The sequence below is a fragment of the Actinomyces bowdenii genome (assembly GCF_017592395.1).
Classification (GTDB): Bacteria; Actinomycetota; Actinomycetes; order Actinomycetales; family Actinomycetaceae; genus Actinomyces; species Actinomyces bowdenii.
In genome coordinates this window covers 1-56,132 of the sequence record NZ_JAGFOU010000017.1, presented here as the reverse complement: position 1 = coordinate 56,132, position 56,132 = coordinate 1, and the positions used below count along the sequence as shown (strand labels likewise).

General features: G+C 71.8%; 46 protein-coding genes, 1 tRNA gene and 1 pseudogene. 22 read left to right on the top strand and 26 right to left on the bottom strand.

Annotated features, from left to right (window positions below; all coding sequences use genetic code 11):
* Nucleotides 1–6 precede the first annotated feature (6 nt).
* Together J5X07_RS13290 and J5X07_RS08640 are read left to right on the top strand one after the other, a co-directional pair.
* Nucleotides 7–576 (top strand): ArsR/SmtB family transcription factor, encoded by a 570-nt coding sequence (locus J5X07_RS13290; protein WP_208479490.1) that lies wholly within the window; start codon nt 7–9, stop codon nt 574–576.
* Nucleotides 573–1,328, top strand: a complete 756-nt coding sequence (locus J5X07_RS08640) for a M23 family metallopeptidase (protein ID WP_208479488.1) — start codon at nt 573–575, stop codon at nt 1,326–1,328. Before J5X07_RS13290 ends, J5X07_RS08640 begins: the two co-directional genes overlap by 4 nt.
* A gap of 60 nt (nt 1,329–1,388) precedes the next feature.
* Here the strand turns inward: J5X07_RS08640 and J5X07_RS08635 are convergent, their stop codons facing one another.
* Nucleotides 1,389–2,147: a response regulator transcription factor gene (locus J5X07_RS08635; RefSeq protein WP_208479522.1), complete on the bottom strand. Its 759-nt coding sequence runs from the start codon at nt 2,145–2,147 to the stop codon at nt 1,389–1,391.
* 14 nt (nt 2,148–2,161) lie between these two features.
* Nucleotides 2,162–3,667 (bottom strand): sensor histidine kinase, encoded by a 1,506-nt coding sequence (locus tag J5X07_RS08630; protein ID WP_208479486.1) that lies wholly within the window; start codon nt 3,665–3,667, stop codon nt 2,162–2,164.
* A 371-nt stretch (nt 3,668–4,038) separates the two neighbouring features.
* Here J5X07_RS08630 and J5X07_RS08625 point away from each other — a divergent pair, with 371 nt between their 5' ends.
* The 3 genes from J5X07_RS08625 to J5X07_RS08615 are packed head-to-tail and all read left to right on the top strand — an operon-like array spanning nt 4,039 to nt 7,003.
* Nucleotides 4,039–5,265, top strand: a complete 1,227-nt coding sequence (locus J5X07_RS08625) for an ABC transporter ATP-binding protein (protein WP_243896631.1) — start codon at nt 4,039–4,041, stop codon at nt 5,263–5,265.
* Nucleotides 5,265–6,134 (top strand): ABC transporter permease, encoded by an 870-nt coding sequence (locus J5X07_RS08620; RefSeq protein WP_341769440.1) that lies wholly within the window; start codon nt 5,265–5,267, stop codon nt 6,132–6,134. Before J5X07_RS08625 ends, J5X07_RS08620 begins: the two co-directional genes overlap by 1 nt.
* A 5-nt stretch (nt 6,135–6,139) precedes the next feature.
* Nucleotides 6,140–7,003, top strand: a complete 864-nt coding sequence (locus J5X07_RS08615) for an ABC transporter permease (RefSeq protein WP_243896630.1) — start codon at nt 6,140–6,142, stop codon at nt 7,001–7,003.
* 178 nt (nt 7,004–7,181) lie between these two features.
* On the opposite strand, the gene J5X07_RS13285 is transcribed toward J5X07_RS08615, so the two are convergent.
* Entirely contained in the window at nt 7,182–10,559 is a 3,378-nt protein-coding gene (locus J5X07_RS13285; protein ID WP_208479484.1) for a DUF5979 domain-containing protein, read from the bottom strand.
* Between the two features lie 319 nt (nt 10,560–10,878).
* Between J5X07_RS13285 and J5X07_RS08605 the strand changes: the two genes are divergently transcribed.
* The 5 genes from J5X07_RS08605 (at nt 10,879) to J5X07_RS08585 (ending at nt 16,633) form a co-directional block, all read left to right on the top strand.
* Nucleotides 10,879–11,649, top strand: coding sequence for a TetR/AcrR family transcriptional regulator (locus J5X07_RS08605; RefSeq protein ID WP_243896629.1), 771 nt, complete (start codon nt 10,879–10,881; stop codon nt 11,647–11,649).
* Entirely contained in the window at nt 11,646–12,758 is a 1,113-nt protein-coding gene (locus J5X07_RS08600; protein ID WP_208479480.1) for an ABC transporter ATP-binding protein, read from the top strand. Before J5X07_RS08605 ends, J5X07_RS08600 begins: the two co-directional genes overlap by 4 nt.
* Nucleotides 12,755–14,506, top strand: coding sequence for a hypothetical protein (locus J5X07_RS08595; protein ID WP_243896628.1), 1,752 nt, complete (start codon nt 12,755–12,757; stop codon nt 14,504–14,506). The genes J5X07_RS08600 and J5X07_RS08595 overlap by 4 nt, the downstream gene beginning before the upstream one ends.
* Nucleotides 14,507–14,572: 66 nt before the next feature.
* Nucleotides 14,573–15,070, top strand: a complete 498-nt coding sequence (locus J5X07_RS08590; protein ID WP_124934101.1) for a Dps family protein — start codon at nt 14,573–14,575, stop codon at nt 15,068–15,070.
* Between the two features lie 270 nt (nt 15,071–15,340).
* Nucleotides 15,341–16,633, top strand: a complete 1,293-nt coding sequence (locus J5X07_RS08585; RefSeq protein ID WP_208479478.1) for an alpha-amylase family protein — start codon at nt 15,341–15,343, stop codon at nt 16,631–16,633.
* 31 nt (nt 16,634–16,664) lie between these two features.
* Here J5X07_RS08585 and J5X07_RS08580 read toward each other — a convergent pair whose 3' ends face one another.
* The 15 genes from J5X07_RS08580 to J5X07_RS08510 all read right to left on the bottom strand — a co-directional run bounded on the left by J5X07_RS08580 (nt 16,665) and on the right by J5X07_RS08510 (nt 30,661).
* Nucleotides 16,665–17,072 (bottom strand): PIN domain-containing protein, encoded by a 408-nt coding sequence (locus tag J5X07_RS08580; RefSeq protein ID WP_243896627.1) that lies wholly within the window; start codon nt 17,070–17,072, stop codon nt 16,665–16,667.
* On the bottom strand, nt 17,069–17,296 hold the full coding sequence (locus J5X07_RS08575; RefSeq protein ID WP_124934103.1) for a toxin-antitoxin system antitoxin subunit: 228 nt from the start codon (nt 17,294–17,296) through the stop codon (nt 17,069–17,071). Before J5X07_RS08575 ends, J5X07_RS08580 begins: the two co-directional genes overlap by 4 nt.
* A gap of 368 nt (nt 17,297–17,664) precedes the next feature.
* On the bottom strand, nt 17,665–17,871 hold the full coding sequence (locus tag J5X07_RS08570) for a PspC domain-containing protein (RefSeq protein ID WP_124934104.1): 207 nt from the start codon (nt 17,869–17,871) through the stop codon (nt 17,665–17,667).
* Between the two features lie 305 nt (nt 17,872–18,176).
* Complete coding sequence (locus J5X07_RS08565; RefSeq protein ID WP_208479476.1) at nt 18,177–18,665, bottom strand: NUDIX hydrolase; 489 nt, start codon at nt 18,663–18,665, stop codon at nt 18,177–18,179.
* A gap of 45 nt (nt 18,666–18,710) precedes the next feature.
* Nucleotides 18,711–19,283 (bottom strand): NifU family protein, encoded by a 573-nt coding sequence (locus J5X07_RS08560; protein ID WP_124934106.1) that lies wholly within the window; start codon nt 19,281–19,283, stop codon nt 18,711–18,713.
* Between the two features lie 5 nt (nt 19,284–19,288).
* Entirely contained in the window at nt 19,289–21,397 is a 2,109-nt protein-coding gene (feoB, locus tag J5X07_RS08555; protein WP_124934107.1) for a ferrous iron transporter B, read from the bottom strand.
* The gene (locus tag J5X07_RS08550; protein ID WP_124934108.1) at nt 21,394–21,795 is read right to left on the bottom strand and encodes a FeoA family protein; all 402 of its coding nucleotides are present in this window, start codon (nt 21,793–21,795) and stop codon (nt 21,394–21,396) included. The genes feoB and J5X07_RS08550 overlap by 4 nt, the downstream gene beginning before the upstream one ends.
* A 372-nt stretch (nt 21,796–22,167) precedes the next feature.
* Nucleotides 22,168–23,052: a metal ABC transporter permease gene (locus J5X07_RS08545; protein WP_208479475.1), complete on the bottom strand. Its 885-nt coding sequence runs from the start codon at nt 23,050–23,052 to the stop codon at nt 22,168–22,170.
* Complete coding sequence (locus tag J5X07_RS08540) at nt 23,049–24,068, bottom strand: metal ABC transporter permease (RefSeq protein ID WP_208479473.1); 1,020 nt, start codon at nt 24,066–24,068, stop codon at nt 23,049–23,051. The genes J5X07_RS08545 and J5X07_RS08540 overlap by 4 nt, the downstream gene beginning before the upstream one ends.
* Entirely contained in the window at nt 24,065–24,823 is a 759-nt protein-coding gene (locus J5X07_RS08535; RefSeq protein ID WP_124934111.1) for a metal ABC transporter ATP-binding protein, read from the bottom strand. The genes J5X07_RS08540 and J5X07_RS08535 overlap by 4 nt, the downstream gene beginning before the upstream one ends.
* Before the next feature lie 32 nt (nt 24,824–24,855).
* Nucleotides 24,856–25,821, bottom strand: a complete 966-nt coding sequence (locus J5X07_RS08530; RefSeq protein ID WP_208479471.1) for a metal ABC transporter substrate-binding protein — start codon at nt 25,819–25,821, stop codon at nt 24,856–24,858.
* A gap of 154 nt (nt 25,822–25,975) precedes the next feature.
* Nucleotides 25,976–26,731: a type 1 glutamine amidotransferase gene (locus tag J5X07_RS08525; protein WP_124934113.1), complete on the bottom strand. Its 756-nt coding sequence runs from the start codon at nt 26,729–26,731 to the stop codon at nt 25,976–25,978.
* Entirely contained in the window at nt 26,728–28,062 is a 1,335-nt protein-coding gene (locus tag J5X07_RS08520; protein WP_208479469.1) for a Mur ligase family protein, read from the bottom strand. Before J5X07_RS08520 ends, J5X07_RS08525 begins: the two co-directional genes overlap by 4 nt.
* A gap of 92 nt (nt 28,063–28,154) precedes the next feature.
* Complete coding sequence (locus tag J5X07_RS08515; RefSeq protein ID WP_208479467.1) at nt 28,155–29,750, bottom strand: bifunctional phosphatase PAP2/diacylglycerol kinase family protein; 1,596 nt, start codon at nt 29,748–29,750, stop codon at nt 28,155–28,157.
* A gap of 200 nt (nt 29,751–29,950) precedes the next feature.
* On the bottom strand, nt 29,951–30,661 hold the full coding sequence (locus J5X07_RS08510) for a hypothetical protein (RefSeq protein ID WP_185732053.1): 711 nt from the start codon (nt 30,659–30,661) through the stop codon (nt 29,951–29,953).
* Nucleotides 30,662–31,072: 411 nt separating this feature from the next.
* Here J5X07_RS08510 and J5X07_RS08505 point away from each other — a divergent pair, with 411 nt between their 5' ends.
* Nucleotides 31,073–32,485, top strand: a complete 1,413-nt coding sequence (locus J5X07_RS08505; protein WP_208479465.1) for a TIGR01777 family oxidoreductase — start codon at nt 31,073–31,075, stop codon at nt 32,483–32,485.
* Nucleotides 32,486–33,010: 525 nt separating this feature from the next.
* Here J5X07_RS08505 and J5X07_RS08500 read toward each other — a convergent pair.
* A tRNA-Pro gene (locus J5X07_RS08500) sits at nt 33,011–33,087 on the bottom strand.
* Nucleotides 33,088–33,296: 209 nt separating this feature from the next.
* On the opposite strand from J5X07_RS08500, the gene J5X07_RS08495 reads away from it, so the two are divergent.
* Together J5X07_RS08495 and J5X07_RS08490 are read left to right on the top strand one after the other, a co-directional pair.
* Nucleotides 33,297–33,851, top strand: coding sequence for an O-acetyl-ADP-ribose deacetylase (locus J5X07_RS08495; RefSeq protein WP_179901159.1), 555 nt, complete (start codon nt 33,297–33,299; stop codon nt 33,849–33,851).
* Between the two features lie 156 nt (nt 33,852–34,007).
* Complete coding sequence (locus J5X07_RS08490) at nt 34,008–34,880, top strand: SDR family oxidoreductase (protein ID WP_208479463.1); 873 nt, start codon at nt 34,008–34,010, stop codon at nt 34,878–34,880.
* Here the strand turns inward: J5X07_RS08490 and J5X07_RS08485 are convergent.
* Nucleotides 34,843–35,328 carry an alpha/beta hydrolase gene (locus J5X07_RS08485; protein WP_208479461.1) on the bottom strand — a complete coding sequence of 162 codons (486 nt, stop codon included), beginning with the start codon at nt 35,326–35,328 and terminating at the stop codon, nt 34,843–34,845. The two genes, J5X07_RS08490 and J5X07_RS08485, sit on opposite strands and share 38 nt — an antisense overlap.
* A gap of 538 nt (nt 35,329–35,866) precedes the next feature.
* Between J5X07_RS08485 and J5X07_RS08480 the strand changes: the two genes are divergently transcribed.
* The 3 genes from J5X07_RS08480 to J5X07_RS08470 all read left to right on the top strand — a co-directional run bounded on the left by J5X07_RS08480 (nt 35,867) and on the right by J5X07_RS08470 (nt 42,035).
* Nucleotides 35,867–38,254 (top strand): GmrSD restriction endonuclease domain-containing protein, encoded by a 2,388-nt coding sequence (locus tag J5X07_RS08480; RefSeq protein WP_208479459.1) that lies wholly within the window; start codon nt 35,867–35,869, stop codon nt 38,252–38,254.
* Between the two features lie 791 nt (nt 38,255–39,045).
* A complete protein-coding gene (locus J5X07_RS08475; protein ID WP_243896636.1) occupies nt 39,046–40,896 on the top strand; it encodes a ribonucleoside triphosphate reductase in 1,851 nt (616 codons plus the stop codon).
* A gap of 356 nt (nt 40,897–41,252) precedes the next feature.
* Entirely contained in the window at nt 41,253–42,035 is a 783-nt protein-coding gene (locus J5X07_RS08470) for an anaerobic ribonucleoside-triphosphate reductase activating protein (RefSeq protein WP_228069863.1), read from the top strand.
* Nucleotides 42,036–42,212: 177 nt separating this feature from the next.
* Here J5X07_RS08470 and J5X07_RS08465 read toward each other — a convergent pair whose 3' ends face one another.
* On the bottom strand, nt 42,213–42,992 hold the full coding sequence (locus J5X07_RS08465; RefSeq protein WP_179901347.1) for a CPBP family intramembrane glutamic endopeptidase: 780 nt from the start codon (nt 42,990–42,992) through the stop codon (nt 42,213–42,215).
* A 178-nt stretch (nt 42,993–43,170) separates the two neighbouring features.
* Between J5X07_RS08465 and J5X07_RS08460 the strand changes: the two genes are divergently transcribed.
* From J5X07_RS08460 to J5X07_RS08450, 3 genes are all read left to right on the top strand, one after another.
* Nucleotides 43,171–44,262: a sensor histidine kinase gene (locus J5X07_RS08460; RefSeq protein ID WP_208479453.1), complete on the top strand. Its 1,092-nt coding sequence runs from the start codon at nt 43,171–43,173 to the stop codon at nt 44,260–44,262.
* Nucleotides 44,263–44,266: 4 nt separating this feature from the next.
* Nucleotides 44,267–44,923, top strand: a complete 657-nt coding sequence (locus tag J5X07_RS08455) for a response regulator (protein WP_228069832.1) — start codon at nt 44,267–44,269, stop codon at nt 44,921–44,923.
* 283 nt (nt 44,924–45,206) lie between these two features.
* Nucleotides 45,207–45,671, top strand: a complete 465-nt coding sequence (locus J5X07_RS08450; protein ID WP_228069833.1) for an excalibur calcium-binding domain-containing protein — start codon at nt 45,207–45,209, stop codon at nt 45,669–45,671.
* Between the two features lie 54 nt (nt 45,672–45,725).
* On the opposite strand, the gene J5X07_RS08445 is transcribed toward J5X07_RS08450, so the two are convergent.
* The 4 genes from J5X07_RS08445 to J5X07_RS08430 all read right to left on the bottom strand — a co-directional run bounded on the left by J5X07_RS08445 (nt 45,726) and on the right by J5X07_RS08430 (nt 50,756).
* Nucleotides 45,726–46,799 (bottom strand): bifunctional glycosyltransferase family 2/GtrA family protein, encoded by a 1,074-nt coding sequence (locus tag J5X07_RS08445; RefSeq protein ID WP_179901202.1) that lies wholly within the window; start codon nt 46,797–46,799, stop codon nt 45,726–45,728.
* Nucleotide 46,800: 1 nt separating this feature from the next.
* Nucleotides 46,801–47,859 (bottom strand): phosphodiester glycosidase family protein, encoded by a 1,059-nt coding sequence (locus J5X07_RS08440; RefSeq protein WP_208479451.1) that lies wholly within the window; start codon nt 47,857–47,859, stop codon nt 46,801–46,803.
* A gap of 348 nt (nt 47,860–48,207) precedes the next feature.
* Nucleotides 48,208–49,290, bottom strand: a complete 1,083-nt coding sequence (locus J5X07_RS08435) for a tetratricopeptide repeat protein (protein ID WP_208479449.1) — start codon at nt 49,288–49,290, stop codon at nt 48,208–48,210.
* Nucleotides 49,287–50,756: a tetratricopeptide repeat protein gene (locus J5X07_RS08430; protein WP_208479447.1), complete on the bottom strand. Its 1,470-nt coding sequence runs from the start codon at nt 50,754–50,756 to the stop codon at nt 49,287–49,289. The genes J5X07_RS08435 and J5X07_RS08430 overlap by 4 nt, the downstream gene beginning before the upstream one ends.
* A 359-nt stretch (nt 50,757–51,115) precedes the next feature.
* Here J5X07_RS08430 and J5X07_RS08425 point away from each other — a divergent pair, with 359 nt between their 5' ends.
* The 3 genes from J5X07_RS08425 to J5X07_RS08415 are packed head-to-tail and all read left to right on the top strand — an operon-like array spanning nt 51,116 to nt 54,185.
* Nucleotides 51,116–52,288, top strand: coding sequence for an ABC transporter substrate-binding protein (locus J5X07_RS08425; RefSeq protein WP_208479445.1), 1,173 nt, complete (start codon nt 51,116–51,118; stop codon nt 52,286–52,288).
* Nucleotides 52,288–53,406, top strand: a complete 1,119-nt coding sequence (locus J5X07_RS08420) for a FecCD family ABC transporter permease (RefSeq protein ID WP_208479443.1) — start codon at nt 52,288–52,290, stop codon at nt 53,404–53,406. Before J5X07_RS08425 ends, J5X07_RS08420 begins: the two co-directional genes overlap by 1 nt.
* The gene (locus J5X07_RS08415; RefSeq protein WP_124934132.1) at nt 53,403–54,185 is read left to right on the top strand and encodes an ABC transporter ATP-binding protein; all 783 of its coding nucleotides are present in this window, start codon (nt 53,403–53,405) and stop codon (nt 54,183–54,185) included. The genes J5X07_RS08420 and J5X07_RS08415 overlap by 4 nt, the downstream gene beginning before the upstream one ends.
* A gap of 1,413 nt (nt 54,186–55,598) precedes the next feature.
* Here J5X07_RS08415 and J5X07_RS08410 read toward each other — a convergent pair.
* Nucleotides 55,599–56,015, bottom strand: a pseudogene (locus tag J5X07_RS08410) (transposase family protein); the annotation flags it as partial.
* Nucleotides 56,016–56,132: the final 117 nt, after the last annotated feature.

Sequence of the window (56,132 nt, the reverse complement as noted above, 5' to 3'; positions counted from 1 at the left end):
GAGTCCATGAGCGCGGAGGCAGGGGAGACTGGGGAGAACCACTGGGCGGACCTGGAGCGGCGGGTCGCCGCGCTGGAGGAGGCCGTCCGGGGGTGGGGGCGGCCGGGCGGCCCGGGACGCGCCGGGGCGGGGGCGGCGGGCGCCGCGCCGTCGTCGGCCTCAGTGCCCGAGCCCGAGGTGCTCTGGGCCCTCAAGGGCCTGCATGAGCGCGTTGAGGATCCCGGCGCCGTCATGCTGCTGGGCCATGTGCTGCTGCCCAGCGGAACCCGTGCCGAGTGGCAGGAGGGGGCGCTGAGCGCCGAGCTGCTGGAGGCCGAGTGGCAGGACTGCGCCGAGGCGCTGGCCTCCCTGGGGCATCCGGTGCGACTGAGCATCCTGCGGCGCATCCTGGTGACGCCCGCCACCGCCCAGGAGCTGGTGGGGGAAGAGGGGGTGGGCACGAGCGGGCAGGTCTACCACCACCTGCGCCAGCTCACCGCCGCCGGATGGCTGCGCTCGGTGGGCGGTGGGCGCTACGAGGTGCCGGTGGCCCGCGTCATCCCACTGCTGGCCATCATCCTGGGAGCCCGGCGATGAGCGGGCGGGAGGGACTCCTGGGAGGGGCCAGGCGCGGCATCAGCCGGTGGATCACCTGGTGGTACCGTCTTCCGCTGATCGGCGGGCTCGTCCTCGCCGTGGCGCACGGGGCTGGCGCCCCCCTGCCTGAGGGCCTCTTCCTGCCGGCCATCCTGGCGGCTGTTGGCCTGTGCCTCGCCCTGGCCTGCGTTACCCCGCCGGCGAGCAGGAGGCCCCCGGTGGGAGTGGGCGCCCCGGTGCGCGGGACGTGGGTGGCCCTCAACAGCCCTGGGCAGGCGGTCCCCTCCCATGGGACCCGGGCCTACGGTCAGGCCTACGCCGTCGACCTCAGTCAGCCCGACCCGGGTGTCCCCCTGTGCGAGGGCTGGTCCCTGCGGGGCAGGCGACCCGAGGACTCCGCCTGCTTCGGCCAACCGGTCCTGGCCGTGGGGCCCGGGCGCGTCGTCGCGGCGTCGGGATCCCAGCGCGATCACCGATCCCGCAGCACCTGGCCGCTGCTGGTCGGGATGCTGCTCATCGAGGGGACCCTCCGGCAGCTGGCGGGAGTCGGGTGGATCCTCGGCAACCACGTCATCATCGAGCACGAGGGGGAGGAGTCCGGGGGCTGCTACTCCCTCTACGCCCACCTGCGCCAGGGCTCGCTGAGGGTGGGCGTGGGGGAGCGGGTGGAGGAGGGCCAGCAGCTGGCCCAGGTGGGCAGCACGGGCAACTCCTCGCCCCGAGCCCCCGGCTCTTTTCGAGAATTTGCATGAGATCGTACTTTTCCAGCCCCGGAAAACGCCGATCTCATGCAAATTGTCGAAAAGAAGGGGTCAGGCTCCGGTGAGGACCTCGGCCAGGTCGATGACCCCGGTCCGCAGGGCCAGCAGCACCAGCTGGACGCGGTCGCGGCAGCCGGTCTTGGCCAGCAGGTGGCTCACATGCGTCTTGACCGTCGCCATGGACAGCCACTCCCGGTCGCAGATCTCCTGATTGGTCAGCCCCAGGGCGATGAGCGCCAGGATCTCCCGCTCCCGCCCGGTCAGGGCCGCCACCGCCTGCTGCGCCTCAACCGCAGCCTCCTGCTGTCCCACAGCCAGGCCGGCCTGGCCATGGGGAGCCGAGTCCGGATCGCCGACGCCGGTACCCGGGCTGCCGCCCCCTCCCACCTGCCCGGCGCGCACCGCGGTGAGCAGGCGGCGGGTGGGTCCGGGGGAGATGACCGAATCCCCCTGGTGGACGGTGCGCACCGCCGCGATGAGCTCCTGGGGCGGGGTGTTCTTCAGCAGGAATCCCGCCGCGCCGGCCTCGATCGCCCCCAGCACGTAGCCGTCGGTGTCGAAGGTGGTGAGGATGACCACCCGTCCCGGCGCCCCACGGGCCACCAGCTCGCGGGTGGTGGACAGCCCGTCCAGGACCGGCATCTGGACATCCAGCAGCAGCACATCCACCGGGTCGGCGGCATGCCGGCTCAGCGCCTCGCGGCCGTCACCGGCCTGCCAGGCCACCTCCATATCCGGTTGCGCCCCCAGCAGCATCGCCAGGCCCGCGGCGAAGAGCGGCTCATCGTCGGTCAGCCCCAGGCGGATCACGGGCATCGCGCCGGTCATGCCGGGGCCCCGATCAGGCCGCCCCGTCCCGGGCCCGCGGCAGGCCGGGCACTGCTGGATGGCTCTGCGCTCGCGGGCGGGTCGGCGGGCCCGGCCAGGGGCAGGCGCGCCCGCACCTGCCAGCCGCCATCGGGGGTCGGCCCGGCGCTGAGGGCGCCGCCTGCGGCCACCACCCGCTCCCGCATGGCGATGAGGCCGAAGCCGCCCCGCCCGCGGGGGAGCCCCGACTGCTGGGTGCGGCCCGAGGGGCCCTCCCCGTTGCGAGCCCCGGCGCGGGATCCCTCCCCTGCGCCGGGCTCACCCGTCCCGCCGGCTGCCGTGTTGGTCACCGTCAGCCCGGCGCTGTCCCCCGCGACCACCAGCTCGACCCGCACCGCCGCACCGGGAGCATGCCGCAGCGCATTGGTCAGCGATTCCTGCGCCGTCCGCTCCAGCGCCCGCCCGGCCCGCGGAGGTATCGACGGCGCACCGGCCTCACCGGTGTCCAGCCTCAGTCCCACCGGCAGGCCGGCCCTGCGGGCCCGCTGCACCAGGCGCACCAGTGCCTCGACGGCGTCGTCGTCCTCGCCGGCCCCGTTGGCGCCGCCCGCTGCGCCGGTGCCCGACGGCGCGGGGTTCAGGGCGGAGCCGGTCTCGCCCCGACCGGAGGCCTGCCCGCCGCCCTGCCCCGGCAGACCGGCCATCGCATCGGAGGGGGAGGTGCCCTCGGAGCGCAGCATGTCCACCAGGGCGCGCACCTCATCGACCGACTGCCGGGCGGTCTGGCCGATGACCCCCAGGGCGCGATCGGCGGCGCCGGGGTCGGCATTCAGGACCGCCCGCGCCCCCTCGGCCTGCACGGCGATCACTGACAGGGAGTGGCCCAGCAGGTCGTGGACGTCGCGGGCAATGCGCTGGCGCTCCTCGGCCACCGCCAGGCGCCGCTCGGCGTCCTGCTGCGCCTCCAGCACCGCGGCGCGCTCCAGGGCCTGCTCGAATCGGTCCCTGCCGCGCCGCCTCCAGGCCCCCACGAAGGCCGCCAGGGCCACAGCCATCCACGTGCTCACCAGGAGGAGCGGCAGGCGGCCCCACTGGCCGCCGACCAGGTAGAGCCCTCGCAGGATCGCGACCGAGGCCCCCAGGACCGCCCCCGCCAGGAGCGCCCACCGCCAGGGCGGGTCCAGCCGGGACTGCGTGGTCTCCACTGCGATGAGGCCGGAGAGGACCATGAGGACGGACAGGTCGTGGAAGGCGATGAGGTGGACGACCAGGCAGGCGCCGATGAGCAGGACGCCGGCCAGGGGAGCCAGGCGCCGCGCAGCGATCGCCCCGCAGCAGAGGGCCATGAGCACCAGGTAGAGGACGGTGGCCGCCTGTGGGGCGAGGAGGGGCAGCGGCTCGGGGCGATTGGCGAGGGTCGGCCACAGGATGAGCAGCACCAGGATCAGGTCCGGCACGCTCTCGCGCACAGGCGGGCGGGCGGTGCCCTCGGCGGCGCTGCGCGTCTGTCCCCTGGCTGGCATGCCTGACACCGTAGGCCAGTTCCCGCCCTGGGCGCGTCATGCCGGGGTATGAGCGGCAGGGGCCGACGGCGCCGGCATCGGAGGACGGGCCTGCCGCCTCGTCCCCGGCTCCCCGCCTTCCCGCGTTTTTCCCCTTCAAGACGCGGTTTCACCCCCTCTAGACCGGTGATTCTGCGTCTTGAAGGGGAAAAGCGCGGAAGGAGCCTGGGGGGGAGCCCGAGTGAGGGGGAGTGTGCGGAGGGGGAGTGTGCGGAGGGGGTCTCGGGGCCCGGGCCTCTCATGCCCCGGCATGAGGAGGGCGCCCGGTGCCGCGAGAACAAGCAGACCGTGGGCTGATGCGCCCGGTGGCATGCCGCGAGGACTCTGGGGCCATGAGTACAGCGCACGCCTTCCCCGTCAGTGGCCCGGCCATGGCGACGGCCCTCGGCAGCCACCCGGCTCCCCCCGCCCCCGGCCCGGCCCCCGCCCCCGGCCCGGCCCCCGCCGTGCCGACCGCCAACCCGTACGCGGCGGCCGCGGGCACCGCAGCCACGCGGGCCCCCGCCCCCCTCGGCGCCCCATCCCCGACGGCGCCCCATGCCCCCGCCCTCCGCGCCGGAGCCTCACCGACGGCGCCCCACCCCACCCGGGGCCGGGACGAGGCCGTCATCCTCACCCGCGGCCTGACCAAGGCCTTCGGGCCGCGCACGGTGGTCAGCGATCTGAGCCTGGTGGTGCCCCGCGGCACCGTCTACGGCTTCCTGGGGCCCAACGGGTCGGGCAAGTCCACCACCATGAAGATGCTCCTGGGACTGCTGGCCCCCACCCGCGGGGAGATCGAGGTCCTGGGCCGGCCCTTCAACGCCGCTACCCGGCCCGCGATCATGGCCCGCACCGGCTCGATGATCGAGAGCCCGCCCGGCTACGGGCACCTCACCGGGGCGGAGAACATGCGCATCGCCGCCCGCATGCTGGGCCTGAGCGACCGCCAGGTGGACCGTGCGCTGGCCCTGGTGCGATTGAGCGAGCACAAGGACCGCCTCGTGCGCACCTACTCCCTGGGCATGAAGCAGCGCCTGGGGGTGGCCCTGGCCCTCGTGCGCGAGCCCGAGCTGCTCATCCTCGATGAGCCCACCAATGGCCTGGATCCGGCGGGCATCGAGGAGGTGCGCCGCCTGCTGGTGGAGCTGGCCGGTGAAGGGGTCACCGTCATGGTCTCCAGCCACCTGCTGGACGAGATCGACCGCATGGCCTCGGTCCTGGGCATCCTCTCGGGCGGGCGCATGGTCTTCCAGGGCACGCGAGCCCAGCTCATGGAGCGCTCCGTGCCCGACGTCCTCGTGGTCACCCCCACCCCGCGCTCCGTCCTGGACCCGCGGATCCTGGCCGGGCTCGTGCCCGACGGCGCGCCTGGGCCGGGCGCCCCCGGGGGCCAGCAGGACGCCGGGCCCCGGCTCACCCCCGAGGGGGTGCTACTGCCGGGCCTGTCCAACGAGGCCGTCGCCGAGCTCATCGGGCGCCTGGCCGCCGCCGGGGTGGCACTGCACGAGGTGCGGCGCCAGACCCAGAGCCTGGAGGACGTGTTCATGGACCTCACCGGCCGGGGAGGTGTGCTCTGATGGCTGCCACCGCCACGTCCACTGCCGCGTCCACCGCCACTGCCCCGCCGCCTGCGGCGGCCGGCGCGCCTGCGGGCGGGGCCGGGGACCGCCGGGGGCCCGGCCTGCTGACCGCTGTGCGCATCGAGATCGCCAAGATGCGCCGCCTGCGCACCCTGCCGGTGACCCTGGCCCTGGTGGGCGCGAGCGTGGCCATGTGCAGCTCGGCCCTGTTCCCCTCCTCCGCCCGGGCCGGGTTCACCGACCCGGCCGCCCTGCCCTGGGCGGGGCTCCTGCTCAACGCCGCCTTCACCAATGCCATGATCGGGCCGGTGATGGTGGCCGTCCTGGCCAGTCGGCAGACGGAGATCGAGCACTCCGGTGCGGGATGGAACCTGGCGGCCAGCGCCGGCCTGACCCCGGGCGCCCTGTGCCGGGTCAAGGTGGCGGCCCTCGGCCTCGTCATCATCCCGGCCGTGCTCGTCCAGAGCGCCGCACTGGTGCTCCTGGGCAGGGCCGTGGGCATCACGGTGCCGCTCGACGCCGGGCAGTGGGCGGTCTACACGCTCATGCTCATCGGCGTGGATCTGGCCATGTGCGCCCTCCACGTGTGGCTGGCCGCCGTCGTGGACAACCAGTTGATCGGCATGGGGGCGGGGCTCCTGGGCGGATTCGTCGCCTCCTTCATGCTGCTGGCGCCCCCGTGGCTGGCGCGCCTGCTGCCCTGGGGCTACTACGCCGTCATCACCAACGCGCGCTTCGTGCAGGACGGCGAGGACTCCGGCGTCGTCTACTCCCCGGCCCCCGTGGGATGGGTGATGGGCTTCCTGGCCCTGGCCTCCCTCGCCTTCGCCATCGCCACCCGCAGACTCGACCGCATCGAGAGGTGATCACCATGACTGCTCCTGCCGCATCCCCCGCCCCGACCCCGGCCTGCACCCCCGGAGTGATGCCTGCACTGCCCGAGCGGGCCGTCGCGCCGGCGGGCCGGCGCGCGCCCGGCGGCTTCGGGTCGCTCGTCCTTGTGGAGCTTGTCAAGCTCAAGCGCTCGGCGGTGTGGGTGGTGACCGTGCTGCTTCCTCTCATGGCGGTCATCACCGGCTCGGTCAACTACGCGATGAACTCCGAGGCGCTCTCACAGGGCTGGGTCTCCCTGTCCTCGCAGGTCACGCTCTTCTACTCCATGCTCTTCTTCTCCCTGGGGGTGGCGCTGCTGGCCTCGGCCGCCTGGCGGGTGGAGCACCGGGGCACCAGCTGGAACGCCATGCGCACCACCGGCCACAGCCCGGTGGCGGTGGTGCTGTCCAAGACCCTGGCCATCGTGGTGCCGGTGACGGTCATGCAGGCGGTGCTGGTGGTGCTGACCTGGATGGTGGGCATGTGCCTGGGCCTGGGGCCCGCGATCCCCGCGAGCTTCGTGGCCGCCGGCCTGCTGGCCATCGTGGTGAGCCTGCCGCTGGTCGCGCTCCAATCGCTGCTGAGCATGCTCATGCGCTCCTTCGCCGCCCCGGTGGCACTGTGCTTCGGCGGATGCGTGGTGGGCTTCGGGATGCTGGCCAGCCAATCGCCGCTGGTCTACGCCATCCCCCAGGGGGTCATCTCCCGCTGCCTGACCCTGGGCTCCTCCGCCATGAGCAATGCGGGGGGCCTCGAGGCCAGCGGGGTGCTCCCGGTACTGGCCGGCGCGGGGGCGCTGAGCGTGCTGGCCTGGGGCCTTCTGGCGGTGGTGGCCCGCCGCACGGGCGGCGCGCGGGGCTGAGGCCGGGACGGGCCGGAGCACTCCGGGACGGTCTGAGGCGCTGGACCGTCCCGGCCCCGGCACGGGTGGACGGGCAGACCGGAGGCCGGGTGGCCGCCTCCTTGGGGAGGCGGCCACCCGGCCTCATGGGATGGTCATCCGCGGGCCCGCGCCCGCGTGAGACCGCGGTTGCGTCCGATCAGATCCGACGGCGGTGGGACAGCACGGCCGCCCCGCCGACCAGGCCGACGATCGCCACGAGCACTGCGCCCAGGCTGGCGCCGGTGCGCGCCAGGCTGGAGCCGCCGGGCTCGGGGGAGGCCGGGGGAGCGCAGGGGTCAGTGCTCGGGCTGCCGGCCGGGCCGGTCTCGCCCGTCCCCGGGGTTCCCGGGGCGCTCGGGTCGGCCCCCGGCTCCCCCGGGGTGCCCGACGGCGACGGGGCCGGGGTCAGGCAGGTGTGCGATGGGCTCGGGTCGGGCCCGGGCGTGCCCGGGGTGGTGTCCTGCGAGGGAGCCGGTCCGGGCACGGGAGTGGTGCTCGGCGTCCCGCTGGGGCTCGGCTCGGGGCTGGGCGCCGGGGTCGGGGTGGTGCTCGGCGTCCCGCTGGGGCTCGGCTCGGGGCTGGGCGCCGGGGTCGGGGTGGTGCTCGGCGTCCCGCTGGGGCTCGGCTCGGGGCTCGGCTCCGGTGATGGGCTGGGTGTGGGCTTGGGCTCCGTCTTCTCGTAGATGTTGACGAAGTGGGCGATCACCTTGGAGCCCTCGCCGATCTTCACCTCCCATGGCTCGGGCGCGATGAGCGTGTAGCCCTCGACCTGGGCGCTGGCAGTGTCCTCCGTGATCGTGCAGGTGGTGCCCACCGGCAGGGTGAGGCCGGAGTCCACCGCGACGGCGTCGCCCTTGGCCTTGAGGGTCCCCGTGGCCTTGCCGGGATCATCACAGGTGTAGGTGAAGGTGAACTCCTTGTCGCGCAGCGCCTCCAGCGGGTCCGGCTCCGTGGGGGCGGCGGGTTCCGCCGGGGCGGCGGGCTCTCCCGTCACCGGCTCGGGGATCCCATCCAGGACCTGCTTGGCCACGGCGAAGGTCCCGTGGAGCGGGGAGTAGGTGTTGGTGGCCGCCACGGCCACTGAGGCGCCGTCGGTGACGGTGAAGGTCGCGGTGCGTCCCTCGACCTCCTTGCCGTCGACGCGCATCGTCGTGGCCAGGGCGGCGCCCTCCGCGGGTGCGTCGGCCTCGGTGATCGTGCACTCCCCGACGGGGACGTCGCCCACCGACTCGGAGGCTCCCGCTGCGACGCTCAGCGCGCCGCTCACGGTCTCCTCACCGCCCGCATCTCGGCACGTGTAGTCGAAGACGAAGGAGTCCGGGGCCAGGGCGGCGCTGTCACCCGTGACGGTCTTGGTCACCTCGAAGGATCCGACCAGGGGCTTGTAGGCATTGGCCACGGCCACCTGAGCCGTTGCGCCCTTGGCGATGGTGACGGTCTCGCTCGTCGCGCCGTCCACCGTGATGGTGGTGGCCACCGTGTGGCCCTCACGCGCCCTGGTGGCCTCGGACTCGCTGATGACGCAGGTGGTGCCGGCGGGCAGGATCGGGCCCTGCACCGCGGGGCCTCCTGCCGTGACACGCAGGGTGGAGCGCTGAGGGCTGCCGGCCCCGGCGGGCGGGGTGCACACGTAGTCGATCTCGAAGGTGTCCGCGGCGAATCCAGCCGCCCCGCTCACCGTCTTGGTCACCGCGAAGCCGCCGGTGCTGTTGGAGTAGGTGTTGGTCGCGGTCACCGGGACCACCTCGCCGGCCTTGATGGTCACCGAGCCGGTGGACAGGCGGGGCTCCAGGGAGAAGCCGGGCTGGGCCGCGGCGTCGGTGTCCTCAGTGATCTCGCAGACGGCTCCGGCGGTGATCTGGGGGCTGGTGACCACCGTGCCGTCACCCGGGACCTGCAGGTCGCCCTTGGTGCCGTTGTCGCAGGTGTAGGAGAAGGCGAAGGTGGAGCCGGAGAAGTCGCCGTCGCCCTCGACCCGCTTGGTCACCGAGAAGGATCCGGTCGTGGCCGGGGCCTCCTCCACGAGGTTGGTCACCGACACGGCGGTGGAGCGCTGGTCCTGGATCGTCAGCGTGCTGGTGGTGGAGTCGTCGATGATGAGCACCGGCGCGCCCCAGACATGCCCTTGGGGGGTGCTCGAGGCGGTGGCGGGGTCCTCGCTGAGGGTCAGCACGGTCCCGGCGGGGAAGGTCCCGTTGTAGGTGGCGGTCTGGCCCGCCGTCAGCTGCAGGGTGGTGCGGCCACCGGTGCGGGTGCCATTGACCTGGCCGGGGGCGTCCCAGCCCTGGTAGGTATCCGTCGTGGCGCCACCGGGCAGGGTGTAGTCCACGGTCAGCTCGAAGGTGGTTCCGTCGGGGACCAGCCCTGCGCCGGGGCCGCCGAGCAGCTTGGTGGCGCTGAAGCCTCCGAAGCCCGGCTTGAGCTCGACATTGATGTTGAAGGAGCGGACGTAGTAGACGCTGTAGGTGGTCTGGGCGGCGGAGCCCTCCAGAGCGGCGTTGTTGGTGTAGACGACGCCCGGCTGGACCGTGTGGTCGGCAGTGGTCGGCACTGTGGGGTAGTACACGTGGTAGTTGGTGTCCTGCACGAAAGGCCCGGTGATCGTGATGGTGGCACGGTTGCCGTTGATGTCCACGGTCATGTCGTAGTCGCCCATGGCGGTGTTCTGGTCATTGCCCGTGGCGTCAGTGACGGTGCCGAAGATGGAGTTGCGGCCGGCGGAGGTCCCGATGCCCAGCTTCCACTCGCTCTTGTCGGTGGAGTACTCCTGGCCGGGGGAGATCTCATCGGTCAGGGTGATGGTGGAGCGGGTCTGCCCGTCCACGGTCAGGGTGGTCCCCTGCGCCTGCAGCAGCTGCTGGATGCCCGGGGTGCCGAAGGACAGCTCCCAGTCGATGGCCTTGGAGTCGTTGGTGACCCCGAAGGCCCACTTGCGCAGGCGCTCGGGCTCATAGTCGAAGCCGGTATTGTCTGCGATGGAGCCACCAGGAATGGGCACCTGGGTGATGCTGCCATTGGCGTCGATGCCCGCAGTGCCCTGGTCCGTGGCGGAGGCCGCCACCACCAGGGCGGAGCCGCTGCCGTTGAGGGCGGTGAAGCCCTGCGCCTTGATCCTGTCGAGCTCACCGTTGAAGGTGCAGGTGATCTCCTGATCCGCCAGGGCGCACTGGCCGATGCTCACATCCTGACCGCCGTGGGAGACCTTGAGATCCTGGGTGATCTGCTCCCGGTTGCGGAACTGCGCGGGCAGGCCGATGCGGAAGGAGTCCCCCGAGGAGGCGCCTGCATTCCGGGCGTCCCAGTCGAAGGAGAGCCTGACGATGTCATCGACTCGAACGCTGGTGTCCGAGGGGTCGTCCTCGCCGGTGGGCGAGGAGACGACCAGGGACATGTTGGAGATCGTGATCCGCGGATTATTCGCCGCCTGGGCGCTGGAGTGGAAGAAGGCGAGCACTGATGCGCTCAGGGCCAGTAGCACCGCCAGGGCGGATGCTATGGCCTTGCCGCGCGTGCTCGCGGGCGAGGAGAATGGCACGAGGGGGTCCTCTCGATGGGATAGGGATTCGTGGAAAGAACCTGGAGATATCTTGTAGGGATCATCCTGGATGATATGGATTTCCACAGATTGCCAGCACACTAGCAATGCGGTTCTCGGGCGCTCAAGCAGGGAGACCGGATCGTGACGGCTCGAATTGGTCACGAGTGCCCGGGGGCGCGTCCGGCCCGCCGGCACCCGAGGATCCTGCTGCGCATCGCCGAGGGGCCCGCTGCCGCCGGCTCTGCGGAGGCGGTCGCCGAGGTGCTCTGCGCGAGAGGGCTTGACCTGGTCTATACTATCGTATAGCATGCTGGTCATGCGTTCAGTGCCGCCCCCCTGCGCCTCCGACCTCACCGCCGTGGCGCGCATCCGCCGCGCCGCCATCACCTGCTTCGCCCGCGAGGGATTCAGCGTGGGCCTGAGGGCCATCGCGGCCCAGGCGGGCGTCACCGCGGGGCTCATCACCCACCACTTCGGCTCCAAGCAGGGGCTGCGCCGGGCCTGCGATGACGAGGTCCTGAGGATCACCGTCGAGGCGAAGAGGGACTCGGTCTACTTCGGGGGCCCCACCGACCTGCTCGCCCAGATGGCCCGGATCGAGGACTACCTCCCCGCCGCCTCCTATGCCCTGCGCTCCATCCAGGAGGGCGGCGAGCTGGCCGGGCGGCTCATGGAGTCCTTCGTCAGCGAGACCGTGGCCTACATGGACCAGGCCGTCCAGGCCGGGGCCGTGACCCCCTCCCACGACAACGCCGCCCGAGCCCGCTACCTGCTCTACTCCGGATTCGGGGCCATGCTGCTCTTCGCCCGCTACGAGGCCTCCGACCCCTCGGACATCGAGGTGGTCACCCGGGAGTTCGTCGAGCGCTACGGCCCCGTGACCGCCGAGCTCTACGCCCAGCCACTGTTCACCGACCCGGCCCTCTTCGAGGACTACCTCCGGACCGCCCCCGCCGCCAACGCGGCCTTGGCGGCCCAGGGCGAGTCGCAGGCCCGTGATGCCGGGCCCGCGACCGCCCCGGAGCCCACGATGACGCAGGCCACCCAGGCCCAAGCACCCAAGCAAGCACCCCAGGAGGAATCATGACCGCGCCCGCACCGCCCACCATCCCCGCGCACGCCACCCGCCCTCACGGGCCGCCGAGCGACCCCTCAGGCGGGTCGGCCCCCGTCGTCGATGTCCAGGGCCTGGTCAAGGACTTCGGCCGGGGCCGCAGCACCACCCGCGCCCTGGACGGCCTGGACCTGCGCGTCGAGCCCGGACAGGTGGTCGGCTTCCTGGGTCCCAACGGCGCGGGCAAGACCACGACCCTGCGCGTTCTGCTCGGCATGATCCGGGCCGACGGCGGAGACGCCCGCCTCTTCGGCGACGACCCCTGGACCCGGGCCGCCGTGCTCCATCACCGACTGGCCTACGTTCCCGGGGACGTGGCCCTGTGGCCCTCCCTCACCGGTGGCCAGACCCTGGAGGCCCTGGCCTCGCTGCGCCGCCGCCCCGCCGATCAGGGCCGGCAGGTGGCCGGCCGCCGCGCCGAGCTCATCGAGCGCTTCGAGCTGGACCCGGGCAAGAGGATCCGCGCCTACTCCAAGGGCAACCGGCAGAAGGTCGCCCTCATCGCCGCGCTCAGCGAGCCGGTGGAGCTCCTCATCCTCGATGAGCCCACCTCCGGGCTCGACCCCCTCATGGAGGAGGTCTTCACCCAGTGCGTGGCCGAGGCCTCTGAGCGGGGCACGGCCGTCCTGCTCTCCAGCCACATCCTGTCCGAGGTCGAGCGCCTGTGCACCGACGTGACCATCGTCCGCTCGGGGCGCACCGTCGAGCACGGCCCCTTGGAGCGCATCCGCGGCCTGCTGCGCACCCGCATCCGCGCCGTCGTCGAGGCCAGTCCCCAGGCGCTGGGCGCCGTGGCGGGAGTCCACGAGCTGAGCATCGAGCCCGCCGGCCAGCAGCCCCGAGCCGCCCAGGAGGGGCGGGGGTCCCAGGAAGGCCGGAGCGCGCAGGAGGCGCCGGGGCTCCGGGGCGAGGGCGGTCGGGCGCCGCAGCCAGGGTGGAGGATCGAGGCGAGCATCGACTCGGCCCACTACCCCGAGGCCATGCGCGCCCTGGCGGCCCTGGGCGTGCACTCCCTGAGCGCCGCCCCGCCCAGCCTGGAGGAGCTCTTCCTGCGCCACTACACCCAGGAGGGCGCCGCATGAGCACCCAGAGCACCCGGGGCCCGCAGGACCTGCGCAGCCGCCACGGCGGTCAGGGCGCACGGGAGGGGCGGGGCGGACGGCGCGGCGCCGGAGGGGCCCTGCTGACCCCGCTGACCAGGGCCACCCTGCGCCGAGAGCGCCGCAGCATCCTGGGCTGGAGCGCCGGGCAGGCCCTCCTCGCCCTGTACTGCGTCCTCATGCTCGACGCCGCCTACTCCACACCCCAGGAGCGCCAAGCCGCCGCACTGACCTACTCCACCCCTGCCGCCTCCCTGTTCACCGGTCCCGGCTACGGCCTGGACCGCCCCTTCCCGACCTTCGGGGCGCTCTTCGCTGCCCAGGCCCTCGGGTGGCTGGCCCTTGTCCTCGCCCTCATGGGGGTCCTCCGGGCCATCGCCCGCACCCGGGCCGATGAGGACGCCGGCCCCGCAGAGCTGCTCGTCGCGGCGCCGACCCGCCGCGGCGAGAGCGCTCGGGCCGCCCTGATCGCCGCCGCCCTGACCGGCCTGGGCATGGGGGCGCTCAGCGCGATCGCCGCCATGATCGGAGGGCTCCCGCCCGGCCAGAGCATGCTCCTGGGCACGGCCCTGAGCCTGGTGGGCCTCAGTGCCGCAGGAGCGGGCCTGGTGCTGGCCGCCCTGGCGCCCTCGGCGCGCGCCGCCCGCGGGGCGGGACTCATGCTGGTCCTGGCCTGGTTCTCCCTGCGCGGCCTGGGCGACGCCAGCGAGCCGGGCAGTGCCATGTCCCGGGCGTCCTGGCTCAGCCCCATCGGGCTGGCCCAGCAGGCCCGCCTCTACGTGGACCTGCGCTGGGAGCCGCTGGTGGCCCTGGCCGTGATCGCCCTGGCCACCACCGCCGCGGGACTGGCCCTGCACCGCAGGCGCCAGCTCGGGCAGGGCCTGGTGCCGGACCTGGGAGGCGGGCGCCGCCACCGCCGCGGGCCCGCCGGCGCCCACGCCCTGGCGCGGCGCACCACCGCCTCCCAGCGCTGGTGGTGGGGCCTGGGCGGCCTGGCCTTCGGGACCACCTACGGGCTGTTCGCACCCACCATCGAGTCCTCCTTCCAGCAGCTGCTCGCCGACAACCCCTCCATGCAGGCCTTCTTCGGGGGTGAGCTGAGCGTCCAGGTCTATCTCGCGCTCATCGTCGGCTACGGGGGCATCCTGGCCGGTGCCTGCGCCGTCGCCCTCATGGGCGCCGCCGTGGGGGAGGAGTCCTCGGGCCTGAGCGCTGCCGTCCTGGCCCTGCCCGTCTCCCGGGGCGGCTGGCTGCTGGCGCGCTTCCAGGTCCTGGTCCTGGGAGCCCTGACGGTCCTGATCGGGATCGGCGTGGGGCTGGCCGGCAGCGCGCTTCCCGCGCTGTCCGCCCAGGGCTCCCCGGCCGTGGAGGATCCGTGGTGCCTGGCCCTGGGGCTGGCGGCGGGCCTGGCCGCCCAGCTGCCCGCTGCGCTCCTGGCCGGCGCGCTCATGGGGCTGGTGCACGCAGTGGCCCCCCGATGGGCCCGCGCCCTGGGCTGGGGCGCCTACGCCCTGTGGCTGTCGGTGTTCGTGCTGGGGCCCGCGGCCCACGCGCCCCAGTGGCTGCTCAACCTCTCGCCCTGGACCCACCTGCCCTCCCTGCCCGCGGCCGAGGGGGCTGTGCTGGGCGAGGCCCAGGGGTGGGTGGGGCCCGCCGTCTGCCTGGTGCTCGCCCTGCTCCTGGTGGTTGCGGCCGCCGTCGCCGGGAATCGCCGTGACCTGCGGGGCTGAGGAATGCCTCACCTGTGAATCATAAGTAACACCCGGGATGGCACTGGAGGTGTTAAGGTAAGCCCCATGAGTGCTGACACTGTTTCCGCCCCCTCCATCCGACTCGCCTTCACCGCCTCCGCCTCCCTGAGCGACAACCTCCAGCGCGTGCTGGTGGACCTCATCGCCCTGGAGCTGGTGGGCAAGCAGGCCCACTGGAACATCGTGGGTCCCAACTTCCGCGACCTGCACCTCAACCTCGACGAGGTCGTCGACATCGCCCGCGAGGGCGCCGACGAGATCGCCGAGCGCATGCGCGCCATCAACACCACCCCCGACGGCCGCCCCGCCACCGTTGCCGCCGCCACGACCGTGCCCGCCGCCCCCGAGGGCGAGATCCTCACCACCGAGGGCGTGGAGTACATCGTCTCGGCCATCGAGGCCGTCGTGGCCACCCTGCGCGGCGTGGACGAGGACATCGACTCCGAGGACCCCACCTCCTCCGGCATCGTCGAGGACCTCATCGGCAAGCTGGAGCAGCAGGCCTGGTTCATCTCCGCCGAGGTGCGCAAGCCCGTGCGCTGAGCCGGAGGCTGCCGAGCGGGCCCCGCGCAGGGCGCCGATTCGGTGACATCCATGCTCCCCCGGCAGCGGTCATCCGCTGTCGGGGGAGTGCTTTGTCCGAATCCGATGGCCAAGGCCGCGCCCGCCCCGAAGGAGCTGTCGCGCAGCCGCGGAATCCTGCGGTTCTGCGAAGCCCTGGACACGAGAAGCCCCGGACACGATCGGGGCGGCCGCGGGAGGCCGTCCCGGCAAGACCCTGAGAGCGTCATCACACGCCCCTATGATGGCGTCATGACTGAGGCATCCAGAGCCACCCGTCCCGCCTCCCCCTCCTGGATCGACCACTGCCTGTGGTGGCAGGTCTACCCCCTGGGCGCCACCGGCGCCCCCATCCGGCCCGAGCCGGGCCGGCCGCTCACCGATTCCGGCGCCCCCCGCCTGGACCGCCTGGAGCCGTGGCTCGACTACGCCGTCGAGCTGGGCGCCAACGGCCTGGCCCTCGGCCCGATCTTCGCCTCGACCACCCACGGCTACGACACCACCGACCACTTCGCCATCGACCCCCGCCTGGGGGACGACGCGGCCTTCGACCGCCTCGCCTCGGCCTGCCGGGACCGGGGCCTGGCCCTCATGCTCGACGGCGTCCTCAACCACGTGGGCATCGAGCACCCCCTCTTCCGCGCCGCCCGTGGCGGCGGCCCGGAGCGCGGGTGCTTCCGCTTCGATGACCCCGACGGCGATGGCCGGGGCCCCGGCTACGCCACCTTCGAGGGGCACGACTCCCTGGCCGCCCTCAACCATGACTCGGAGGAGGTCGTCGACCTGGCCATCCGCGTCCTCACCCATTGGCTGGACCGGGGCGCCGCCGCCTGGCGCCTGGACGCCGCCTACGCCGTGCCTCCCGCCTTCTGGGCCCGCGTCCTGCCCGCGGTGCGCGAGCGCCACCCCGGGGCCTGGTTCCTGGGGGAGGTCATCCACGGCGACTACCCGGCCTTCGTCAAGGACTCCACGGTGGACAGCGTCACCCAGTACGAGCTGTGGAAGGCGACCTGGAGCTCGCTGGCCGACGTCAACTTCTACGAGCTCGACTGGTGCCTCAAGCGCCACAACGAGATGCTCGACTCCTTCACCCCGGCGACCTTCATCGGCAACCACGATGTCACCCGCATCGCCAGCCGTGTGGGTGGGGCCAAGGCGGCCCTCGCCCTCGTCCTGCTCATGACCGTGGGCGGGGTTCCCACCATCTACTACGGCGACGAGCAGGCCTTCCGCGGGATGAAGACCGAGACGCTCGGCGGCGACGACGAGGTCCGCCCGGCCCTGCCGCAGGTCCCCGAGGACCTGTCCCCGATGGGCGGGTGGATGATGCGCCTCCACCAGGACCTCATCGGGCTGCGCCGCCGCCACCCCTGGCTGGTGCGGGCCCGCACCGAGGCGGCCTCCCTGGACAACCCTCACCTGGCCTACGACGCGGTGGGGCAGGAGGGCCAGCGCCTGCGCGTCAGCCTGTCCCTCGACCCGGTCCCGCGCGCCGAGGTGCACGCCCCCGGCGAGGAGCCCCTCATCGTGGAGCCGCCCCAGTAGTGGGCATGCCCGGGCTGGTGGCCCTGCAGCGCTAGACCTCTATCAGCCTGAGGCCGGGGGCGAGGGCGCGCAGGTCCTGAGGATCGGAGGTCACCACGGCATGCCCCGTCTGCTGGGCCTGCAGCGCCACGTGCGCGTCGACGACGTCGGAGCGCCCGGTTCTGCCGCATAGGAGCCCGACGGCCCGTGCCGTCATGTCATCCAGAGGGATGACCTGCACCGAGGGGTCCGCCAGTAGTCGGGCGGTCCGCGCTTGCCGCGGCCCACCGCGCCACGCCTGGGCCACGACTCCGGCGGGGACATCCAGGGGCAAGGCCTCCTGCATCGCCCGCCGTAGGAGTGCGCGAACCCGGGGGTCGCCGTGCTCCAGTGCGAGCAGAGCCCCGGTATCCAGGGTCAGGCCGTTGACCATGCCGGTGCCGGCGCCGGCTCTGCTCATGACAGGCCTAGTGCCTTGTCGGCCCAGGCCAGGTCGCGGGCGCTGACTTCCCCGAGCTCGCGATCGAGATCGTCCAGGAGCGCCGTCAGGCTCTCCTCCTGCTCGGCGCGCGCCACCGCGGTGCTGATGTACCCCGATACCGATGGTGCCCTGCCCTGCGCGACCGCCCGGCGGATGGAGGCGACCTGCGCGTCCGGGAGGCTCACTGCGATCTTCTGAGTCATACCGGCATGGTACCACTGGTATGACTCTGGTCCTACCCATGGTCCTCGCTGCGGGTGGCGCTGACCTGGTGGGAGTGGTCGAAGCGGCTGTGCGCTCATCGCCGCAGCGCGCTCGCGGCGTCGGCAGCCAGCAGGAACCCCAGGATCCCCATCACCCAGGCCAGGGAGTTGGCCGAGTGCCTGGCGATGAAGGCGTTGATCCGCTCCAGCGCCCTTGGCCCACTGCGACCAGTGACTGCTGAAGGCCCCGGAGTGTCAGGGGCCCGGACCGCGATCGCGGCCCGGGCCCGGTGGGTATGGGGGATGGGGTTGTTCAGTGCCCGATGGTGCTCCGGCTGCGGGCGGTGCCGCTCACGGAGCCCCGGGGCTCAGGCGGTCGGCTCCGGCATGTTCTGGGCGCCCAGGTAGTACACGGCGCCCAGCGGCACGACGAAGATGAAGAAGCCGATGCGCACGAGCCAGGGGTTGATCTTCCACTGCTCGGCGAAGCCGCCGCAGATGCCGAGCCACACCTTGTCCTTGGAACGGGCGGGCCACTGGTAACCGGTGCTGGAGGAGGGGTTCTGCTGTGTCATGACGCGAGTTGTATCCCGTCGGGCCCGGCTGTGTCACGCTCGGGTCTCAGGGCCATTAGTGAGGTTTTCTGAGAGCAAGCACAACGCTTGATGAATATTCCCTGAGTGTCGAGGGGTGGTGTGCGGCTTCCTCGCCGCAGCGCGGTCCCGGGCCCGAAAATATGCGTCCCTACGTGAGAAATGAAGAGCTCCTATCGCTGAGTGAGGAAGATCTCCATACCTGCCCCCTGGGTGCCGGTCAATGGGGAGTTGATGGGTAGTCGACGGATCCGATGTGATGGTCCTGACGGGGCTCCTCCGAGCCTCTACTGGAACCGCGCTCCGCGGGCCGGGTCGGCCAGCCAGTCCAGGGCCGCCCGCATGCGCCCCGGCGTGGAGGCCAGCAGGGGCTCGGGCAGGGCCTCGGGCGCGAACCAGCCGACCTCGGTGGACTCGTCGTCGGCCACATAGGCCCGGGCCGTGCCCCCCACCGGGCGTGCCGCGAAGGTGATGTCCATGAAGGCGCAGCGGTCCCCGTTGGGGAAGGACGTGGGGGCGCCCGCGCTGACACTGGCCACTCCCAGGACCTCGGCCTCAACGCCGGTCTCCTCCAGGCACTCGCGCATGGCCGCCACCGCGGGCTGCTCGCCCGGGTCGGGGATGCCCGAGACCACTGCCCAGTGCCCGGTGTCGGCGCGCCGGCCCAGCAGCACCCTGCCGTCGTCGTCGACGACGACGATGCTCACCCCGGGCAGCCACAGCAGGTCGTGCCCGATCTTGTCTCGCAGGGCCAGGATGAAGTCAGGAGTAGCCACCGCTGAAGTCTAGAAGAGCCGCCGGGGCCCGGCAGCAGGATCGCGTCAGGCGGTCCTGAGCACCTCTACCAGCCAGGGGCAGCGGCGGCGCAGCAGGCGCTCGAAGCGGGTGTGCATGGTGATGACCGCCGCCGGGCAGTCGTGGCAGGCCCCCGCCAGCTCCACCTCCACCACGCCCCCCTGGGCCCCGCGCACCAGGAAGGCCCCGCCGTGACGGCGGGCCAGCTCTCCCACCGGGCCCTCGGCGATCTCCTGGGCGGCGGCCAGCAGCGCCTCATCGGGGCCCAGGGCCCGGGCCGAGGCGACCGGCTCCCACAGCCCTGGCCGGGTCAGCGCCTCGGCCAGGGCCGTGCGCACCCGGGCGCCCTCGCTGCTCCAGCTGCGGCCCTGCCCCAGGAGGGTGAGCACCGCGCCGGCAGTCGCATGGACCGACTCCAGGGTGGCGTCGTCGAGCAGGGCCTGGAGCGGTGGCGGGGCGGTGGCCACCTGCCCGCTGAAGGGCAGGAGCCCGTCGGGCACCACCCACTTGAGGACCGCCGGGTCCGGTGTGGACAGGGGGTGCATGGGCACCGGCGCATCGCCCCCGCCCGCGGCCCGGCCGGCGGGACGACGGCGCATCAGCCTCACAGCAGCGCCGCCACGACGGTGCGCACGAGGGCCGCCATCACCCAGGCGGTGACGAACATGTAGCCGTAGGCGATGAGGGGCCACTTCCACGTCCCGGTCTCACGGCGCATCGCCCCGGCTGTGGCCATGCACTGCAGGGCGTAGACGAAGAAGACGAGGATGGCCGCCAGGGTGGCGGGGTTGAACAGCTGGTCCCCGGCCCGGTTGGTCAGCGTGTCCTCCTGGTAGGTCATGGAGGCCAGCCGGCCCCCCGGCTCGTCGGGGTTCTCGGCGGCGGCGATCTGCCCCAGGGTGGCCACGAAGGTCTCGCGGGCGGCCAGGGAGGACAGGATGGCCACATTGATGCGCCACTCGAAGCCCAGGGGCTCGAAGACCGGCTCCACGGCGCGGCCCAGGCCCGCGGCCCAGGAGCGGTTCATGACATAGGAGGTCTGCTGCGCGGCCAGCAGGGCCTCCAGCTCGGCCGGATCGGTGACCACGGCGCCGTCCTCGCCCACGACGGCGGAGGCGGCGGGGTCCTCCACGGCGGCCGCCACCGCGGCGCACTGGGTGTCGGAGGCGCAGTGCGCCTCGAACTCGGCCTGCGAGCGCATGGGCACATTGAGCAGCACCCACAGGATGATCGTGGTCAGTGTGATGATGGTGCCGGCCTTCTTCAGGAAGCCCTTGCAGGCCTCCCACACCATGAGCGCCACGGTGCGCGGGCGGGGCAGGCGGTAGGGCGGCATCTCCATGTAGAAGGGGAGGAGCACCGAGCCGCGGTCGGTCAGGCGCTTGACCACCCAGGCGGCGAGCATCGCCGAGACCGCTCCCAGCAGGTAGAGGGCGAACATGATGGTGCCCCGGGCGCCGAAGGGGCCGATGCGGGCATCGCCGTCCACGAGCAGGGAGATCATGATGACGTAGACGGGCAGGCGCGCCGAGCAGGTCATCAGGGGTGCCGCGAGCATCGTGGCCAGGCGGTCCTTCGCGCTGGGCAGGGTGCGGGTGGCCATGATGCCGGGGATGGCGCAGGCGAAGGAGGACAGCAGCGCCACGAAGGCCCGCCCCTCCAGGCCCGCCCGGCTCATGACCCGGTCCATGAGGAAGGCTGCTCGGGACATGTACCCCACGCCCTCCATGAGGGCGATGATGAGGAACATGATGACGATCTGGGGCACGAAGGTGAGCACGGAGCCCACGCCTCCGAGGATCCCGTCGGCCAGCAGCCCGGCCAGCAGCGGGTGGGTGGGGTCCAGCCAGCCGTGGACGGCCTCGGCCAGGGCCCCGAAGCCCCCCTCGATGGCGTCCTGGAAGGGCGCCGCCCAGGTGAAGATCGCCTGGAAGAAGGCGTACATGATGGCGAAGAAGACGATGGTCCCCCACAGCGGGTGGAGCAGGATCCGGTCGATCGCCCCGGTGGCCTGGTCAGGGGCGGGGGAGGTGTAGTCGGCGGCGGCCAGGATCGAGTCGGTCCAGGAGGCCAGCTCCCCGGGGTCGGTGGGCGGTGGCACGGGGGTGCGCGGCCATGCGGCCGCCTGCGCCAGGTGCTCGCGCAGCTGGGGGATGCCTATTCCCCGGTGCCCCAGGACCCGCACCGCGGGGATGCCCAGCGCCCGGCCCAGGGCCTCGACATCGAGGCTCCCCTCGCGGCGGGAGAGCTCATCGGTCATGGTCACGGCCAGGCATGTGGGCAGGCCCAGGGCCAGGGCCTCGGCCACGAAGGCCATGCCGCGGCGCAGCGTGGTGGCGTCGACCACGACGATGAGGGCGTCGGGGGTCTCGACGCCCCGGCTGTCGCCGGTCAGGACGTCGCGCACGATCTGCTCGTCGGGGCTGATGGGCTCCAGGGAGTAGGCGCCGGGGAGGTCCTCGATGGTCAGGTCCACCTCGCCGATGCGGCAGGCGCCCAGGGAGCGCGAGACGGTGACGCCGGGGTAGTTGCCGGTCTTGGCGCGCAGGCCGGTCAGCGCGTTGTAGATGGAGGTCTTGCCCGCGTTGGGGGCCCCGGCCAGGGCGATGCGCCTGGCCCCGGCCACCAGGGTGGTGCTGGAGCCCGCGCCGCAGTGGCAGGCGCCCTGAGCCGGGCTGCTGGCGGGCCCGATGCCGCAGTGCTCGGTGCTCATCGCTCCTCCTGCCCACTGCGGCCCGCCGTGGAGGCCCGGCCGGGAGCCCGGTGCGCCGCTGGGCCGGAGTGCCGGCCGCTGCCCGGGGCGGCGGCCGGGTCGGCCACCTGGATGAGGGCGGCATCCCGCTTGCGCAGGCACAGCTCGTAATCGGCGACGAGGAAGACGGTGGGGTCGCCCAGGGGGGCCCGTCGCAGGACCTTGATGGGGCGCCCCGGCATGATGCCGAGGTCCTGCAGCCTGCGGGTCAGATGCCGCTCGGCGGCACTGGGTGCGGCGGGCCCGCTGGGGCCGACGGCGGTGATGATGGCGCGCGAGCCCGGTCTGAGCTCGGACAGGGGGCGGGGCGCGGCCCCCACCGGCGCCTGCGCGTCACGTGCCTGGGTTGAGGTGGTCATGGTGAGCCTCGGTCCTGGATCTATTGGCGACGGGCATGAGCCCTTTCGGTACCTACTAAAGATAGCCTCTCCTGACATGGACTTCGGTCCCTGGGAGGCTCGGCCCCGGTGCGCGATCCCCGGCCGTGCGCCCCCTCAGCGGTGGCGGCCCCGCCGGTGGCGCCACCGATCCCCGTGATGGCGCCACCGGCGGGGGCGGGTCCCGGCCTCGGGCCCCATGGCGGCGGCGACCCGAGGCCGGGCCGGGGTGCGATCCGAGCCGCCGGCCCGGGGCGCGGGGGCGCGCTCGCGGGCTCAATACGCACCTGTGATGTGCGCGAATTCCCTGCGGCTGTGGGGGGCGGGGCACGGGATCGCGTGGTGGAGCGGCGCTCACGCCCCCGGGGCGCCCAGGGCGCGGCGGGCCCGGCGCCGTCCTCCGCCGCGGGTCAGGAGCAGGACGGCCAGGAAGACGAGGCCGTCCACCACGGCCATCATCGAGGAGGTCGCCAGGTCCAGGCGCAGCGCCACCCAGAAGCCCAGCAGCGCTGAGCCGGCGGCCACCGCCAGGCTCAGGGCGATCATCCCCGGCAGGCTGCGCGCCACCAGCAGCGCCGTGGCCGGAGGCACCACCATGAGCGCCACCACCAGGATCGCCCCAGCGGTGCTGAAGGCCACCACCACCGTCAGGGAGACCAGGAGCATGAGCCCCAGGTCCACCCACCGCACCGGCAGCCCCATGGTGCGGGCGGTGACCGGATCGAAGGTGGAGACCTTGAGAACCGGGTAGAACACCGTGAGGTAAGCGGAGGTCAGGGCCAGGACCGCCAGCAGGGACCACATGGTTGAGGGGCCCAGGTCGTAGCGCCCCACCACCAGCCGCCCCGGGGTGAGGGCCAGCAGGTTGAGATCCCCGGTGAGGACCGTGCCCTGGGAGATGTGGACCTTGGACAGGGAGGTCGAGAGCATGATGACCCCCACGGCGAACAGCGCGGGGAAGACCAGGCCCTGATCGGCGTCGCCTCCCACCAGGCCCGAGCCCCGCAGCTGCTCGGCGCCCAGCACCACCATCAGGCCCATGAGGGAGGCCGCCACCACCATCACCGGTGAGCGCGTGGTGCCCGAGATGAGCGCCCCCAGGGCGATCCCCGGGAGCACCGCATGGGACATGGCCTCCACCAGCATCGACTGGTGCCGCAGCACCAGGAGGGCTCCGGGAAGGGCGCAGGTGACCGCGGTGACCACGGCCAGCAGGGCGACGGCGACGACCAGGCTCATCGGTGCGCCTCCCCCGGCGCGGGGGCGGGCGCCGTCGTCGTCGGGCCGGAGCCCTCCCGGGCGGCTGCGACCTCGGCGAGGAGCCGGCGCCGCAGTGCCCGCTGGGCCTGGCGGCGCCGCAGCAGGGAGCGGCGCGGCGCGGCCAGGAGGGACACCGCTAGGACGGCGGCCAGGACCAGGACGATGATCGGCCCGGTGGGGATCGAGCCCAGGCTCACGGCCAGGTAGGAGCCCATGGCCGCGGACAGGGCGCCGATGAGCCCGGCCAGTGCGATCATCGACCACAGGTGGCGGGTCCACTGGCGGGCCGCGGCCGCGGGCATGATCGCGAAGGCCACCATGAGGATGAGTCCCACGGCCTTGATGCCGATGACGATCGCCACGGTCACCGTGCCCAGGAGCAGGGGGCTGAGGGCGCGGTTGGACAGGCCCATCGTGCGGCACAGGACCGGGTCGAAGGTCAGGAGCTTGAACTCCTTCCACAGCAGGGCGGTGACCGCCAGCGCGGTGGCGGCGAAGCCGCTGATGGCTGTGAGATCGGCCCGGGTCAGGGTGGAGGCCGAGCCGAAGACGTAGTCGGCGATCCCGCCGCGCTCGGGCAGGCTGGAGTGGCTGATCGCATTGAGCATGACCACTCCGGAGCCGTAGAACAGGGCCAGGCAGATCGCCATGGCCGCGTCGATGCCCACCCGGGAGGCGCGCGCGATCCAGTTGGCCACGAGCACCGCGGCGGTGGCGGCGATCAGGGCGCCGATCGTGAGCACCAGGACGGAGCGCCCGCCGATCCCCAGCAGCGCAGTGGCGGTGATGAAGGCCGTGGTCACCCCGGCGATGGCGGAGTGGCCGATGACGTCGGAGACCAGGGACTGCTTGTGCAGGTACAGGTAGGAGCCCAGGGCCCCCGCGGTCAGCCCCACCATGGAGGTGCCCAGCAGCATGGTGCGGTAGGTGTAGCTGGACAGGAAGGCCACCGGGTCCACGAGGGCGGGGGCCAGGGAGGCACTCAGGGCGCTCATGAGCGGCCTCCGGTGAGCTCCTCATCCAGCATTCCGTAGGCCCGGTGGACCGCCTCGGTGGTGAAGGCCTCCTCCAGGGGCCCGGTGGCGATCAGATCGCCGTCGGACAGGAGCGTGGCCCACGAGCAGAAGCGGCGCACCGTGGACAGGTCGTGGTGGACGATGACGATGGTCCGGCCCGCCTCGCGCAGCCCGGCCAGCACCTCGACGATGGCCCGCTCCGAGGCGGCGTCCACCCCGGCGAAGGGCTCATCCATGATGAACAGGTCGGGGTCCTGGGCCAGGATCCGGGCCACGAAGGTGCGCTGCTTCTGGCCGCCGGAGAGCTCGGAGATCTGGCGGCCCGCCAGGTCGGCGATGCCCACGGCCTCCAGGGCCTGCTCGACGCCGCGGCGCTCGGCGGCCCCGGGACGGCGGCACCAGCCCAGGCGCCCGTAGGTGCCCATGGTGACGACATCGCGCACGGTGGTGGGGAAGTCCCAGTCCACCTCGGCCGCCTGGGGCATGTAGGCCACGCGCCGCCGGGCGCGGTCCAGCGCCTCGCCGTAGAAGCTCACCGTCCCCGACAGCGCCGGGACCAGCCCCATCGCCGCCTTGACCAGCGTGGACTTGCCCGCGCCGTTGGGGCCGAGGATGGCCATGACCTCTCCGGGTGGCACCGTCAGGCTCACTGATCGCAGGGCGAGGCGGTCGTGGTAGGCCACGCTCAGGGACTCGATCCGGCAGGGGGCGGGCATGTCGTCGTGGGTCGTCATCGTCAGTCGTGGTCGGGGGCGGGGCTCTCGGGTCACCTCGCGGGGGCCAGGGCCTCGGTGATCGTGGTGGCGTTGTACTCGAAGACCCCCAGGTAGGTGTCGGTGGGCGCGGACTCGCCCAGGGAGTCGGCGAACAGCGGCTTGTCGGAGACCTCGACCTGCCACCCCTTGGCGGCCACCGCCTCCTTGAGGTGGTTGATGGCCTCGGGGTTCTTCAGGTTGTCCTGGAAGATGACGGGCACCTTCTTCTCGGCGATGGTGGTGGCCAGCTCATCGATCTGGGCGGCGGAGATCTCCGACTCGGAGGAGACCAGGTCGGTGGCGTGGATCTCGATCTCGAAGGTCTTCCCCAGGTAGTTGAAGGCGTCGTGCCCGGTGATGAGGACGCGGTTCTCCTTGGGGATGGTGTCGAACTGCTTCGCGGCCGCCTCCTTGGCCTCATCGATCCTCTGGTTGTAGTCCTCGGCGTTGGAGGTGTAGGTCGAGGCGTGATCGGGGTCGATCTCGGCGATCTTCCTCGCGCAGGCGGTGACGACGTGCTTCCAGTTGTCGGGGGAGTTCCACACGTGGGGGTCGTGCCCCTCGACCTTGCCGTCCTCCTCCCAGGGCAGCAGGTCGGCCTCGGGGATGGACTCGGCGGCGGCCACCTGCTTGTCGCCCAGGGCCTCGAGCTGGTCGAGCATCTTGTGCTCCATGTCGTGGGAGGTCCACAGGACGACGTCGGCCTCCTCGATCCTCTGCGCGTCCTGCGTGGTCAGCTCCTGGGTGTGGGGGTCGCCGCCGGGGCCCACCAGCACGGTGATCTCGGCCTCGGGGGCGATGTTGGCGGCCGCATCCCCCAGGTACCCGGTGGTGGCCACGATCCTCAGGGGGGCTCCATCCCCCCTGCCGGAGCCGGAGGAGCCCCCCTGGTCGGTGGCGCAGGCGGCCAGGGTCACCCCCAGGGCGGCGGCTGTGGTCAGGATGGCGGCGCGTCTGGTCGGGCGGCAGGACAGCATGGGAACCTCACGGCATCGGAAGGAGCGGTCTGTTAGGTGATCCTAACTTCGACGAGTCTAGATCCTGTGCGTGTGCGCCACAAGCGGGGATGCGCTCGCTTGAAACGCGCGTTCCAGCGCTGGCGTAGCAGGCCGACGGCCTTGATCGAGGTCCTCAGCGGGGCCGGGACATGGCGACGGCGCGGGCCCTGTCCGCCCAGGCGTCGTCGAGGGGCTCGGGGTCCCAGTCCTGCCCGGCGTGCTCCACGGCCCGGGCCAGCAGCCAATCGGCCATGGCGGGGTTCTTGGGCAGCAGGGAGCCGTGCAGATAGGTGCCGATGACGTGGTGGACGCGGGCGCCCTCGGTGGAGTCGGTGCCGTTGTTGCCGTCGCCCACGCGCACGGTCCCCAGGGGCTTCGCCCCCGGGCCCAGGGTAGTCAGGCCCGAGTGGTTCTCATAGCCCACCACCTCGCCGAACTCCCGGGTGCTCAGGGTGATGTTGCCGATGAGGCGCCCCCGTCCCGCCACCGTGTGGGCGTCGATGAGTCCGATCCCGGGGATCTCCCGGCCCTTGCCGGTGGTGAAGCCGCGGCCGAAGAGCTGGTAGAGGCCGCAGATCGCCAGCATGGGGAGCCCGTCGCGGGCCCAATCGCGCAGCTGCGGCCCCACCTCCAGCAGGTCGTCCTTGATGCGGTCCTGCCCGGAGTCCTGGCCCCCGCCGCCCACGAGGAGGTGGACCTCCCCGGGGAGGTCCTGGCCCGGGTCGTAGGAGAGCAGCTCGACGTCGTAGCCGTGGCGCTGGGCCCGGCGCGCCAGCACCAGGGTGTTGCCCCAGTCGCCGTAGATGTTCATGTCCCGCGGGTAGAGCTGGAGGAGGCGCAGCCTCCCGCGCGCGGGGCCGTCGGTGGTGTGCTCGTACAGGGTGCTCATGACATGACCTCCTCGACCTCGGTGAGCCCGCCCAGGATGGAGCGCAGGGAGAGCATGGCCGTGTAGGTGGTGAAGATCCTCATGGGCCGGTCGGCCTCCCGGGCGGCCTGGCGCAGCAGGGCCAGGGCCTTGCGCAGGTCCGGTTCGACGCGGCCGATGGGCACCTCGTCGTAGTCCAGCCGCAGGGCCATGTCCCAGGCCCGCACCCCGGTGACGACGGCGACCCCGCCCTCGCGCAGGGCGGAGAAGTCCACGTCCCACAGCCAGGACATGTCCCGCCCGTCGGCGTACTCGTCATTGATGGCCACCATGACCGCCTCGCCCGCCTGGGCCTGGGCGGCGGCGGAGAGCAGCCCCATGCGGAAGCCCGCGGGGTTCTTGACCAGGGAGAGCTGGACGGGGCGGTCGTCCAGGGTCAGCACCTCCCCGCGGCCGAAGGCCGCCTCGACCCGGCCCAGGGTGCGCAGCAGCCCGGGGAGGTCGGCGCGATCGCCCAGGACCTCCAGGACCACCTCCAGGGCGGCGCAGGCGTTGAGCAGGTTGTGGACCCCGGGGATGGCGAAGTCCACCTCGTGGTCCTGGCCGTCCACGCGCACGGTGGCCCGCTGGCCCTCGATGGCCTCCAGGGTGGTGCGGGGGGCGGGGGCGCCCCCGGCTCCCGGGCCGGCGGCACCTGGCCCGGGAGTCGGGGCGGTGGCCCCGGTGCGCAGGTCGTCGTCGGACAGGAACAGCGAGCGCAGCTGGGCGCCGGCGCCGAAGGCGGCGGTGCGGGCGGTGACGCCCTCGAAGAAGGCGGGGGCGGCCAGGCGGGGGTCATCGGCGTTGACCACGACGACCTCGCGCGTGGCCGCGGCGATCCGGTGCAGCAGGGAGGCGGTGTAGTCGATCTCGCCGAAGCGGTCGAGCTGGTCGCGCATGACATTGAGCAGGAGGCAGGCGCGGGGGCGCACCTGGGCCACGAAGTGGACGGCGTGGGCCTCATCGAGCTCCAGGACCGCGATGTCGGCGTCCAGGCGGCCCGCGGCGTCGACCTCGGTGAGCAGGGAGGCGAGCACCCCTCGCACGAAGTTCGAGCCGGTGCGGTTGGTGAAGACCCTCAGTCCCTGCTCGCGCAGCAGCTGGACGACCATCTTCGTGGTGGTGGTCTTGCCGTTGGTCCCCGAGACCACGACGACGCCGTGGGGCAGCCGGCCCAGCGTGCGCGCCAGGAAGCCGGGATCGGTGCGCTCCATGACCAGTCCGGGGAAGGCGGTGCCGCCGCTGCCGCCACCGCGCAGCCGGGCGGCGAGCCGGGCCGCGTGGCCGAGGGCGACTGTGAGTCGTGAACGCATGGGGCTCCTGTCTGGGCTGGAGGGTCCGCGCCATTCTAGGGCAGAGGGGCCGGCTGCTCCGACGGGGTGCGGGGCCGCCCGGCGGCCGCGCCTCAGCCGTCCTGGGGGACCACGACGAGCAGCGCCTCGGGCTCCACCTCGAGGCTCAGGGTGCTGGTGGTCCCCGCGGGATCGCCGTCGAGCTCGAAGGCCACGGGCTCGGCGGTGCGGATGCTCATCCTCCTGGCCCGGGCCGTGGTGAAGCCCTTCATCTCCTGGCCGGTGAGGATCTGGGCGCCGAGCCGGGCCCAGTCCGCGACCTTGTCGGGGCTGGCCAGGAGCAGGTCGATGTAGCCGTCATCGGGCTCGGCGTCGGGCAGCAGCGTCATGCCCGCGGTGATGGTGCCGACATTGCCCACCAGGGCCATGACGATCTGGTGCTCGGCGGGCTCGTCGTCGTCCAAGGCGACCGTGGCGGTGAAGGGGTCGGGGACGGCGTTCTGGACGGCGGCGACCGCATAGGCCCCGGAGCGGATGACCTTCTTCAGCCCGTCGTCGGTGGAGTCCATGATCTGGGCGTCCAGGCCCAGGCCCGCCATGACCACGAAGCGCTCCTGGCCGCCGTCGTGCTCGCAGCGCACCGCATCGATGGCGCTGGGACTGCCGTGCAGGGCCAGGCGGATGGCGGCGTCGGTGTCCAGGGGGATGGACAGGTTGCGGGCCAGCAGGTTGCCGGTGCCGGCGGGGATGAGGGCCATGGGGGTGCCCGATCCGGCCAGCTCGGCGCTGGCGGCCCGGACCGTGCCGTCGCCACCGGCCACCATCACCAGGTCCGCCCCGGCCTCCAGGGCCCGGCGGGCCATGTCATGCCCGGGATCCTCGGGCGTGGTCTCCAGCCAGATGGCGGGCTCCCACCCGGCTGAGCGCGTCTCGGCCTCGATGCGGCGGCGCAGCAGGGACAGGTCGTCGAACTTGGTGGGGTTGTAGATGAGGGCGGCGCGCTTGCCCTCGCCCTGCGCGGTGCTGGGCCGGTTGACCCAGGCCGCCAGGATCGATTCGATACCCCCGGCCCACAGCGCCAGATTGGCCACCGTGGCCCCCATGAGGAAGCCGCCGATGAGGTCGGAGGGGGCGGCCAGGCCCATGAGCCACTGGCTCACCGCGCTGATGGCCACTGCCGCGTAGCCCACGACGGTCCCGGTCGCGACAATGGCCGAGCCCCGTCGGTGGGCGCGCGCCAGGGTCACCAGCACCCAGGCGGCCAGGGTCATGGCGGTGACGTGGGCCGAGGGGTAGGCGTAGGCCGGGGCGGAGACCGAGTCGGCGAAGACGCTGTCGGGGACGGGGTGGCGCACCCACCAGGCCAGCAGGAGGCGCAGGGGGATGCCGGCCGCGGCGATGGCCAGGGCCAGGCTGAGCCTGCGCATGCGGCGCTTGTAGGAGTAGATGGCCCAGCCGATGATGCTGGCCAGGATGAGCAGGGGGTGGGTCAGCGCGGAGAAGGCCTCGGCGGCCTGGCCCGTGACGGAGCGGAGCCCGACGTCGGGCGCGTGCAGGGCGGCATCCAGTCCCTCCAGCGCCCCGGAGCCCATGAGGAGGGTCCAGGTGGCCAGGGCCAGGGCGAAGGCGAGGGTCAGGTAGGCCTCCACGTGCCTGAGGCGGCCGAGGGGCCTGTCGGGGGATGCGCTGCTGTGCTGCGATGCTGCCATAGTGCTCGCCTTCCGTCGACGCCGTTCAGCCGCCCACCCTACCGGCGGGACCTGTGGGCCGGGCTGATAGGGCTGGCGGCTGGTGGACGGCGCGTGGGGCGGGCGCCCTGCTCGGGTGCCCGCCCCACGCGAGGGGTCGGTCGCGGTAGGCCGCGTGAGCCGGTGGGCCTCAGGGGATCGAGTGGTTGCCCCCGCGGGCCTCAGTGCGCGGAGGACACGACGTTGTCGGAGATCTCCTTGGCCTTCTCGGCGGTGGAGGCGCTGACGAAGATGATGGTGAACTCCTTGTCGGCATTGGGCAGCAGGAGGAGGGAGCCCTTGGCGCTGATCTCGCCCTGGGTCAGGGAGTAGGCGCTGACGACGCCCTTGCCGTTGGCCGTCTGGACCGTCTCGTAGGAGTCCATCGTGGCGGTCTGCTGGGCGAGCAGGGCCTGGACCTCGGCCTCGGAGGGCAGCGTGGTAGTGGGAACGGTCTGCTTGGCGACGTTGAGGTTGGAGCTGAAGCCGCTCTCATCGGGCGTGGAGGCGATGACGAACAGGTCGAGCTGCTCGAGCTGGGTCTTGTAGGTCTCAGGGCTGTTGCCCGTGGCGTCGGAGATCGCCTGGAGCTCCTCGTCGGAGAGCTCGCCGACGTTCCTCCAGTCCTCGGGGACGGCCACGGTGATCCCCGCGGTGGGGGCGGTGACCTCCTTGTGGCCGGCGGGGACCTCCGGGGCCGCCGGTGCCGCGGTGGTCTCCTTGGCGGCTGCGTCCTCCCTGGCGGCCGTGGTCTGGGAGGAGCCGGCGGAGTCCCCCGCGCCGGAGGACGAGGAGGAGTCGGAGGAGCCGCCGCTGGGGGAGGAGCAGCCTGTGAGGGCCAGGGCTCCAGCCAGGGCGACTGCGGCAAGGGTGGTGCGGAAACGGGTGCTCATTCGGGACTCCTGAGGTAGGGCAGGCCTCACCGTTGGTAGGCGGGCGAGACCGGGTGCTGAGGACTGTCTTCTCTCGATGCCGTAGGTCAAGGACCGTCCCAGGGTAACGGGTAGGTCACGATCCGGGGTCGAGTGGCGACGGGGAGTGCGCCCCATGGCGCGGTCGGGTCGAGGTGGAGGTGGCGTGCCGTGCCCAGCACCCACTTTCGACGATTTGCATGAAATCGTCCTTTTCCAGGCCCGGAGAAGTACGATCTCATGCAAATCGTCGAAAGCAGTGGCGGGGGCTCAGAGCGCAACAACCCCCAGCCCGGGCGGACCGTACTGGGGAGGCCATGAACTCGATGGTCGGGGTGGCGGCAGGGGCCTCCGGCAGCGGTGGGCTGGTCGTGATTGGGATAACGTGGAGCCATGCGCATCGAGTGCCGAGTGAGGCTGGACCACCCCCTGGCGGAGGTGGCCGCATGGCACTCGCGGCCCGGCGCGCTGACCCGGCTCACGCCGTCGCTGCTGGCCACCGTGGAGGGGCAGGACCGTGGCGGGATCGAGGCGGGCAGGCGGGTGGGCGCGCGGCTGGGGCCGGCGCTGGCCGGTGGCGCCAGGCCGCGCTGGCTCCTGGAGCATGTGCGCGCCTGGGAGGGCGCCGAGGGCTGCGGCTTCGTTGATGCGCAGGTCAGTGGCCCGTGGCGCCACTGGGAGCACACGCACTCCATGACTCCCGTCGATGGCGGGGCCGCCACCGAGCTGACCGACGTCGTCGAGGTGGAGCCGCCCCGAGGGCTGGGGGCGGGCAGCACTGTCATCGCCCGTCAGATCAAGCGCCTCCTGGCCTACCGGGCCAGGCAGCTGCGCGACGACCTGGACTTCCACGCCCGCTACGCCGGCCGGCCCCGGCTCACGGTGGCCATTGCGGGCGCCTCGGGGCTCATCGGGACCCAGCTCGCCGCCGCCCTGGCCTCCGGGGGCCACCGCGTGGTGCCGATGGTGCGCGCGGCCAGGGCGGGGGAGGGGCGCATCGCATGGGATCCCGCCGCGGGCCGGCTCGACCCGGCTGATCTGGAGGGCGTGGATGCGGTGGTCAACCTGGCGGGCAGGACCATCGGCACGCGGATGACGGCCCGAGCCAGGAGGGAGATCCTCTCCTCGCGCGTCTCCTCCGCGGCCCTCATCGCCCGCGCGGCCGCCGCCTTGGCGGACAGTGGCTCGGGGCCGCGCACCATCGTGCAGGCCAGTGGCATCGGGTACTACGGGGCCCGGCGCCCCGGGGAGATGCTCACGGAGGAGTCCTCCGCGGGCGGGGGCTTCCTGGCGGGCGTGTGCCGGGCCTGGGAGGCCCAGCTGCAGCGCGCCGCTGATGGGGGCGTGCGCACATGCGCGCTGCGCACCGGGATCGTGCTGGCCGAGTCCGGTGGGGCCCTGGCCCCGCAGCTGCCCCTGTTCCTGGTGGGGCTGGGCGGCCGGATCACGGACGCCCGCGCCGCCGTCAGCTGGATCGCGCTGGATGACATGGTGCGCGCCTATATCCACGCCCTTCTGACCCCCGGGCTGGAGGGGGCCGTCAACGCCGTTGCCCCGCACCCGGCGACGGCGGGGGAGCTCGCTGCGACTCTTGGCCGGGTCCTGCGCCGTCCGGCGGTGATCCCGGTGCCCAGGCTCGGCCCGATGGCGGTGCTCGGCGCCCGGGGCGCCGATGAGCTCATCCACACCGATCAGTGGGTCAGCGATGCGCGCCTGCGGGGGAGCGGATTCGAGCCCGCCCATCCTGATCTTGAGGGCGCGCTCAGGCATATCCTTCGGCGGTCCGGTGGCTGCGGGAGGCCGTGAGTCGATCATGCCTGCCCCCGGCTCCTGGGGCTTTTGAGGCGTGGGGCGTGGGGGATCCGGGGCCGCTTCGTCGGGTTCCACTGGCGGGCGGCCTGGCTGCGCTGCGCGTGGTGATGAAAGGGAGCGCTGATGCCTCTTCGCCCGGAGCTCTTCTGCGCGCGTCAATGATGCGGGCGCGTTGAGCCCTTCTCCATGGTGAGCACCTGTGGCGGGCGGCTGCCGACTCGACGTGCACGGGGTGAGAGGATCACCGGTGCCCCAGGATCAGTGGAATCGGGGGTGAGCCTGTATCTGCGCAGGGCCTGCACCGTCCCGGGGCCCTGGCCGCGCAGGCGGTGGCCAAGGAGGTGCTCCGGACTCCGGGGGGCCTGGGGCTTAGCCGGCGATCACGCCGAGCGGGCAGTGCCGGGGGCCGCAGCCCGGCTGATCGGGGCGTGCGGAACAGCATGGTCAAGGCCGTCACCGCCGGAACATGCAACGACCCCAGCCCGGAGAAATCGGACTGGGGTGCGAGTATGAACTCGATGGTCGGGGTGGCGGGATTTGAACCCACGACCTCTTCGTCCCGAACGAAGCGCGCTACCAAACTGCGCCACACCCCGTGTGCAGCACGGCAACTATAGCCGCGAAGAGGCAGGGGAGGGAAATCCCCCTCTGAGTCCTCGGTCACGTCGTCGGCCGGCGCTCCGCCCCCAGCCGTGCGCCGCATCCGGCCCTGCGGCAACCCTGCTGCCACCCTGCGGTCATGGCAGGGTGGTGGGCAACAGGCGCCCGCACCCCGCCCGCCCAGAAGACACGCGAAGGAGCAGCCATGCGCATCGAGGCCGTCATCGGCGACATCACCACCCAGGAGGTCGACGCCGTCGTCAATGCTGCGAACTCCTCCCTCCTGGGAGGCGGGGGAGTGGACGGCGCCATCCACCGCGCCGCCGGGCCCCGGCTGCTGGAGGCCTGCCGGGAGCTGCGCGCCACCGAGCTGCGCGACGGGCTCCCGGTCGGCCGGGCCGTGGCCACCCCCGCCTTCGACCTTCCCGCCCGCTGGGTCATCCACACGGTGGGGCCCAACCGGCATGCGGGCCAGGACGACCCCGCGCTCCTGCGCGCCGCCTTCGACTCCAGCCTCGCGCTGGCCGCCGAGCTGGGCTGCCGCAGCGTCGCCCTGCCCGCAGTGAGCGCGGGCGCCTACGGGTGGGGGCTCCAGGAGGTCGCCCGCATCGCCGTCGCCTCCGCCCGCGCACTGGCCGGGATGACCGGTGAGCCCCGCGGGGGCGGGCAGCCGCATGAGGGCGGCGCTCTCGAGCTCGTCCGCTTCGTGCTGTTCTCCCGCCCCGCCCTCGTGGCCTTCGAGGGGGAGCTGGAGGGGTGATCCCGGGGCAGGGCGCGACCGCCGCGGGTGAGGTCGCGGCCCCGGGCTGATCCGACGCGGCCCGGCGCTCTTAGCCGCCCCTGGTCGCCGTCGAAGGGCGCCCCCGTTGTCGTCGATCGCCGGCGCCGGAGGGAGGGTGGCTTCTAGAGTGGCATGATGATCAGCACAGCCCCCGATCCCGACAGCAGGCCCTCCTCCACCGCCCCCACCCCGATCCTCTCCCGCGACCCGCTGCCCCTGGCCGGGCGCACGGTCCTGGTCACCGGGGTCAGCCGCCGTGTGGGCATCGGGCACGCCATCGCCTGCCGCGCCGCCGACTACGGAGCCAGCCTGGCCATCCACCACTACGCGCCCCACGACGCCGCCCAGGAGTGGGGCGCCGATGACGTCACCGAGGTCCTGGCCTCCATCAGCGGCCACCTCACCGAGGGTGCCAGGCTCACGGCCATCCATGCGGACCTCTCCGAGCCCGGCGAGCCCGACCGGGTCCTGCGCACTGCCGTGGAGGACCACGGCCACCTCGACGCCCTGGTGTGCAACCAGGCGATGAGCTCCCCCGACGGCGCCCTGGGGGAGCTGAGCGAGGAGATCCTCGACCGGCACTGGCGGGTCGATGCCCGCGCCTCCATCCTGCTGGCCCAGGCCTTCGCCGCCCAGCCGGCCTTCGCCGCCGACGCCTCGCCGGGCGGATCCATCGTCTTCCTCACCTCGGGCCAGGCACTGGGGCCGATGCCCGGGGAGGTGGCCTACGCCGCGGCCAAGTCCGCGATCGCCGGGGTCGCCCTGACCATCGCCGACCAGCTCGCCGACGCCCGCATCCGCGTTAACACGGTCAACCCCGGTCCGGTGGACACCGGCTACGTCACACGCGAGATCGTCGAGCAGACCGCGGGCATGTTCCCCTTCGGCCGCTGGGGCGAGCCCGACGACGCCGCGCGCCTCATCACCTGGCTGCTCACCGATGAGGCGCGCTGGATCACCGGCCAGGTCATCAACTCCGAGGGAGGCTTCGCCCGCTGGCGCCGCTAACCCCCACTTTCGACAATTTGCATGAGATCGGCGTTTTCCAGGCCCGGAGAAGTACGATCTCATGCAAATTGTCGAAAGTGGGGAGGGAACTGGTGGTGCAGATGGCTCCCTCCGCTGGGATGGTCCCATTGATGAGGAAGTCGATCATGGCGGCACCGGCGCAACTGCCGGAGGCACCATGTCCGTAGCCCGCGACGGTGAGCAGGTGGCCGTTGTCCAGTTGGTCGGCGAGGCTCTGGGCCCAGGGGTAGAGCGTTCTGGCATCCTCCGCGGCCCCGATGAATCGGGTCTGAGCCCTCGGCGCGGATCTCCTGGGGCGAGGCCTGCGCCCGGGCTCCCAGCCTCGGCAGTAGGCCTCCATGGCGTTCGAGGCGCCGCCGAAGAAGGGGTGGTCGATCCTCTCGGCGGCCGACTGCGCGTCCCAGTCGGAGGCGGGGAGCCTCTTCATGGCGATGGTGATGGCTCGACCACCCGGGTTGTCGTAGTCCAGTGGGACGGCGACCGTCCCGCACTGGAATGGGGTGCCCTCCTTGCGTGTCTGGATCGTCGTCGATCCTCTTGCTGCTGCCTGCCGCAGGCCGGGTCAGTGGCGGGCTGCGGGCTGGCTCGTCCGGCTCATTCCCACTGGTAGGCCCCGCACGGTCCGGATCGTGGCAGGTCGTGGTGCGCATGGACCCGGGCTGTCTTCGGCCTTGGCTGGGACGATTCAGCAGGCCGGCCGGCGCATGCTGGGCTCGCCCGACACAAGAATGTCGGTCCCGGCCTGTGGGAGGCGCTCCACCCGTGAGAGGGGAGGCCAGTGCTCAACCGGGGGCCAGGGGCCAGTGCCTCAGCGCACCCGGAACCGACGACGCCGGGGCCCGCCGCCGTCAAGCCGCGCTGCTGCGGGCTCGTAGGATCGGGCCGTGGTGCCGCCTTCGCGCACTGCCGTGCTGATGCGGCTCCCCACCCCTGACCGTGCATCCCTCCCCATCTCAGGAGCCCCCGTGTTCACCGAGCCCACAGTCCCCCAGGACCTCTTCTCCTTGGAGATGCGCATGGACGCGCCTGTCTTCCAACGGCCCTACGTATGGGGTCAGGAGGAGCAGTGGGCTCCCCTGTGGGAGGACCTGCGCGCCTTGGCCGAGAGCGGCCTCGCCCACCGCGCCACTGGTGCCGACGACGGCCACTTCCTGGGAGCGATCGTCCTTCAGGAGCGCCAGACCGGGTTCTCCGAGATGTCCTCGATGACCATCATCGATGGTCAGCAGCGCCTGACCACCCTGCAGCTTCTCCTCCACGCCCTGGCCGGGGTCCTGCGCGATCATGGGCTGGAGGACCTCGCCCGCCGCGCCGAGCGGCTCACCCGGAACGAGGTGGCTCCCGGCCATTCCCGCCCTGAGGACGCCTTCAAAGTCTGGCCCACGAACAAGGACCGTGATGCCTACAGAGCCGTCCTTGATGCGGCCAGCGCCGACGCGGTTCCCGCCTGGGCCCGCGCCTCGCGCTTCGCCCGCGCCGACCTCTATTTCCGCACGGTCATCAACGACTGGCTCCTCTCATCGCCGCAGGACGCGATGAGCAGTGGCCAGGAGGAGACCTCCCCAGAGCTGGCCGCCCGTGCCACCGCTGTCACCGGCGCCGCCGCGCGCGGGCTGAGAATCGTCTCCATTCGGCTCTCGCCCTGGGAAGACGCCCAGTCCATCTTCGAGACCCTCAACGCCCGCGGCACCCCGCTGACAGCGATGGACCTGGTCAAGAACTTCCTCCTGCAGAGCCTCGACCCGCACTCCCCGTCCACCCAGAGCATCTATGAGCGCCACTGGGGGCACTTCGAGACGGAGTTCTGGCAGCAGCGCAGCGGATTCGGAGAGACCCAGCAGCCCCGCTCGGTGGCTTTCCTCAACTGGTGGCTGACCGCCCGCACCGGAGCTGTTGTGCCCGCCCGCACCACTTTCGCGGCCTTCAAGCGCTACACCCACAGCCAGGGTCGCGGCCAGATGGCGGTGCTGGCTGACCTCTCTGCCGCGGCACTGCGCTACCAGCGGCTTAATGAGGCCTCCAGCGCTCCGCACGGAGAGCTCGATGCCCTCGGCATGCTCCACTACAGGGCGGAGGCGTTGGGTCTGGACGTGCTCAAACCGCTCATGGTCTGGCTCCTGGAGCCATCCCAGCAGGACGTGCCCGGGGAGCAGCGCCGTCGGCTCATCGCCGCCGTCGAGAGCTGGGTGGTGCGCCGATCCCTGCTGAGGAAGCCCTCCACGGGCCTCAACCGCTTCGTCGTCGAGCAGCTCATGCGCGCGGTGGCGGCTGACCCCGCACGGATGGGGGAGCGGTGCGAGGCCCTTCTGGCTGCCCAGACCTCCCCCGTCTCCTACTGGCCTGATGATGAGGAGATCAGAGAGGCCCTCCTCCACGAGCCCGTCTACCGCAGTCTCATCCGGGGCCGGGTCCGGATGATCCTCGAGGCCGTCGAGGACCACCACCGCGGCTACCCCGACGGCCACCGCAGGTCCGAGGAGCCGATCGTCAGGGGCGCCTGCACCGTTGAGCACCTCATGCCTCAGCAGTGGCGCACCAACTGGGCCGACAGTGCCGACGACGGTGCTGAGGAGGACGCGGCCGCGCGCCGTGACAGGCTCCTGCACACCCTGGGGAACCTCACCCTGGTGACCCAGAGGCTCAACTCCTCCCTGTCCAATTCCTCGTGGGAGTCCAAGCGCAAGGCCCTGGAAGCGACGACCAGTCTGCTCATCACCAGGGCGGTCACCACCGGTCACCCTCAGGAGTGGGGTGATGACGATATTCGCAGGCGCACCGCTGACATGATCGAGGACATCCTCTCGATCTGGGTCGCGCCGGTGCGGCCGAGCGGCTGGGCGGTGGAGGCGCCTGCCTCCAGGAGCCGCGCCGGGGCCATCGGGGATGAGTGGAATGGTCGTGACTGGTACGTGGCCTTCGGCGAGACGGGCGGGTCGCGGCGCTGGGCTGATGCCATGCGGTTCGGCTTCGTCTCAGGAGGCGGGGGCGCCTGGTACTCGCGGACCTTGCGCCGGCTTCCGGTGGGTGCTCGCGTATTCGTCTGCGTGCCCGGCCGCGGTTATGTCGGCGTGGGCACCGTTGAGGGGGAGGCCCGGCGCTTCGACGAGGCAGTGGTGGACTGCGACGGTGCTGGGAGACTCCTTCAGGACCTGCCGCTGGAGGGCGGCTACTGCCACGAAGGGGATGAGTCCGACGACCTGGCCGAATGGGTGGTGCCCGTGCGGTGGGAGCACGCGGTTGCACTGTCAGAGGCCGTCTGGCGGCCGGGGATGTTCGCCAATCAGAACACGGCCACGAGACTGCGCCATCAGGTCACGGTCGAGACGGTCCTGCACGCCTTCGGCCTCGGCTGAGGGGCTTGCCGTCGCCGAGTGCGCCGTTGACGATGCTGCTCGCTGAAGCATCGCCGACTCCCCGCGTGCCGACTGCCCCGAGGCAACGGCCAGGCGCGCTGGATCACCGGCCAGGTCATCAACTCCGAGGGGGGCTTCGCCCGCTGGCGCCGCAACCCCCACTTTCGACAATTTGCATGAGATCGTACTTCTCCGGGCCTGGAAAACGCCGATCTCATGCAAATTGTCGAAAGTGGGGAGGGCGCGGGGAGGTCTCGAGCATGGGCGCCGGCCAGCGGCTGTCGTCCCAACACGCCGATCACAAGTGATCTAAGTCACGCGCACGGGTCTGCTGAGTCGCCTCGGGGCTTGAGGGTGTCCGCGGGATTGTGCGGGAAGGCGTTGCCTATCGGGACGAAGGTCCCTCTCTATATACAACATGTTGTGGTCGCTTGGAATATTCACCCCTAGATGATGTGTTTCATCAGTGTCATTGAGGAGTAGGCTCGGCCCCGGTGCCGCCGCCCGGGTCGCTCCCGGACGGCAGCGGCGGCACCCGCCGGGCCCGGCCGCCACGCGGCAAGCCGGGGCCCGACGCCGCCGCGAGAAACCCGACCGGATCCTGACCACCGGAGAGAGCCGTGCTTGACCACACCCCCGACGCCGCCACCGCCCCCTCGCCCGCCGACCGCGCTCGCCCCCGCCCCACGGTGACGAGCGCGGGGGCCCGGCCCGCGCTCGCCCCCGCTCCTCACGACGGGCTCGTCGCCCAGGGCTCGGCCGACTCCGCCGTCGCCCGCGGCCAGCGCCCCATGGTCGACGCCGTGGCCACCATCACCGAGTACCTGGACCGCTCCGACTGGCGCGTCAACGCCAACGCCAACCAGGGCTACTCCCTGGGCGGGATGATGCTCAACACCTCCGGCAAGGTCATCGCCAACTACTGGCTCTCCCAGGTCTACCCCGCCGAGGCCGGCCGGGCCCACCGCGACGCCGACCTCCACATCCACGACCTGGACATGTTCGCCGGCTACTGCGCCGGCTGGTCCCTCAAGGACCTCCTGGTCCAGGGATTCAACGGCGTCCCCGGCGCCATCGCCGCCGGCCCCGCCAAGCACTTCTCCTCCGCCGTCGGCCAGATCGTCAACTTCCTGGGCACTCTCCAGAACGAGTGGGCCGGCGCGCAGGCCTTCTCCTCCTTCGATACCTACATGGCGCCCTTCGTCCGCCTGGACGACATGACCTACGACCAGGTCAAGCAGTGCATGCAGGAGCTCATCTTCAATCTCAACGTCCCCAGCCGCTGGGGCACCCAGACCCCCTTCACCAACCTCACCTTCGACCTGACCTGCCCCGCCGATCTGGCCGACGAGCACCCCCTCATCGGCGACGAGCTCTGCGACTTCGCCTACGGCGACCTCCAGGCCGAGATGGACCTCATCAACCGTGCCTTCATGGAGGTCATGACCGACGGCGACGCCGACGGGCGCGTCTTCACCTTCCCCATCCCCACCTACAACATCACCAAGGACTTCGACTGGGATGCCCCCAACACCGAGCTCCTGTTCGCCATGACCGCCAAGTACGGCCTGCCCTACTTCCAGAACTTCATCAACTCCGAGCTCGACCCCGGCATGATCCGCTCCATGTGCTGCCGCCTCCAGCTCGACCTGCGCGAGCTGCTCAAGCGCGGCAACGGCCTGTTCGGCTCGGCGGAGCAGACCGGCAGCGTCGGCGTGGTCACCATCAACATGGCCCGCCTGGGCTACCTGCACCCCGACGACGAGGCCGGGCTCATCACCGCCCTCGACCGGCTCCTGGCCATCGGCCGCGACACCCTGGAGCTCAAGCGCGAGGTCATCGGCCACCACATCGAGGCCGGGCTCTTCCCCTTCACCAAGCGCTATCTGGGCTCCCTGGACAACCACTTCTCCACCCTGGGCGTCAACGGCATGAACGAGATGGTCCGCAACTTCACCCGGAACCACGACGACGGCGGCTACGACCTGACCGACCCGCGCGGCCACGCCATGTGCGTGCGGATCCTCGACCACGTGCGCGCGCGCATGGTGGCCTTCCAGGAGGACACCGGCCACCTCTACAACCTGGAGGCCACCCCCGCCGAGGGCACCACCTACCGCTTCGCCAAGGAGGATCGCGCCCGCTACCCCGGCATCATCCAGGCCGGCACCGAGGTCAACCCCTACTACACCAACTCCTCCCAGCTGCCCGTGGGCCACACCGATGACCCTTTCGAGGCCCAGGAGATGCAGGAGGAGCTCCAGACCAAGTACACCGGCGGCACCGTCCTGCACCTCTACATGAACGAGCGCATCTCCTCGGCCAAGGCCTGCAAGGAGCTCGTGCGCCGGTCCCTGACGGCCTTCCGCACCCCCTACATCACCGTCACCCCCACCTTCTCCATCTGCCCCACCCACGGCTACCTGGCCGGGGAGCACGCCACCTGCGAGAAGTGCGCCGCCCTGCGCCCCGGCGCCGAGCCGGTCGAGTGCGAGGTGTGGACCCGGGTCATGGGCTACTTCCGCCCCGTGCGCTCCTTCAACATCGGCAAGAAGGGCGAGTACGCCGAGCGCCGGATGTTCACCGAGGACGCCGCGCACGGCCACGGCCCGGCGGTCTCCCGATTGGCCGCCGTCGGATGAGATGCTGAGAGCCCATGACGACGAATCGCGCGCTCGCGGGAGCGCACCGCACAGGCACACGGGCCGGGGGAGCGGGTGGTCCTGAGGAGGGCTCCTCCCTCCGCACCCGCCTGCGCCGCTCCGAGGCCGTCGGGCTCGGGGGCGACGACGGGGCCCGGTCCGCCCGGTCCCGGCCCGGGGCTCTCGGGGAGCCCGAGGGGCCGGCAGGCGGTGGCCCGTCCCAGGCGCTCCAGTCCGCTGGGGCGCCGCCCAGGGGCGCGCGGCCCGGGGACGAGCAGCCCGGAGACGTGCGGGCCGGCGGGGAGCGGCCCCTGGGCCCGGGCGGCGCCGCCCAGGCCCAGGGCGGGCCGCTGGGGCTGGACGGCGCGCCGCAGCCCTTCCACCCCGCCGGGGGCGCCCCCTCCGCGCACTGCCCCGCCTCCGAGCTCGCCATCGCGGGGCTGGTGCCTCTGTCCACCGTCGACTGGCCCGGGCGCCTGAGCGCCACGGTCTTCACCCAGGGCTGCCCCTGGAACTGCCACTACTGCCACAACCAGGACCTCATCCCCATCCGGGTGCCGAGCAAGGTCAGCTGGCGGGAGGTGCGCGACCTGCTCTCACGGCGCCGGGGCCTGCTCGATGCCGTGGTCTTCACCGGCGGGGAGGCGCTGCGCCAGCACGCCTGCGCCGCCGCGGCGGCCGAGGCCAGGGCTCTGGGCTTCGAGGTCGGGCTGCACACGGCCGGGGCCTACCCGCGGAGGCTGACCGATCTGGTCGCGGCCGGGCTCGTGGACTGGGTGGGCCTGGACGTCAAGGCCCTGCCCGAGCACTACCCGCAGGTGGTGGGCCGCCCCCGCACCGGGCGCAAGGCCTGGGACTGCCTGGAGATGCTGGTGGAGGCGGCCGGGCGCGGCGGGCCGGACTTCGAGGTGCGCACCACGGTGGCCCCCGGGGACGTGACGGCCGAGGACGCCTATGAGGTGGCTCGGCGCGTGCACGCGGCGGGGGCTCGCACCTACGCCCTCCAGCAGGCCAGGTCCGAGGGGGCGCGGGCGGATTTCATCGCCGTGGCCCCGGGCTGGGACGCCGCCTGCGAGCGCCTGGCCGCCCGCATCGAGGCCCTGGGCTGGGATGCCTTCACCTACCGGCCCGCCTCCTGAGGCCGGGGTGCCCGGATCGATGGCGGAGTCCCGACGGAGGGCGCCGGTGGAGGGTCCCGGGTGAGGGGCCGGGGTCACTGAGAGGAGGATCCAGCCCGCCGCCCGGACCAGCGGCATCGACGCCGTCGACCCGCTGGCCCGAGGGGCCCGGGCGGGAGCGCGGCGCTGCAACGGGCCTCACGTGTTGGCCAGGAAAGTGGAGGCGTTGTTGAGGATGTGAATGCCCGCCGGCAGGAGGAGGTTGCGGCGCGAGCGCAGGAACAGGATCCCCATGGCGAGCCCGAAGCACATGTGGGGGATGATGCCGATCCACTCCGAGGGCTGCAGCGAGCTCATGTGCAGCATGCCGAACAGTATCCCGGAGACCACCACCCCCACCCAGGATCGGGTGCGATCCCCGATGAGGGGGATGAGGAACTGCCGGAAGAACAGCTCCTCGACGAAGGGCCCCATCACCCCCAGGACCGCGACGACGACAGGCCGCGGGTAGGCCCCCAGGATCCGGCTGATGCTCGTGTCATTGCCCAGATCCTGCGCGCCGCCGGGCACCACTCCCGCCAGCCACCCTGCGATCAGCGACCCCACCGCCTCCAGGGCGAGGAGGATGGCGACCCCCAGTGCGAGCGTCCCCAGCGCCCTCAGCGGGTGGGCCCCGATCCGCCTCGCCCCGGTCAGCAGCTCCGAGTTCCAGGCGCACACCCCGATGGCGAACAGCAGGGCGTAGGCCGCCATCATGGGGCCGTGGCGCTGCCCCTCGGCCAGCACGAGCCTGCCCAGGCCCAGGGGGACGATGCAGACGTAGGCCACGGCGAACACTCTGCGGAGCACCCGTGCGGCCCGCGGGGCGCCCGCCGGATCGGCCACCGCGGTCGGGCCGCCGGCGGGTCCGCGCTTGGACGACGATGGGGCTGCGGGCGCTCCGGCTCTGGTGGATCGGGAGAAGCGGAAGGATGTCATGCCCGGAGCATGAACGAGGGAGGCGCCGGGGCGAAGGGACCGCGGGAGGATCCGCGCCGGGGTGATCGGGCCGGAGTCCATCGAACCCTGGTCCGATGCCCGGCCGCGGCGGCATCCATAGACTGGTCGGGTGCCCGGCTCCCCTGAACCCGTCTCCACTCCGCCGCGAAGGTCGGGGATGACCTGGACGATCACCGTCGTCACCACACTGCTGATCGGCCTGTGCGGTTCCGTTGCGGTGCCTGTGACCGGTCCGCGCTACGTGCCCATGCTGGTCCTGGCGGGGCTGGTGGGCCTGGTCGTGGCCACCATGTGGCTGCGGCGCCGGGACCGTGTGGCCTACGAGCAGTCCCTGGCGCGGGAGGCCGCGGCCCGCGCGGTGGCGGAGGACCGCCTGGCCATCGCCCGCGACCTGCACGACACCATCTCGGGGGGTCTGGGCGCGATCACCGTGCGAGCCGCGGTCGCCCAGCGGCTCGACTCGCATCCCGAGCAGCTGCTGCGGGCCCTGGCGGATATCCAGGAGGCATCGCGTCAGGCCACCGATGGGCTGCGCGACATGCTCGTCATTCTGCGCAGCAGTGGCATCCGCGGACCCGGCCCGGGGCTGGAGCCGTGTCGCCCCCTTCCGGGCTCCCCGGCCCCGGGCCGCCCGACGGCGGGGATAGCCGCTGACCGGGACGGGGCCCACCCCGCCGTGGAGGACGGCCTCACCGGTGGGACGTCGGGCGGCCTCCGCTCGGCTGTCCCGCCTCCCCGGGAGCTGGCCGACTCCGTGGCCGCCCTGGTCTCGCAGGCCGGCCAGCAGGGGGTGGAGGCCCGGGTGAGCATCGCACCGGAGCTCACCCGGGGCGCCGGCCTCGTGCCCGCGGCCCTCATCGACGCCGTCGGAGCGGTGATCCGCGAGGCGCTGAGCAACACCGCCCGGCATGCGGGCCCCGTGGCCGCCACGATCCGCCTGTGGTGGGACGATGAACGGGATGGATGGTGCGGTGACGGGCACGAGGGGCTCCAGGAGGGCGCGGTGCACCTGAGGATCGCCGATGCCGGCCCCGCCCCCGGCTGGGTCCCCCGCCCCGGGACCGGCCTGGGGCTGCGCGTCCTGGGCGAACGGGTCCAGGCCCTGGGCGGCGAGCTGTGGACCGGCAGCCGAATGGGCGCGCGGCCTGGTTTCGTCGTCGAGGCCCGCCTGCCGCTGCCCGGGAGCGCGCGGCATGGGGCGGCGCGAGGGGCGGCGCGGCGCCCGCAGTGCCCCGGTCGGGCGGAGTGAGCCGATGCGCATCCTCATCGCCGAGGATCAGGGCCTGCTGCGGGCCTCCCTGGCCGTGCTGCTGGAGGCGGAGCCGGACATGAGTGTGGTGGCCGCGGTCGGCGACGGCGCTGAGGCGGTGGCCCGCAGCGTCGAGCTGCGCCCGGACCTCGTCATCATGGATATCCAGATGCCCGTTCTCAGCGGTATCGAGGCCACGGCCCGCATCTGCTCCGATCCCGCCCTGGCGGGAACGCGGGTCCTCATCCTCACCATGTTCGAGCTCGACGACTACGTGCTGGGTGCGCTGCGGGCGGGCGCCTCGGGCTTCCTGCTCAAGGATGCCGAGCCCCAGACGCTCGTGGACGCCGCGCGCACCCTCCATGCCGGGCAGTCCCTGCTCGGCCCCGGGGTGCTGGCCCGCCTCCTGGCGCGCAGCGCGGGCAGCGGCCGGCCCTCCGCCGAGCTGCGTGGCCGGGTGCGGGGCTTGACCCCGCGCCAGCGAGAGGTGCTCGTGCTCATCGCCCGGGGCCTGTCCAACAGCCAGATCGAGGCCGAGCTGTCCATCACCCGGGCCACGTGCCGCACGCATATCACCGCCCTCCTGGCGCGCCTGGGTGCCCGGGATCGCGCCCAGCTGGTCATCGCCGCCTACGAGTCCGGGCTCATCGTCCCCGGATGAGCCCGGGCCCGGCAGTAGTGCCCGCGGCTGCTGCGGGGCGTCCCGTGCCTGCCCGTGGCCGCCGCAGGAGGCGCAATGGCACGATCTGGTGACGATCCGGGAGTATGGGGTCTCCTACGGCGGCGCGGTGCTTGACTTGGCGATGCCGATCACCGGCGCATCCCCACCCGTCTTTACTCCCACCGAGGCCTCCATGAGCATGCCTGCCAGCCCCATCCCGCCTTCGCCGAGCACTCTCCCAGGGGCACCGCTCTTCCAAGCGGCGCCCAGGCGCAGAGGATTCTTGCGGAGGTCCGCGCCCTTCATCGCCACCTTCATGCTCGGTGCGGGCATCGGCTCCAGCGGAGCGGCGAGCAGCACGGACCCGGCCCCGCAGGCGGAGCCCTCACCCGTGGTCACCGTGGTCCATGAGCCGACGCCCGTGCCCACGGTCGTCTACTCCCCCACACCGGTGCCCACAGTCGTGTACACGCCGACGCCCGTGCCCACGGTCATCTACTCCCCGGTCCCGCCAGCCCAGCCGGAGCCCGAGGCCCAGGCCCCTGACGTCACGGCGCCCCTGGTGGGCCAGGAGCAGCAGGCTGCCGCTGAGCCCGAGCCGGAGCCCGAGCCGGAGTCTGGGAGCGCCTACTACCCCAACTGCGCCGCCGCCAGAGCGGCGGGAGCCGCCCCCCTGTATGCGGGAGATCCGGGGTACCGCAGCGGATTGGATCGCGATAACGACGGGATCGCCTGCGAGAGAGGCTAGCAGTCCGTATCGGGGCCCGGCGGCGGGGCGGCACCGCGGGGTGGTGCTGGGGGCTCAGGCCTTCTCGCGGAAGACCAGGCGGCGCTGAGCGGTATAGCTGACCAGGTGGATCGCGCAGTCCCCGAGGATCTTGGCCAGGCCCAGGGGCAGGCCCAGGCCGGTGAGAGCCCACAGCGCTCCGTAGCTGGCCCCCACCAGGGCCAGCGCCAGGGCCGTGTAGCGCAGGGCCGTGCGGCCCACGGTGCCGGGCGCGGCGCGGAAGACCCGGCGGTTGAGGAGGAAGTTCGCCGTCCCGGACAGGAGGCGCGCTCCCACGGCGGCCGCCAGCAGATCGCCGCCCAGGGCGACGATCACCATGACCCCCAGCCAGTCGATGGCGAAACCGGCCAGCGAGGCCCCCATGAAGGCCAGCAGCGGTGCGTAGATGCGCAGGGAGTCGTGCAGGGGCCGGAAGTGGGAGGAGGCGTTGCCCGGCTCGTAGACGGTGGCGATCCCCACCTCCTCGACCTCCATCCCCAGGTCGTGGGCGCGCAGCAGGGCGGCGAGCTCGTACTCGTAGCGGTCGCCCTCCACCTCCTGGAGCCAGCCCAGCCCGCCGGCGGGGTAGCCGCGCAGGCCCGTCTGGGTGTCGCCCAGGGCCCAGCCCGTCGCCGCCCGGAACAGCAGGGCGGTGACGTCATTGCCGATCCGGCTGCGCAGCGGCACCGGCCCGGTGAAGCGGCGCACCCCCAGGGTCATGCGCCCACTGGCCCTCACCCGGGCGGCCACCGCCGCGATATCGGCCGGCGTGTGCTGGCCGTCGGCATCGGCGCACACGACGTCGGCCCGCGGCCAGTGGGAGGCGGCCCGGGCCAGCCCTCGGCGCAGGGCCTCGCCCTTGCCCTGGTTGACGGTGCGGGTGACGATCTCGGCGCCGCGCGCCCGGGCGGTGGCGAAGACGCCCGCGTAGTCGGGGCCCGAGCCATCATCGACGACGAGCACCGCGCAGCCGGGGTCCTGCTCGCGCAGCCGCTCGACCAGCCGGGGCAGGCGCTCGTCGGGCTGGTAGGCGGGGATGAGGACCACCAGGGTCGTGTGGGGGGCGCTCTGGCGGGCGGCGGCGCGCCTGTCCGTGCTGGTGCCGTTCATCTCAGGCCCCGTTGGCGATGTAGAGGATGTCGGAGGTGGCCCGCTCCCCGCCGTTGGAGGGCTGATTGATGATCGCGCCGTTGAAGTACATGGCCGAGGATCCCCCGCCGTCGAGGTTGTAGGCGGTGGCGCATCCCAGGTCGGTCATGATCCGGGCCAGCTCGGTCATGGTGGCCCCGCGCGAGTAGCCCTCCGAGCGCCCGTCGACGACGACGAGCACATAGTGGTGGTCCTCGATGAGGCCGATGGCGGTGCGCGGCTGCTGCCCCTGGATGGAGTGGTTGCCGACATTGGTGTCCACCTCGACGCTGTCGATGCCCTCCGGGACAGCGCCGTCGCGGACCAGGGCGGGGCCGAAGGAGCAGGTGCTCCAGACCCCGGCATCCAGGAGCGCCTGAGCGCTGGTGGCGGTCTCGTCGTAGACCTCCATACGCCCGTCGGCATGGATCGCCAGGCCCTCGCGCACGCCCTGGTCGCGGTAGACCACGCCGTTGCGGATGAGGATGCCGTCGCTGCGGAAGCCGTAGTAGTCGCCGTTGATGGCCACGATGGCGTCGTGCTCGGCAGCGATCCGGGTGGGCTTGGCGGTGATGTTCGTGCCGTACTCGTTGTTGGCGAAGGCCGAGCGCAGGGAGGTGGCGTCGGAGAGCCTGACGTCGGCGGTGTAGTAGGTCAGGGTCTGGGCCCCGGAGCCGGTGGTGACCTGCTCGATGGTGATGCTGGTGCGCGAGGAGGAGTAGGAGGTGCCTGTGATCCGGATATCCGTGGCCGCCTGCGCAGCGGCGGGCGTCACGGCGGCGTTGGCGGCCTCGTGGGCGGCGACGTCGGAGACCTCCACGTGGTCCACCACGAAGCGGTTGAGCGCCCACGCGCTGGTGCCGGTGGCGGTCAGGCCCAGGGCGGCGGCCCCGCCCAGGAGGAAGCGGCGGCGGGAGTGCGAGCGGCGGTGAGCTCCCGGCGCGCTAGCGGGGTGGGCGCCCTCGTGGTGGCTGCCCGTGGCGGGGTCGCTGGAGGGGCGGTGGTCGTGGTGGTCCCGGGTGGGGGTGGTGGAGCGGTGCATGGCTCCACCGTGGTCGGCCCGTGTGTGCCCGCCTTAAGGTGAGCTTGTGCGCTTCCTGTGAAGTCAGCGGCGTGGCGTGCGCGGTGGGCAGCGCCTGCTCGTGGCTGACGGCGCCCGGTGGGGCCCGGTTGGGCGTCACTTGGCGGAAAGCGCGTCACTTCGCGGAAAAGGCGACACCTGGAAGGTGCGTCCATTCCGCCAAGTGACGCCGAAGTCGCCAAGCGACGCCCTTCTTGAGCCCTGCGGGCTCCGTGCCTCCAGGCCTCTCAGGGCACGACCTCGAAGTCGCCGGCACTCAGCGCCCCGCCCCGGGCTCCTGCTCTTGCCAGTGGCACGCAGCGGGGCCATTCAGCCCTCGGCGTTGCGGAAGGCCTGGTGCGCCAGGAAGTAGCTGAGCACGCAGGCGCCCACGCCTGCCAGGAGCGCCCATGCCAGCGGGCTGCCGTTGCCCGTGTTCAGAAGGATGGCCGCGCCGGCGGCCATGCACACCCACTGCGCTGCCAGGACAACGGCCTGCAGCGCGATGAGCGGTCGTCGTCGCAGCGTGCCCCGCATCCGCGGGCCCAGGGAGCCGGGCAGGGCTGCGTGCACGGCTCTGGCGCGCATGCAGATGAGCAGGACTGTCAGGAGTGCGGCCACCAGGAGCGTGACGACCACGGCAACGGGCGGGGCGCCGGAGTTCCACATGGCGCCCAGGGCCAGTCCGCCTGTGATCAGGGCGAGCAGTGTGCCGGCGTGGGCCATGCCGACCACCTGGGCGACGATGATGTCGACCATGACCCGGGTTGCCGGCGCTTGGGGCAGTAGCGCGGCGAGATTGGCCACGCTGCGATCACCGCCGCGCGTCCTGAGCAGCCGGAGCTGGATGATCGCCAGCAGTCTTACTGCTGGAGCGAACTCCGGATCGAGGCGCAGGGAGCTCTCCGCTGCGCGTTTTGCCATGAGCAGGTCGCTGTCCACCACTGAGGCGCCGACGGTGTAGTGGGCGAGAGGCGAGTCAGGGTCCAGGCGCACGGCCTGGTCGCCTGCGTGGAAGGCCTCCTCATTGCGCTCCATCTCGAGCAGGGACCAGGCCAGGACGCCCCAGGATGTGGCATCCTGGGGGTCGAGTTGCAGGCTGGTGCGCAGGGGCTGCTCGGCCTGCGCCGCATCGCCCGAGAACAGTAGGGCCCTGCCGAGCTCGAAGTGCGCTGCCGGCTCCTGAGGCATGGCGGCCACTGCCAGGCGCGCCTGCTCCACTGCCTTGTCGTGGCGATCGCCGTCGCTGTGGGCACGGGCCAGGTGCATTCTGGTGTAGCCCTCGTACTGGGGGAAGCGGCCCAGGAGCGTGGACAGGGTCTCGACTGCCTGAGAAATCCTGCCTACCGCGACCAGGTCGGAGGCGTAGGAGGACAGCCTCTCGTACTCCTGGTGGGGATCCTCGGCACTCATAGGAGTCGACGCGCCTTCATCCACTGGCGCAGCGGCTCGTACTCCCCGGAGTGGTCGGCGTACTCCACCACGTTGCGGGCGACGTCGAACCACGGCCCTGTGGAGGGGCGCACCTCCGCCAAGGCCGCCTGGAGGTCCCGCATCTGGATCATCCGGGGCACACCGGTGCGCACCGACTCCATGAGGGCCTTCTCCGCGGCGGTCTCGCACAGGTGTGCCAGATCGGCGCCGGTCAAGCCGTCCGTGGCCCGGCTCAGGTAGTCCAGGTCGATGCCCTCGATCGGCCGGTTCTTGAGGTGGGAGTGGAGGATCGCGCTGCGGGCGGGTGCATCGGGGGGAAGGACCAGCACAGCCCGGTCCAGGCGCCCCGGGCGCCGCAGTGCCGGGTCGATATCCCAGGGGGCGTTGGTGGCGGCGAGGACGTACAGGCCCTCGTTGCTCGCCTCGACCCCGTCGAGCTCCTGGAGGAGCTGGTTGATCACTCCGCGCAGACCCGTCCAGCGTGTGGCCGAGCGCTTGAGCCCAATGGCATCGATCTCGTCGAGGAAGACGACGCAGGGAGCGCTGCGGCGCCCTCGCTGGAAGATGTCATGGAGCCTGGCCTCGGAGTTGCCGAGGTAGGGGTCCAGGACGTCGGTGAGTGTGACGTTGATGAAGCCGGCGCCCATCTCCCCGGCCACAGCCCGGGCGATGAAGGTCTTGCCCACGCCCGGCGGGCCGTACAGGAGCAGGCCGCCGCGCAGGCTCTTGCCGTACAGGCGGCGCAGCTCGGGATTGCGCATGGGGGCCAGGAAGGAGGCCTCGAGCCGGTCCTTGACGTCGCTGAGCCCGCCGACATCGGCGAGTGTGATCCCGGGTGTCTCGACCTCCCAGTCCTCAGGGGCGTGCTCGGGAGTGCTGGTGGGGATGCGCTCGGGCTGCTGCGGCGTCGTACCGGGGACGAAGGGGGCCGCGGGGCCCGCTGGTCCCAGATCCTCCTCAGCCCGCTGCCAGTCGAAGTCCGCGGGGGGCTGAGAGCCCTCCGGGGGTGTGGGGGCTGCGGTGGGCTCTGGCTGCCCGGGGCTGGCAGCGGTCTGTGCCGACGGGGCTGGCCGGGCGGACTCGGAGTCGGCAGGGGCGGAGGAGTCGGTGGCAGGGCCATTGATGATGGCCCCGTCGGGCGCTGCCGGTGCTGGTGGGGAGCCCTCCTCAGGGGTGCGCCCGGAGCCGGGCTGCTGCGGCGTCGGGTCCGTGGTCTCAGGCGGGGCGGGCTCCTGGGGGGAGGACGAGGGGGCCAGGGCACGGGCCATGAGGTCGCGGGCGGTCTGGTCGCCGGGGGAGTGCTGCAGGGCCATGGCGCAGTGGGTGATGGCCTCCTCACCGCGCCCGGCGCTGATGAGCTGCTCCGCGAGGTGGAGGCGCAGGGGCACATCATCGGGCGCTGCTTGGACGGCCCGCTCCAGGGAGCCGATGAGGGGGTTGCTCACGTGGCCGATTCTACGCGGCGGCCCATGATGATGGGCCTGCTGGCAGCGATCCGAGCCCGGGAAGTGCTGCCCATGGCGGGTGCGCGCCGGATGGCAGTCGGCGCGCTCCCGCGGCCGGGGCGAGGAGGGGGCCAGTGACTCGCGAGGCCTCCGCGCTTGCAGGAATCAACCAATCCTCACGAGCTTCTTGTGTGTCAGGCGAGAAGCTCCCGGAGCGCTCTTGACGGTTAAGTGAGCCATACCTAATATGATAACGATCTCGTTACGCAAAGCGGATGCCCCTGCGCGCACGGGATCCAGCCGTCATGAACCGGCACCGACCAGCCCGCTACCAGCATCGCCCCAGTGAAGGACTCGCCATGCGCCGTCGCACCCTGCTCCTCGCCCTGCCGCTGACCGCGGCCCTGACCGCATGCGGCGTCGCCTCCCGGGCGGGCGGGGGCTCCAGCGCCGGCACCGCATCGAGCTCCGGCGGGGGCGGGTTCACGGTCACCGATGTGGTCGGCCGCGAGGTCGCCTTCGAGGCCCAGCCGCGCAGAGTCGTCATGAGCGAGTCGCGCCAGGCCTACTCCCTGGCCTTCCTCAACAAGGACAATCCCCTTGACAAGGTGGTCGCCTGGGGCACGGACCTGCAGAAGGCGGCACCCGACTTCTATGACAAGCTCCTGGAGGTCGCGCCGGCGGCCGAGGGCATCCCCACGATCGGCTCGATCAAGTCCGGTGACCTCACCGTGGAATCGCTCATCAGTCACGAGCCCGACGTCGTCGTGCTCACCCTGGATGCCTATAACGAGGGCACGCAGGGCGACATCATCAGCAAGATGGAGGCCCAGGGCCTGCGCTACGTGGTCACCGACTTCCGGCGCGACCCGGTGAGGAACACGGTCCCCTCCGTCAGGCTCCTGGGCGAGATCATGGACTGCCGCGACACCGCCCAGCAGTTCCTCGACTTCTACTCCACGCATGTGGACCCGGTGGTGGACAAGGCCAAGGGCCTGTCCTCCAGGCCCACCACCTTCCTGTGGCGAGGCCCCGGCCTCAACGACCCCTGCTCCACCTACTCCACCGCGAACCTGGGGGCCGTGGTCACGGCCACCGGGGGCACGAACATCGCCGACGATCTGCTGCCCGGGGAGGAGGGGGTGCTCACCCCCGAGCAGGTCATCGCCTCCGCACCCCGGAACATCATCGCCACCGGCGGGGAGTGGGGCGGGCAGACGCTCAAGGACACTGCCAAGACCAGCTATGTCCATCTGGGCTACAAGGCCGATGAGGCCTCTGCCAGGGCCAGTCTGGACCAGCTCAAGGACCAGCCGGGCTTCGACCAGCTCACGGCCTTCGCCGACAAGCGCGTCTACGGCGTCTACCACCAGTTCTACGACGCCCCCTACAACTTCGTGGCCTACCTGGCCTTCGCCAAGTGGCAGAACCCCGAGGAGTTCAAGGACCTGGACCCCCAGGGGGCCTGGGAGGAGTTCCATGAGACCTTCATGCCGTGGAAGGCGCAGGGCGTCTTCATCACCGGTATCTGATGGGGCGCAGTCACCCGCCGGTGCCGGCCCGCGAGCGGCAGGGGCGCAAGGACCGGGATGAGGACCGGGACGCGGCCGCCGCCTACGCCTCCTACCGGCGTCGGACCCTGATCCGCCTGGGGGTGCTGCTCGCCCTCGTGGGGCTGCTCCTGGTCTCCTTCGTGGCGGCTCTCATGGTGGGACCGCTGGGCTTCAGCCCCCAGCAGGTCCTCTCCTCACTGCTCGACGCCGACTACGACCCGAGCGTGGCCACGGTGGTGGTCAACCTGCGCCTGCCCCCCGTGCTCATGGCGGTCCTGGTGGGCGGGGCCCTGGCGCTTGCCGGGGTGCAGATGCAGACCATCCTGGACAATCCCCTGGCCGAGCCCTTCACCCTGGGGATCTCCGCCGCCTCCGCCCTGGGGGCGGCACTGGCGATCGTCACCGGGCTCGTCCTGCCCCTGGCGCCCGGCTCCACCCTGGCCGTGGCCGCCATGACGGCGGGCCTGAGCGCCTCCCTGGCCATCGCCGCGGTCTCCCGGCTGCCGGCGGTGACCAAGGAGACGACGATCCTGCTGGGCATCGCCCTGGTCTTCAGCTGCCAGGCGCTGCTGTCCCTGGTGCAGTACCGGGCCTCCACTGAGAGCCTCCAGCAGATCGTCTTCTGGTCCATGGGCTCCCTCATGCGCGCCACCTGGGCCTCGGTGATCACGGTGAGCCTCGCCCTGGCGCTGGCCACGCCGGTCTTCTGGATCAATGGCTGGCGCCTGACCGCCATCGCCCTGGGGGAGGCGCGGGCCGCCGCCATGGGTGTCAACGTCTCGCGCCTGCGCTCCTGGAGCCTGGTGGGCGTGGCCCTGCTGGCCTCCCTGGCCGTGGCCTTCGTGGGGATCATCGGCTTCGTGGGCCTGGTGGGCCCGCATGTGGCCCGTGGGCTGGTGGGGGAGGACCAGCGCTTCCTGATCCCGGCCTCCATCCTGTCCGGCGCCACCCTGTTGACCGCCGCGCATGCGGTCAGCCAGATCATCATCCCGGGGGTGGCGGTGCCCGTGGGCATCCTCACCGCTCTGGTGGGGGTGCCGGTCTTCCTCGGCATCATCCTGGGCCGGCGCCGGAGCATGGCGAGGGGAGGATCATGAGCCTCGATGTCGAGTTCCTGCACTTCGCCTATGGAAAGCGCCCCGTGCTCACCGGCGTGGACGCCAGTTGGCGGACGGGCCAGGTGGTGGGGCTGCTCGGCCCCAACGGCGCGGGGAAGTCCACACTGGTGACCTGCATGGCCCAGTTGCGCCGATACTCGGGGACCGTCAGCTTTGAGGGCCGCAGTGGGCGCGAGCTGCGCGGCGTCGTGGGGTACATGCCTCAGGGGCTTCCCGGGGATGCGGCCCTGACCGCCTTGGAATCAGTGCTCACCGCCTCGCGCCGGGGGGTCTCGTGGCGCACGAGTCGGGCGGATGTCGCCCTGGCCTGGGGGGCCTTGGACGAGCTCGGCGTCGCCGAGCTGGCCGACCGCCCCCTGGGGCAGCTCTCCGGCGGGCAGCGCCAGCTCGTGGCCCTGGCTCAGACGCTGGTGCGCAGGCCGGGCCTCATCCTGCTTGATGAGCCCACCTCCGCCCTGGACCTGCGGCGCCAGGTCGCGGTGCTGTCCCATATGCGGCGCATCTGCCACCGCGATGCCGACCGGCTCGCCGTCGTGGCCCTGCACGACCTCAACCTGGCGGCGCGCTTCTGCGACCGGCTCGCCGTGCTGGCGGGCGGCCGGATCCTGGCCGAGGGGCCGCCGGTCGAGGTGCTGCGCCCGGAGGTGCTGGAGCAGGTCTACGGCCTGAGGGTGCGGATCGTGCCCGACGGCGAGCACGTCATGGTCGCCCCGGAGACCGGCGAGGAGAGTTGTGCCGGCCATCCTCAATCTCGATGATCGAACCCGGCGAGCAAGGTGTGCTCGACCCTGCCTGCTGATCCGGCAGGAAGACGGGCCACCTGGATGCTGACCTGTGGGGCCCCTCCGAAGTGTAGACATCCCCTGCGAATTGCAGGCAGCCCGGGGGTGTGTAGACGAGGTAGGGGATTTGCGGTCAAGTCTCTTGGCGGGGTGTTCCTCCGGTTATCGGGTGTGATGATGACGGTGTGGTGGGTGGTGCGGTCGGTGTGGAGCATGGTAGTCAAGCGTTGTATGGAGGTCTGGGATAGGTAGCAGCGTTTGCCGTGCTGCCATTCCTCGCGATGCGCTTGGAGGACGGCTCCGATCAAGCCTGTCATGGACTCACGGTCGGGGTGGGCTGCTTTCCCGGTGGTGCGCTCGGGGTGGAAGGCTGTCGTCCGGGCCGGTTTGTGCGGTGAGTTTCGGGTGGTGGGGAGAGGGGGTGGGGGTGTCGTTCTGATTGGTGGCCAGCTCTTCCCTGTGGGCCTGTGCTCTGCGCTGGCGGCGCTTCTCCATCTGCCACTCAGGATACATGGGCTTGGGCAGGGGGAAAGGGATAAGGCCTAACATTGCCAGAGCCATGAAGGATAAGCATAACCATCCAGTTGCTTTCCCTAGGGGACTGTCCGTTTCGGCCAGCAAAAATAGCCCTCCAAAGAACATCATTCCTCCAATGGCGGGCTCAATGAGGGCGATGGTGTTGCGCCCCAGATCGAAGGTGGAGTCCATCATTGAACGGCACAGATCTGCATAAGGCGAGTCGGAGAACATCTCGAACCACCAATTGACTAGTGCTCCCGCGCCGATCGCTGTGCACATGATTCCGTATACTGTGTCATCAGGCACTGAATCGCTCCCCGTGTGTGAAGGCGGTGGTTTATTTGCTGTGCTGGGTCGTGTCTCATGTTGGGCTTTCGGGGCCTCGGGGTGTTACTTGTGGACGCGGCGATTTCCCATGTTGTCGTAGGTCATAGAGATATTTGCTGAAGCGGATGAGTAACACCCGATCCTCGTTATCATCGGAAGCTTCGGTCAATGCTTCGTGGGTGCTGGGTGTCTAGCGGAACAGGCCTAATAATCCGTCGCCTAGAGCGTTTCCTGCATATGATCCGGCGATACCTCCAGCGATTCCGCCGATGACGCCTCCGATTGCTGCGCCGGCGGGGCCGCCGATGCATACGCCAATCGCTGCACCCCCCTTTGCCCCGAGTGTGGCGCCGGCCCGGATCCCGTCGGCTGTTGCTGCACCCTTTCCGCCTGCACACACTACCTTCGCTCTCTCCTAGTGAGGGGTTATGGGAATTCTTCTGCCACTGGTCGCAGGCACTGGCGGTGAACGATATGGCGGTGCTTGTACTACTCCTCCGATACTGTGCTTCATGCTCAGGGTGTTATTCGTGTGGGGGTTTATCAGCCTGTTCTGTAGAGTTCGAATTTGGTGACCAGGGTGATGATGCTGGGGAGTTCTGCCAGGCGGCGGCGGTAGCCGGTGGATAGGATTTTCCATTTCTTCAATGTGGCGATGGCGTGCTCGATAGCGGCGCGTGTGGAGGATGCAGCCCTATTGAACTCTTTTTCCCATTCCAGGCGATCTCTTCCTCGAGTCTTCTTAATAGGGGTCAGCGCGCCGTGTGTAGTGTAGGCGGTGTCCGCTATCCAATCGGCGCCGGTAAGGATTTCATCCCAGCCGCACAGGCCAAGTGCGGCACTGTCGTGGCGTGAGCCGGGCACTGGGTCTGAGACGGCCACCAGGGTGGCGTCGGTGGTGGCGGCGACCTGGACGCTCAGGCACTGGGCGTGATGCTTACCTGAATAGTGGCTCTTCGTGTTTGAGGGTGTGGTAGGTGGGGCTTATCGGCGCTTTTAGGTGGTTGCGAGGTGGTCCTTGAGTCGTCCGGCGTGGATGAGGCTGCGGGTGGTGTAGTTGGTGAGGTTGCGGAATCC

What these genes read in the sequence shown, in the direction of transcription:
- J5X07_RS13290 (WP_208479490.1), top strand. Translation starts at nt 7, where the DNA reads ATGAGCGCGGAGGCAGGGGAGACTGGGGAGAACCACTGGGCGGACCTG.
- J5X07_RS08640 (WP_208479488.1), top strand. Translation starts at nt 573, where the DNA reads ATGAGCGGGCGGGAGGGACTCCTGGGAGGGGCCAGGCGCGGCATCAGC.
- J5X07_RS08630 (WP_208479486.1), bottom strand. Translation starts at nt 3,667, where the DNA reads ATGCCAGCCAGGGGACAGACGCGCAGCGCCGCCGAGGGCACCGCCCGC.
- J5X07_RS08625 (WP_243896631.1), top strand. Translation starts at nt 4,039, where the DNA reads ATGAGTACAGCGCACGCCTTCCCCGTCAGTGGCCCGGCCATGGCGACG.
- J5X07_RS08620 (WP_341769440.1), top strand. Translation starts at nt 5,265, where the DNA reads ATGGCTGCCACCGCCACGTCCACTGCCGCGTCCACCGCCACTGCCCCG.
- J5X07_RS08615 (WP_243896630.1), top strand. Translation starts at nt 6,140, where the DNA reads ATGACTGCTCCTGCCGCATCCCCCGCCCCGACCCCGGCCTGCACCCCC.
- J5X07_RS08605 (WP_243896629.1), top strand. Translation starts at nt 10,879, where the DNA reads ATGCGTTCAGTGCCGCCCCCCTGCGCCTCCGACCTCACCGCCGTGGCG.
- J5X07_RS08600 (WP_208479480.1), top strand. Translation starts at nt 11,646, where the DNA reads ATGACCGCGCCCGCACCGCCCACCATCCCCGCGCACGCCACCCGCCCT.
- J5X07_RS08595 (WP_243896628.1), top strand. Translation starts at nt 12,755, where the DNA reads ATGAGCACCCAGAGCACCCGGGGCCCGCAGGACCTGCGCAGCCGCCAC.
- J5X07_RS08590 (WP_124934101.1), top strand. Translation starts at nt 14,573, where the DNA reads ATGAGTGCTGACACTGTTTCCGCCCCCTCCATCCGACTCGCCTTCACC.
- J5X07_RS08585 (WP_208479478.1), top strand. Translation starts at nt 15,341, where the DNA reads ATGACTGAGGCATCCAGAGCCACCCGTCCCGCCTCCCCCTCCTGGATC.
- J5X07_RS08580 (WP_243896627.1), bottom strand. Translation starts at nt 17,072, where the DNA reads ATGAGCAGAGCCGGCGCCGGCACCGGCATGGTCAACGGCCTGACCCTG.
- J5X07_RS08575 (WP_124934103.1), bottom strand. Translation starts at nt 17,296, where the DNA reads ATGACTCAGAAGATCGCAGTGAGCCTCCCGGACGCGCAGGTCGCCTCC.
- J5X07_RS08570 (WP_124934104.1), bottom strand. Translation starts at nt 17,871, where the DNA reads ATGACACAGCAGAACCCCTCCTCCAGCACCGGTTACCAGTGGCCCGCC.
- J5X07_RS08560 (WP_124934106.1), bottom strand. Translation starts at nt 19,283, where the DNA reads ATGCGCCGTCGTCCCGCCGGCCGGGCCGCGGGCGGGGGCGATGCGCCG.
- feoB (WP_124934107.1), bottom strand. Translation starts at nt 21,397, where the DNA reads ATGAGCACCGAGCACTGCGGCATCGGGCCCGCCAGCAGCCCGGCTCAG.
- J5X07_RS08550 (WP_124934108.1), bottom strand. Translation starts at nt 21,795, where the DNA reads ATGACCACCTCAACCCAGGCACGTGACGCGCAGGCGCCGGTGGGGGCC.
- J5X07_RS08545 (WP_208479475.1), bottom strand. Translation starts at nt 23,052, where the DNA reads ATGAGCCTGGTCGTCGCCGTCGCCCTGCTGGCCGTGGTCACCGCGGTC.
- J5X07_RS08540 (WP_208479473.1), bottom strand. Translation starts at nt 24,068, where the DNA reads ATGAGCGCCCTGAGTGCCTCCCTGGCCCCCGCCCTCGTGGACCCGGTG.
- J5X07_RS08535 (WP_124934111.1), bottom strand. Translation starts at nt 24,823, where the DNA reads ATGACGACCCACGACGACATGCCCGCCCCCTGCCGGATCGAGTCCCTG.
- J5X07_RS08530 (WP_208479471.1), bottom strand. Translation starts at nt 25,821, where the DNA reads ATGCTGTCCTGCCGCCCGACCAGACGCGCCGCCATCCTGACCACAGCC.
- J5X07_RS08525 (WP_124934113.1), bottom strand. Translation starts at nt 26,731, where the DNA reads ATGAGCACCCTGTACGAGCACACCACCGACGGCCCCGCGCGCGGGAGG.
- J5X07_RS08520 (WP_208479469.1), bottom strand. Translation starts at nt 28,062, where the DNA reads ATGCGTTCACGACTCACAGTCGCCCTCGGCCACGCGGCCCGGCTCGCC.
- J5X07_RS08515 (WP_208479467.1), bottom strand. Translation starts at nt 29,750, where the DNA reads ATGGCAGCATCGCAGCACAGCAGCGCATCCCCCGACAGGCCCCTCGGC.
- J5X07_RS08510 (WP_185732053.1), bottom strand. Translation starts at nt 30,661, where the DNA reads ATGAGCACCCGTTTCCGCACCACCCTTGCCGCAGTCGCCCTGGCTGGA.
- J5X07_RS08505 (WP_208479465.1), top strand. Translation starts at nt 31,073, where the DNA reads ATGCGCATCGAGTGCCGAGTGAGGCTGGACCACCCCCTGGCGGAGGTG.
- J5X07_RS08495 (WP_179901159.1), top strand. Translation starts at nt 33,297, where the DNA reads ATGCGCATCGAGGCCGTCATCGGCGACATCACCACCCAGGAGGTCGAC.
- J5X07_RS08490 (WP_208479463.1), top strand. Translation starts at nt 34,008, where the DNA reads ATGATCAGCACAGCCCCCGATCCCGACAGCAGGCCCTCCTCCACCGCC.
- J5X07_RS08485 (WP_208479461.1), bottom strand. Translation starts at nt 35,328, where the DNA reads ATGAAGAGGCTCCCCGCCTCCGACTGGGACGCGCAGTCGGCCGCCGAG.
- J5X07_RS08475 (WP_243896636.1), top strand. Translation starts at nt 39,046, where the DNA reads ATGGTCGACGCCGTGGCCACCATCACCGAGTACCTGGACCGCTCCGAC.
- J5X07_RS08465 (WP_179901347.1), bottom strand. Translation starts at nt 42,992, where the DNA reads ATGACATCCTTCCGCTTCTCCCGATCCACCAGAGCCGGAGCGCCCGCA.
- J5X07_RS08460 (WP_208479453.1), top strand. Translation starts at nt 43,171, where the DNA reads ATGACCTGGACGATCACCGTCGTCACCACACTGCTGATCGGCCTGTGC.
- J5X07_RS08455 (WP_228069832.1), top strand. Translation starts at nt 44,267, where the DNA reads ATGCGCATCCTCATCGCCGAGGATCAGGGCCTGCTGCGGGCCTCCCTG.
- J5X07_RS08445 (WP_179901202.1), bottom strand. Translation starts at nt 46,799, where the DNA reads ATGAACGGCACCAGCACGGACAGGCGCGCCGCCGCCCGCCAGAGCGCC.
- J5X07_RS08440 (WP_208479451.1), bottom strand. Translation starts at nt 47,859, where the DNA reads ATGCACCGCTCCACCACCCCCACCCGGGACCACCACGACCACCGCCCC.
- J5X07_RS08435 (WP_208479449.1), bottom strand. Translation starts at nt 49,290, where the DNA reads ATGAGTGCCGAGGATCCCCACCAGGAGTACGAGAGGCTGTCCTCCTAC.
- J5X07_RS08425 (WP_208479445.1), top strand. Translation starts at nt 51,116, where the DNA reads ATGCGCCGTCGCACCCTGCTCCTCGCCCTGCCGCTGACCGCGGCCCTG.
- J5X07_RS08420 (WP_208479443.1), top strand. Translation starts at nt 52,288, where the DNA reads ATGGGGCGCAGTCACCCGCCGGTGCCGGCCCGCGAGCGGCAGGGGCGC.
- J5X07_RS08415 (WP_124934132.1), top strand. Translation starts at nt 53,403, where the DNA reads ATGAGCCTCGATGTCGAGTTCCTGCACTTCGCCTATGGAAAGCGCCCC.